Below are 57671 nucleotides of genomic sequence, written 5' to 3'. Positions count from 1 at the left end.
ACTGGCGCTGGGTGACCCGAGCGGTCTTGAGGTGGCCGACGGCCGCCTGGCCGAGAAGCCAGAACTGCTGGCCCTGGAGGAGCTTGCCGATCTGACCGCCACTGACCTCAATGGCAGTTCCCGTGAGGTCCGCGGTGTTGCGGTCAATGCCCAGTCTTTACAGAGCGTGTCTACGCTGGCGGTAACCGCTGGGTTCAGTTCCGGCACCGGTGCCGGCGCAGCCACGGGTACCACCAATATCGTCGGTGGCAGTACACGAGCCGGTGTCTCCAGTGCAGCAATCAATGCCGAAACCGGTGCCGATGCCGCCCAGGAACTGGATGTGCGCGCATCCAGCCATGCCTACACCAGCAACATGGGGCTGGGTATCGCCGGCAGTGGTGGTGGTGCCGGCACCGGCGTGCTGGTGGCGGATATTGTAAACCGCCAGACCGAAGCGTTCCTGAGTGATGTCGCGGCAAGCGCAGCCGGTGATGTCACCGTCGATGCCTATACGGGTATCGGTTCAACGGTGTTGTCTGCCGGCGCTGCTGGCGGTGCGGGCGGGGTTGCCGCCGGCAGTGGTACCTTCGCACTTCACGACGCCACCACGCTCGCTTACATGGATAGCGGTACCTCGGTGACCGCTGACGGCCTGAGCGTAAATGCAGAATCTGACAATCAGCTATTGCTGGCCGCCGGTGCTGTCAGCGGTGCCGGTACGGTTGCGGTCGCAGGGGCTATGAACCTGGCGATCAGTTCACTGACCACCGAAGCGACCATTGATGGCAGCGCACGGGACGGCGGCAGTGCCGGCGAGCGCAGCGCGATTGATGTTAGCGGTGAAACCCGGGTTGAGGCCCGAACCGGCAGCAAGATTGATACCCTGGCAGTGGGCGCCTCCGGCGCTGGCGCCGTGGGCGTGGCCGGCAGTGTGGCGGCCACCGTTGGAGAGAACAGAACCGTTGCCCGTGTCAGGGATGCCGATGTAGGCAATGCAGGCACCACCGGAGCAATCCGTGTCGCCGCCGAAGACAATATCGATGTGAATAGCCTGGCCGGCGCCCTGGGTATCGGCGCTTCTGCTGCCGGGGTTGGTGTCGGCGCCGGTGGTACGGTGTCTGTTGTGCATTCCACCGTTGCCGCTTCCGTCGAGAACAGCCGTCTTGAAACAACCGGCGATGTCGTAGTCGATGCGTTGAGCAACACCACCGTCGATTCCGTCAGTGTGGCTGCGGGGGCCGGCGGCACCGTCGGTATTTCCGGTGCGCTTTCGGTCACCTTTATTGGTAATGGCGACCGGGGTGACGCCAACGAGGAATTGGACAAAGACGACGCGGGTACCCTGAATGAGCTGAACAGTCTTGCCAATGCAGATCGCGATGGCGCGGCGTCAGAGCTCCTGGCGGATGGCGAGTCTGAGGCGATCTCGGCCAATGCAAGCTACGACGTTTACGCCGGCACCGATGCCGCACTGGCGGATACTACAACCGCAAGGGTTGACGATTCGGCGATTCGGGCTCGGGATGTTTCGGTAACCGCAACAGATAAAACCGGCATTCTGACGACCGCAGGAGCCGCCGGTGCCGGCGGGATTGGCGCTGGCGGTGCCGTTGTTATTGATCGGGCGTTCAACACGGTTATCGCCGAAGTAACGGGCGCTTCGACCCTTGATCTGCGGGGTAATCTTGCGGTCGAGGCTCATGCGCTGGCCAGTGACGGCTACGACCACGCACTGTGGTCCACGGCGTTCGCCGGTGGTGCGGGGCTGGTGGGCCTTGGGGCCTCGGTGGTTGACAGCCGTATCGACAACCTGGTGCACGCAGGGGTTTCCGGAACGGTTTCCCGCAGCGGGGGTGGCGCTACCAATACAACCGTGGCGGTCAAAGCCGAAGACGCCACATCCGTCGAGGTGGATGCCATTGGCGCGACAGCCGGAGCGGCGGCTGTTGGTGTGGTGGTGGCGACCGGCAGCAAGCAGAGTGATGTCGACGCCAGGATTGAAAACAGCACATACAATGACCGCTTTGGTACCCGGGTAGAGGCGCTGTCTTCCGGGGCCGTGGATGTCCATGCCATGGCAGCGGCCGGCGGCCTTGCAGCCGCTGGTTCAGGTGCGATTTCAACCGCTCTGGACAGCACCAGCGTTCACGCCGGCGTTTACAACAGCAACCTGCAGGTTCAGGGTGCCGGGCTGGATGTGATTGCCGGCGCCACCACCGATACCACTGCGTATTCACAAGGTGTCAACTTTGCTGGCGGCCTGGCTATCGGCGCGTCCATTGCCAACGCGCAGACCAGCGCCGATGTGGGTTCCACCGTGGACGGTGACAGCTTGGTTGGCGGCTTCGGCGGTGTGTCGGTCAACGCCGGTGTTGATAAAACCAGTAGCAGCGCCAATAGCGCGGAAGCTATTGCCGAGGGTTCCGCCGGTGGTATTGGTGTGGGCAACAGCGCCACTGAAGCCAATGCTGTCGGTTCTTCCGATGTGGCGGCGGTTCTGGATGCGACGGTGTCTGTGCTGGGCAACGTTGAAGTCAATGCAGAAAACACCAATGGGCAGTACGCCAAAGCCGACGGTTTCGCGGTGGGGCTTGCCGGGTCTATCGGTACCAACAAAGCCAGTGCGACGGCCGATGGAACCACCACAGCACGTTTTGGCGGTGCTCTTGATTTCCCCGTGCGCAATAATCTGACAATCCTGGCTGACAGTGAGACCCGTAACCGTATTGATGCCGAAGCCGGAAGCGGCGGCCTGATTGCGGGTGCGTCCACTACAGCGAACACCAGTGATACCAGTACAACCATCGCTGAATTGGCTAACCAGGGTCTTGCCACGCTGAACCGGCTGGCCATCAATGCCAGCCACACGTCTGATTTCAACGCCCAGGTGAGTACCGTTCAGGCATCGGCCCTGGGCGCCAGTGGCGGAACATCTTTCCACGATGTGGAAGCGACAGCGGAGGCAATTGTTGCCGATGGTGCGCGGGTAGACGCCCGCAACATCGATATCGACAGCCGGGCCGAGGCCAGGAAAACCGGTGATGGCTACAACCTCACCACCGGGGCTGGCGGTATTGCCAACGCAGCCGCGGCCACGGTCACCACCAACGTGACGCTGAACAGCCTGGTGAACATTGGCAGTAACGCTGCCCTGGAAGTCACCGGCGACTGGCGTGCGCCTGGTGAATTCCTGGTTGATGCTGAAACGGTCTTTGACATCGATGACCGCCTGCTGATTGATGCCGGCGGGGCGTTGCCCAATGGCCGTGGTGAGGCCTATGCCACGCTGATTTCTGTGGCCGATGTGTCAGTGGGGGAGGATGCCCGTTTAACCTCCGTAGGTGAGCTGGCCATGGGCGCGCGTACCGACGCGCGGGCCGACATTGGTGTGAGCGTCAAGACCTATGGCTTCTCGGGCGCTGCATCGGGCCTTACGAATCTTGAAATGACGGCAGATAACACGGTTACCATCGGTACGGGTGCGTTTCTGAAGGGATACGGCGACGTTACCCTGAACGCCGGTATGAGTTCCGGGGGCACAGACGGGCGTTTTGAGCTCACCGGGCGCACCGACCTGTGGAATAACACCGCCATTGCGATGAATAATCCCCCGGTCGCGATGACTGACCTGGAAAACCGTTCCCGGGTAACCGTTGAAAGTGGCAGTGTGGTCGAGGGTGTTCGCGACATCATCCTGAACGCGCGTCCCGGCCGCCAGGACCTGGTTGGCCGGGGCACCGGCACCGATCTGGCAACCCAGGCCGTCGAGGGTATCACCAATGGCATCAGTGATCTGGTGGGCGGTGAGGAGATTTCTCTCCAGACGGTGACCGGGGTGGCTGAATCAACCTCGGATGAAGTGGTGTCGGTCAACGGCACGCTCAGGGCGGGGGTGCACAACCGCGAGCGCCTTGATTTGGGCTACACCATCACAGACGACAAAATTGTCATCGTTGAAAACGAGCGTACCAATGGCATCAATTACCGCATCGTAGAGGGCTCTTACAACCAGACCATCCAGGACCGGATTGACGAACTCGCCGCCATGCAGGCGGAGTACGCAGCCTCACCCACCGAAAGGGCAGCCTTTCAGTCTGAGATCAATCTGCTAAGGGAAGCCCTGGCGGACTTCTATGTGGAAGAACTCGGGTACGACCGGGACACCATTTTCAACAATGGCCGGTTGATCGCACCGCAAGACCTGCCCATCCAGATTGTCGAGGTTGACCCTGTGATTGCCCGCGGCGGCAACATCAAGGTGACGGGTGACGCGCTGGTTGGTTCGGGCTCACTGAACGCCCCGGGCGATGCCACGATTGAGATCCAGAACAGCAGCCCGGCCTTCCTGCGCCTGAGTGGGCTGGAAATCCCGAACGACGCCACAGGCGGTATCACATTTAACGACTCACTGGTCGAAAATAATGCGGACCTTGCTTCGCTAAATACCGGCGACCATGGCAGCGCGGCGTTCGGCCAGTTCATCAGTGGCGCTAATTCAGATGCGCCGTCGATTACCGTGAATAACACGTTCAACCCTTCAGACGTGGATCTGCCAGACACCTCTGAAACAGGGGATGCCCTGTTCAGTGGCCTTCTGCCCACCGATATTTTTGTGGAAGGAGACATTCTGAACCTGGGCGGAAGTATCGAGTTGGAAAGCACCCAGGGCAGTCTGTATATCCAGGGTGATATCCGGGGTGATTCCCTCGACATCGGCGCGGGTGCCAACATCCTGCTGAGCTATGTGGACAGTTTCCGGCATGTGGGTAATGACCCTCGCGGTGCCGACTTTAATGAGCCCGGCTATGACCCGGGGACCTTTATTGCGGGGAACAATCTGGTCGCCAGCGCGCGTTACCTGAATATCAATGGCACCATTCAGTCGGGCATCGCGGACTGGTCGGTGGTGATTGATGAGGCTGCGATGGGCCTGATTGACAGTAATCGCCCGGCCAACCCCGTTGCGGGTGAATGGGTGCGCATTACCGATTCAGACCCGAGCGAAGGCATCATCGGCTTCCGCTATGACTACGCCAACGAGCGCATTGTACTGGACGAAGTGGATGTGGCTGGCGGTTACATGGAACTCACCGGTGAGATCATGAGTACCGGTGGTGGTGAAATCCGGGTGATGGATGGTTACGGCCGGGTGAATATCCGGAACACCACCGGTCGGGATCTACGCCTTGCCGACATCAGCCTGGGTAATGACATCGAGGGTGTGCTGCGGATCAATGACACCGATGTAGAAGGTGGTGAGACCGTCGTCAACAGCACCATCTACACCCGCCTGGGCGACGATGTGCAGATTTATAAAGGCAAGTATGACCAGATAGCCCGGACGGAGGCGTTCCTCAATGAGACCCTCGACAATACCCGGCAGGCAAGCTACTCGCCGTCGGAGGGCCTGGATTATGTCTGGCTTGAGGGTCAGAAGACCTCACAGAAGCGAGTTATAACCAGGTATTGGGACACCATCATTGGATTTATTGATGGCGGCGAGGCGACCAGCACCACCATCGGGGATTGGGTGGATCAGGGCAGCGCCACGCCGATGGATGGAGCTGAATACGTTGGTTTCAATGTGGCGGAACTTGACGGTGAACCGTTCGAAACTGGAGAAAATCCGATCACCGGGGACCGCAGCACCTGGACAGAATGTGTTACCCGGGTTCTGATTTGCCTCACGGAACGCTATTACGAGGAATACACGGAAACCAAGGGCGGGTTCAGTATTTCGAGGAACGTGATCGATGCAGACCATGACATTGCGATCACGTTCAGTGGTTACGATAGCGGCAGTCTTTCTGTCAGTACCAATTCGGATCTGACCCTGGCCGGTGAGCTCAACAACGCCGACGGCGTCACTCGCCTGGAAGCCAGCAATGGCAGCATCAACGCGGTCAGCTCGGACGTGGTGATCGATGCTGACCGTCTCGAGCTTGATGCGTTCTCCGGGATTGGAAACGAGGGCACGCTGGCGATTGATGTCGGGGCGGGCGGCCTGAACGCCATCACCGCCATCGGGGATGTCGACCTGGATGCCATTCGTGGTGATCTTTTGGTGGACAGGGTCGACACCAATAACGATGTGTTGCTCTCAGCTCAGGGCAACCTGGTCGGTCTTGGGCCTGACTCTCTGGTGCGGGGCAACAACCTGACGCTCACCGCACGGGCGGGTTCGATTGGCGCTGTCGGCAGTGCGTTTAACATTAACAGTAACCGGACGCGGTTCCGCGACGGCACGGTGACGGCTGCGGCACAGGGCGACATTACGCTGAACGAGACGATTGGCGACATCCGCGTGGTTGAGATTGCAGCGGGTGGAGATGTCAGCATCTCAGTTGCCGACGGTGACCTGGTTGATGCCAACACCAATGATGTACGCGACGAGCGCCGGGCCGATGAATTGCTGGATGTCTGGAACAACGCCAACCTTCTGGGTGCAGGCGCGGAGGCGTCGCTGGAGCAGCAAAAAGAAGCGCTGCAGAACGCCGGCCAGGCACGCTATGAGCGTTACTGGCAGTTGCGCCTGAGCCGGGATGAGGCGGGCAATCTGGTGGTCGCGGATTATGATCCGGACTATCGGTACACTCTGGACAGCTCTGAGCGTGACTTCCTGGTGAACGAAAGTGGCTGGACAGACACTCAGCTGGCCGATTACGAGGCGAGTCAGAGCCAGTCCTACCACGACCTTCACGAGGAGTTCGGCGGCGCGGCCTACGATGAGACCTTTGTTTACGAAGTCGACGCCGATGTGTTGACGGATATCGCCGATGGCGCCATCTGGACCGAAAGTCAGCTTCGCAACAGCGTGTCCCGGGCCCTCATCGAGAAAGATGCCGGAGGATCGGTGGTCAACGAGGACGCCAATATCATCGGCCAGAACGTGACCTTGAGTGCCGCTAACATCGGCCGCACCCTGGCGGATGATGTGGTCATTGATGTTACCGATGGCCTCGACGGTATTAGCGAAGACGATCTGCTGGCGCTGGCGTCGGCGGAGTTCGATGACGTCATCTTTGATGTGGACAACCCCAAGCTGATTCGCGTGATTCAGCGCGAAGACCTGGATATCCAGGCCAGCGGCACCATTACTGCCACGGCGGATGAGGATATCTTCCTGGGCGGCGAAACCGACTTTAACCTGTATAACGTTGATGGCGGCTCCGTCCGGATTGCCACCGGTGGCGCCATTACCACCGCTCGGCCGGGCGAGACCGTGGTCAGCGGCAGCGATGTCGTCCTGGAGTCCGCCACCGGTAATATTGGTTCGGCGGCCGCACCCATCCAGACCGCGATCACCGGTGACCTCAGTGCCCGGGCGGCGAATGCTCTGCACCTGGACCAACAGGGCAATCTGAGCCTGGGTCGGGCCTTTGCCGGAGACGGCATCTGGTTGTCCGTTGCTGACGGCAACCTGGTCGGTGCCTACGATGACACGGGTATCAATGTGATCCAGGGCGGGGCTGTCAACCTGAACGTGGATGGCAATATTGGTTCCGACACACGCAGCCTGAATGTTTTGACCGGCGCTGGTGAAACTCTGAACCTTCAGGCCAGTGGCGACGTTTGGCTGGGAGTCGAGGCCAACGACCTGTTGATTGGGCAGGCGGAATCGGCTGGGGCCATGACATTAACCGCCACCACCATACAGGGTGACGGACCTGACCATCGGTTCACCAGCGGTGGCCCGCTGAGTCTGACCGCTGTTGGTGATATCGGCAGTGTTGATGAGCGCCTGAATATTGCATCCGCTGAGCCGTCAGTGCTCAGCAAGACTGGCTCGCTGTATTTATCTTTCCTGAACACGGTGACCGGCGGTGGAATAGCCTCGCTGGAGGGCACAATCCGTTTCGACAGTCTGGCGGACGTAACGCTCGACAGTGTGCTGGCCACCGACGGTGATATTGCCGGCAACTTTGGCGGCAATGGGGCCCTCGGCACGGTCGCGACCCGGACTTTCCTGGATCTAGCAAGTGACGGCAACCTGGCCGTGAGCAATGCGAACGCCGGTTCTGTTATCAACTTGGTTGCAAATGGCAATGTCACGGTGGGGGAGGCTACCTCCGAAAACGATCTGGTGGTGAATGCCGGCCAGACCGCTGAATTGCAACGGGTTGAATCCGTCAGCGGTAACGTCATTGTTGATGCCGTTGATGCGGCGGTGGAATTTGCCAACGCAGATAGCGCCGACGCCGAGATTCGCATCCGCACCAGCGGTACCCAGACCCATGGCCAGAAGGATCCTGCGGCCGAGGGGTATCTGACCGCGGACGGCCGGGTGGAACTTGTTTCCGAGGGTGACATCAGTTTCCGGCAAGCCATAGCCGGAAAAGACAGCGATACCGTTGATCTGGGTGGCGATATATTCCTTGAATCCGCGAACGGTAATATCACCGGCAATCTGGTTCGGGCCAGCCGGGACGTGATTACCCGGGCCCTGCGTGGCGAACTGTTCCTGGATCGCATTGACGCCGGCCGAGGTTACACAATCAGCGCGGGGCGGGACATCAATGTGGCCCTTGGGGGAAGTTTTGATTCCCGCCAGGGCTCTATCGAGGCAGGGCGGAACATTTCCCTGGCGACGCTTGGGGCCGATGGTTCAGGCGGCGACATTCTGCTTGGTGGTCTGCTTGCGAGAGAGGGAACAGTAAACCTGGATGCCGCGGGCGATATCCGTGTTGAGGTATACGACGGCGGATCCGGAGCCACTTCAGGACGCATCGACGCAGGCCAGGACATCATTGCCAAAGCGGGTGGCAGTATCATGCTCGGCAATGGCCTGAATGCCGGTGCTGATATTGTTCTGGATGCTGCGGATGAACTGGACATCGGCGGCGCCATCCAGGCAGGGAATGACCTTGACGCTGCCGCCGGGAGAGGCCTTTCAATAGCCGACGGCATGGCTGTAGGCGGCTCCGCTACCCTGACGGCCGGCGAATCCCTGGAGGTGGCAGGCGGCGTAATCGTTGGTGGGCAGATGAACGCCACTGCGGGCGGGAACCTGTTGATGGCAGAGACGATTGATGTTGCTGGAGACCTGGTGGCTGAGGCGGGCGACAGCATCTCCATGCTGAATGTGGTCTCGTCAGGAGCTGACGTCAGCCTGCGGGCTGTCGACACAATCCTCGTCGACGTCATCGAGTCAGTCGGTAGCCAATCACTGTCAGCGGGTGAGGATGTCGCTTTCAGCCAGCTGCGTGCAAGTGGCCCGGTTTCGGTTGCGGCCGGCGATAGCATCACTGGTGGAACGATTTTCGTTCCTCAGGAGGTAAACCTGGCAGGAAGCGTGATTGATACCGTCATTGACCACACGGGCCAGAAACTCACCGGTGTGGTAACGGGCTACGATGGCAACCTGGCCGACCTGGTGGCTCTTACCATCAACAGTGAGGGACGTATTGAGCTGACACAGATGCATGCCGAACAGGCCTCCGTGACCACCAACACCAGCGAGTTTGCCATCGATTCCGGCTGGATCGGCACTGAGCTGTCGGTTCTGACCGGCACCAACACCCTGTACATGAACAACCGGGATGCCTCGGTACGGGATGTGGACGTTCAGCTGTTCGAGCCGGACACCCGCTTTAGCCTGCAAATGCGCGATGGCTGGACCTGGACCGATGCCTACGTTAGCCACTATCGGCCGGGGCATGATGTGCAGAGCCCAAACTACAACGCCGAGCGTGAATACACCGGTATCGAGTACAACGGCGCCAGCGTTGCCCGTGACAATGATCGTTTCATGAAGGGCGGTGTGGATGCGGTCACCCGGGGCCTGATGCAGGCGTTGGGTATGCCATTGCAGAGCGTGCCGGCAGTGATTTTTGAAACCGACAGTATCGGCGGCAGCGCGGTCAACCTGGATGACCTTCAGGCCGCCAACACAACGGAGAGCACGGATGACGAAAAAGATGTCTGATCACTTGCGGGTTGCCCGAAAGGGCTGGATGGTTGCCGCAGGTGTCGGGTTGGCAGTGGGCAGCAGCGTGGTGGCTGCCCAGCAGGCGCCGACCCCGGACCTCAGGACGCTGGACCCAAGCCTGCAACAGGAGCGTGCGTTTGAGAGCGAGGAATACTTTCGGGAACAGCCTCGGGAGCGGGAGCAGGACCCGCTGGAATTACCTTCGGACATTAACGGCCAGGGATTGCCAGAGTCCGATGTCACCTTCGAGCTTCAGGAAATCCGGATCAACGAATCTGAGCTTTTGCCTATGGATATCATCCGTGAGCAGATAGCACGCTACGAGGGCCGCGAGGTCAGTTTCGCTGACATCAATGCGTTGGTAGATGCCCTCAACGATCTGTACGCCGAGGAAGGCCTGGTCAATGCCCGGGTCATCGTGCCGCCCCAACAGATCCAGAACGGGGTTCTGACACTGCAGCTGGTGGAAGGGCGACTGGGCAAGGTGGTTGTCGCTAATGAGATCTACAACCGGGACAGTGTAGTACGTTGGGGGTTACCGGCCGAACCCGGAACGGTGGTGGATATCCGTGAGCTGCGCCCGGCGTTGACGCGGATTAACCGAACCTCGAACTTTCAGCTTCGGGCCGCACTGGCTGCGGGTGAAAAGCCCGGGGAAACCGACATCCGCCTGAGTGTCAATGAGCAGCCAAGACTGATCGGCCAGGCCTTTGTTGATAATGCCGGTTCAGAGACCACCGGCGAGGAGCGGCTGGGGGCATCTCTGGTGGTCAATGGGCCGCTGCGCATTGATGACCGCATGACACTTTTTGTGGTGGGCTCGGAAGGCTCCCTGAACGGCCTATTCAGCTACGACGCTCCGGTCAACCGCTGGGGCGGTCGTCTGGGCGCGCGCTTCAGCCAGGGCGACATCGAGATTGTAAAAGGCCCTTTTGAGGCCCTGAACGTCACCGGCGACTCGCAGGAGATTGCCCTGCGCTGGGACCAGCCGTGGTATTCCGGTGAAACGGTTTTGGTTCAATCCTATCTGGAAAACGCCGCGATCGAGTCCACCACGGAACTCGAGGGCCAGGCGATCAGTGAATTTGATGTCGACCGCTGGTCACTGGGCGCGCAGATCAACGGGTACCTGGCCAGCGCCAACTGGAGCTTCCGGCAGGGCGTGGTTCGGGCTGAGGTCGAAAATGTGTTCGGTGTCACCGATAACTACCTGCTTTACGAGGGCGATGCTTCCTGGGTACAGGCGTTTGGCGGCGGGTTTCTCGGGCTGTTTCGTGGCGGCTGGCAGTTCGCTGACGAAGACACCGTGCCGCCAACCCTGCTGTTCCAGTCCGGTGGTGCCGGCAGCGTTCGCGGCTATCCGTCCGGGGCAGTGGCTGGCGCTGACGGCCTGTTCGCCAGTGCGGAGTTGCGTTATCGCTGGCGGCCAGGCCTGGAGCCGTTTGCTTTCACCGATTACGGCCAGATCAAAGACGTCAGCCCCTCAAGCGAGGAGCTACAGAGCCTGGGCGCCGGTCTGCGCTGGCAATACGGTGATCACCTGAATGGAGAGCTGTACTGGGGCCAGACCCTGCGGGACGTGGTACCCGACCAGGATGGCGGAAAACTGCAGGCCCGCATCAGTTACCAGTTCTGAATTATAGCGACCAAAAAGAAGGACGTTTGCATGCTGCTTTACAACCACATCGTACCCCTGAACCGGGATAACCACCGCAATCTGAAGATACAGACCGGGCTGGGTACCGCGGCATTTGCCCGCGACACCCACTACGTGCCGCTGGCCGGCAGCGAGTTTTTCCAGGCCGCCCGTGACTACCCGATTGTGTTCGCTGGTGAGAAAGCCGATGAGCTGGGTGCCGTGGCACTGCTGGGTCTGCGTCAGAACGAGAACCTGTTTCTGGATGACAAGGATGCCTGGCGCGAGGGCTGTTATGTGCCCGCATTTGTTCGCCGTTACCCGTTTGTGCTCGCCCAGGGTGGCAAAGACGGCGATTACACCGTGTGCCTTGATGATAGCTTCCATGCCTTCTCAGAGGAGGAAGGTGAGTCACTTTTTGACGACGAGGGCAAGGATACTGAGTATCTTAAAGGCGTTATCAATTTCCTGAATGGCTATCTGGCGGAAAGCGACCGTACACAGCAATTTGCGCAGAAACTGAAGGAGCTGGATCTGCTGGTAACGCGCGAAATTCGCGTTTCAAACCGGGAGCAGAAGAATTTTCTGCTGCGGGATCTGAAGATTGTGGATGAAGCCAAATTACGTGAACTGGACGACAGCACGATCGGGCAGCTGAACCGGGATGGCTACCTGGGCTGGATCTACGCCCACCTGATGTCTATTGGTAACGCCAGCCGGTTTCCCCAGTATATGCCTCAAAGTGTGGGCGAAGCGGAGATTTCTTAATACTTGGGGGCTGCCCGGTTACCACAGCGGAGCCTGCAACTAAATATGTGTAACTGCCCATCCCATCATAGGTGGCCGTCCAGGCGGTCACCGAATTCGATAATAAAGCCCTTTAATGCTGGCTTCTAATCTCGAATCCGTGGGCGGCGGTTTCGGAACTTGATGGCTCAGTACCCTTCAAACTTTTGTGGAGGGTTTGCTCCTCTCCGTGCTTGCCTTGCACGGTGATTTTCCATGTTTTGGTGTCTTTCATCGTTTTACCTCCCTGAATAATAAAGTAAAAAGCTGCCAGGCCAACTGGCAGCGCTCTGCAGTGGTTCATTGATTCCAGCCATGCAAACGGTTTCCTATAATCGCGCCAACATGCATTCTTAGGTCACAATGACCTGGCGAGTGATTTAGTGATAGTTTCACTAGCTCGTGGCTTAACAGATTGTTTGCTTTTTAAACAAAAGCGAACATTCGCGACGATCAAAAATGATGGCTGTTTTCCCACCAAAACGATCGAAATGAAGCGCATTATGAACCTGGCAATCGATCAAAAGGACTCACGGTTCCCGCCCGTCGATCGCCCAATATATGCGTGTAGATTTCAGTTGTTCTGATATCGCTGTGCCCGAGTATTTCCTGCACCGTTCGAATATCACTTCCAGATCTTAATAACTCTGTCGCAAAGGCATGCCGAAAGGTATGTGCCGTGACTCGTTTATTAATGCCACTGGCTATAACTGCCTATCTTAATTGCCGCGAATAGGTTGAATGGTGAAGATGATGTCTGCACACATAACCGGCTATTGGATGAACGCATCGGGTTGATGAAGGAAACAAGTATTGCCATGCGAGGTCTTTCATTACGGGCCCCTACTTTTTGTGCAGAGAGGCAGGAACTGAAGTGAGCCCAAATCCATTGGCCAGATCAGATTCATGAACTGCCCTGACATAGGTTTGCAAGATAAAGACCTTTAGTCATTGCCGTCCCCATTCATTTCCTCCCATTTCAACCAACCGAGAAGCGGCTCGTCGAAAGGAAAAGGCGAGATCATTGGCAGACGATAATTGTGCCAGCGACACGCCAATTCGACCCGTCGCCGACCACTCATAATATTCTCCCTCTTTGGTGCGAATCATGGTGGTCGCAAAGGAACTTGAGTTTCCTCCCTTTTCATTGACAATCAATTCTTCATCTCCGTCGCTGCTTTCGGCTTGCGCTTCAAAATCAACAAACAACTCGTCGAGCGGGACTTGTGCCGCCAGCACCAAGCGGGTGCGAGATTCATAACACGCGTCAATGAGGGTCACGAATCGTCGTGCTTCGTTGAGGTGATTGGCGTCCAGTTGGGGGACGCGCTCCATGATGATGACCGGAAATCGGCGGCAGAGAGAAATATAATCGGCCGCCCCGAGCGGTTGGTAGCACAACTCGGAAAAGTCAAACCAGGCGCACCGGTCATTCAATCGGGTCACCTGGACGGTGCGACCAAAGAGGACGGGAATGATCTCGGCCTCAGTTCCGGATGCAGTGCTACCAAATATTTTTTCCAACTGCGCTTGCATGTTGTTTTTACTATTATTATCACTATGAACTTTCTTGTTTGACCAAAAATAGGATTGACCATCCGCTCGATTTTCAAGTCGATAATCCTTGCTGGAATCCTCCATGGAAATAATGTCGAATGTGTGTTTTAACATGCCTATGAAAGGCAAAAAGAGGGAGCGGTTAATGCCTCCCTCATACAAGGCAGCGGGAGAGCGATTCGAGGTAGCCACTACCACCACATTCAAATCCAATAATAATGAAAAAAGTCGCTTCAAAATCATGGCATCGGCAACGTCTGTCACTTGAAATTCATCGAAACAGAGGAGTTGGGCTTCTTGTGCCAATTGTTGCGCGATGATGGGAATCGCATCACCTCGTGGGTACTCCTGTTTGTAGGCAAAGATGCGATGATGGACGTCTAGCATGAATTCGTGAAAGTGGACGCGGCGTTTGGTTATGTTTATGTGTTTGTGGCTGTCATTAGTACAGCAAGAATTATCATCAGGAACAGAAACCGACGCGTAAAAGAGATCCATTAGAAAGCTCTTACCGACCCCGACCGGTCCATGAATGTACATGCCTCGCGGTGGTGGACCAAAAGACCACAAATGGAACTTCTTTCGAAGAAAAGACTGAGCGTGTGCCAAGGATCGCGCCAGTAACCGTAACAGTGGACTGCTGTTTTTAAAGCTGCCCTCTGTCGGTTCGTCGCTGCGTACTGGTACTGGTGGGAGCGAGGTAAGAGACTCGTGCAGGGCATCGAATTTTGCCGCCAGAGCGACCTGCGCGTCATCTCGTCGCACCTCCCCCGCATCCACCATGCGTTTATACGCTGCTGTCACGGGGCCTGTCGGGAAGGACCGCCAAGCGACGCGATGTTGTGCTGTCATATTCTTCATCACAGTCTTCATCATGGAACTGATGAGTTTATTAACATGGTGTGATGGTACGCTGGATTTCTGTATGGGGATCAAATTAACCCTGACAAACCCCCTCTATTTTTAACAAAAGATTTGCTCACAGGCGCCGATATTCAAGTCGACAATCTGTTTAGTGCAATGTGAAAACGCCTAGGCTTCAGAGTATAGGTAAAATAAAACGTCATTTTTCCTAAACTTTAAATACATGACGCCTCATGTTTAACATATTGACATCTATTAAATGTTCTTTAGAGAGTGAAAAGTCTTTTATTTTTCGTCTATTAATCAACGTTTCCCACGCAGGTAAGCATTCAAGGCAAGCGTCTCCTAAAGATTTGCAGATCTGTTTTTAATATAAGTTTTATTTAAACAGACTTATTTGAGGTCAAGTTTGATTAGTCGTATGATGATACTTCTCTCAATATAGTCTGATAGTTCGAATTTTCTATCGTCAGCTATAGTTCGATTATTCGCTTTTTAAAACTAGAGTCTAACGACCGCAATTGAACTCAAGGTCTAATTGAGCCAGTCAGTAAGCTTGTGGGGCGGCAATGTACGTAAAGCGGAATTTGACCAAAAACTCTGATTACCTTCGCTAATTGAAAACTTCAAACCTGAAGGCGAGCATTACCATAAAAAATTGGTAGCCAACTTTGTTGGGTGCATGGTTGCTTTCATCATGTGGTGCGTGGTCACTGGCTAGTCCAAGCAATTAAACAAGTGGCTGGGCTTGGTGCTTCGCCCGAATGTTCGCTTTGCGACCATTTGCAGCCATTTCATGGTGTATAGAGTTTTATTCAATCAAAGACATATCAGTACGTCCATGGCCCGATTTCATCGTACATTCCCTCATGCAAATTATCTGGTTTAAGCGCGACCTTCGGTTGCAAGATTCACGACCCCTCTTTGAATCGCTCAAACGCTCCAACATTGAGCGTTTCGGCTCAGTCTTGCCAATTTACATTCACGAGCCAAGCCAGATTGAGCACCCGGATGTGTCTCGGCAACATCAGATGTTTGTTCAGGAAACCTTGGGCGAACTGGCGGAGGATTTTGAAGCCATAGGGGGTAGACTCGTCGAACTGTGTGGAGAAGCTATCGAAGTCTTCAAGCGAATCCACGCCCAGCACACAATTGCAAAGGTTTGGTCTCACCGAGAAACGACAAACCAGGCCGGTTTTACCCGCGATGTCGCTGTGAGAGGCTTTCTTTCCGGGCAGGACATTCCTTTCGATGAGATGCCCCAAAACGGAATTGCTCGCGGAGCCGAAGTCCGGCAGTCCTTTCCAGACTACTTCGCCGAGTCCGTTCGCAATCACACTGTTCGTGATCCCAGGGGAGTCGATCTTACAGCAAGGTTTGCAACGCCCCCTTTCCACTCAGTCGATCCTGTTGAAATTCCCCTGGCAGGCGGAGCGGATAAAGCCTACCGGGCACGCGGAGGCAGGAAAGCGGCCGAGGCCATAATGCAGGTTTTTTTTCAGGCCAACACCATACTTGCATACCCAAAGCGCTTATCAAGCCCCAACTCTGCATTTGATGGATGTTCCCGCCTGAGTCCCTATTTGGCGTATGGCGTCATCAGCGACGTAGAGATTTTTCAGGCGGTCGACAGGGCAGTGACGGACGCCAACGGGTCGATGCCCAAAATAGCGTTCCATCGTTTCGAATCAGCCGCTCGGTTCTACCTAGATCGGTTGGCCTGGCGGAGGGACTACATGCAAACCTTCGAAGATCAGCCTGACCTTGAATACAAATGTATGCTGCCAGAGTTTAATGGTTTGAGGCCGCAGACATACGACCCAGAGCTGATGACGCGTTTTGAAGAGGGGAGGACCGGTTTTCCATTTGTTGATGCGTTGATGCGTTGTTTAAGAGCGACGGGCCATATCCACATGCGGGGCAGAGCGACACTGGCCAGCTTTGCTACGATGAATCTCTTTCTGCCGGTCTTTTCTGGTGATCAGGACGGCGTCGCGCGACTTTTGGCTCGCCAATTTATCGATTGGGAACCTGCCGTTCATTTCCCCATCTTGCAGTTGATAAGTGGGACAACGCCTTTCGAGCGCATGATGGTCTATAACCCGATAAAAGCTGGATTTGACCACGATCCGAAGGGTGACTTCGTACGCCAATGGTTACCGGAGTTGTCCGATCTGGAAGGCGGAGCTGCTTTACAGCCAGAGTTGACCAGTTCGCACCTTTCCCAGGAAGCCTTCTCTGGAGGCTACGAGCCCTATCCATCGCCCATCGTTGACGCCAAAGCGAGCGCCAAGTTTGCCAAAGATTGTATTAAGCGAATCCAGTCCGGGAAATCCGCAAAGGAGGCCGTTTCTAAAACTGGCTCTCTCGTCGATCAACCGTCTCTCTTTTGAGTCTCAGACGTGGGCTTTGGGGCACAAATATGAACGTTCGCTGTGCGCCCACAGCATCTGATTTTGCAACGAGCGCGGTAAGCCTTCACTGAGCCTAAGCAAACGCCTTCTCGGTTTGCCCAAAGAAGCCGCTCAGTCGTCATTTTCTGAGCCCGTCACCTGAACGTGCCACTTATCGCCTGGCTGTGCAGACAACAGTAGTTTGGCGGTTCCGCTCTTATCGAGCTTTGTATGGTCCGTGGTGATTCGGATGCGGGTAAAGGGATTCGAGGGGTCCGGGTTGATCTCGGCGACAAATGGCTCGAGGTTTGGATTTTTTCGTTTGGGCTTAAAGCGAAGAGCCGTCGCCTGTTCATGCTCCAGACACTGAATGTAAAAGATGAGGTCGAGCGCTGACTCGGTTCGCCCCTCCGTATCCATCACGGTTGCCACTTCCCAGTCGCTCATATCGGGTTCCAGCGCGATGCCAAAGGTTTCCGACAGCTTTTGCCACCAATGGCTGAACACGGCGGCGTCAGTACGATGCAATTCGGTGGTCGGAACTCGCGGGTCCGCGCCCTGACGAAGCAGTTGTTGGGTCAGATGTTTACCAAAACCGCAAAAGTCCGCGTACTGCCGGTTACCCAGAGCCAGCACCGCAAATTTTACCTGGTCCAGATTGATGCTCGACTGGTCGAACGCCTGTGTGAAGGGACGCGCCTCGGTGGGCGCCTCTCCCTCACCAAATGTCGAGACAATAAAAATGTGGCGCCCGTATTGCTCCAGCGTCTCGGGTTCAATCTCCGCCAGATTTACCAGATCGCACATGGATGAATTGTGTTCATAGATCCGTGTTGCAAGGGCTTTTGCGGTGTCAGTCTGGCTGGCAAAGGCGAGAAGAATGCGCTCGCCGTTGTGGAAGCAGCGTTTTTCTTTATCGAATGGGTCTGTCATTGCGCCTAATATAAGGTGGAATCTCGCACTCAGCAATATCCATTTGAACCCTTAAACCGGGGCCGCGTACTTAACAGAACATTGGCGATCAACAGGGGTTGAGCATGCGTATTCTCGAAGGCCGCATTTAGGCTTTGGCGACTACAGTCTTATATGTTTTTTCTGGAGTCGCGATTGGTGCCTCCAGCGCTGACGATGTCAGAGCCGCGCCTGTCGCATTGAACGGATAACGAGGTTTTAGTGCTCCTCGACCGTGCAGAATTTGAACGGGTCCCGAATCAGTTTACCCGTGATTGGATGATTGAACTCAAGATAAAAAAATCCGGATTACCCGATTACTACAGGCATGTTAAAAAAGAGGCTGAATTTCTCTAAGGTGCGTTTTGGTCTATTGACCTGAACGTCCGCTTCGCGACCTAGGTGAACACTATCCCTCGACTCTGTGTCCTAGACATTGTTTGACCTCATTCGGTGCAAAGGTCAGTTCGAAACTACTTCAATTCGTTTCCGGATTCGTTTGGACACACCATGGCCACAATTTGGACACAGCCATAAAAAAAGGACCTGCGCTCTCACGCAAGTCCTTCATATATATGGCGCGCCCGATAGGATTCGAACCTATGACCTTTGCCTCCGGAGGGCAACGCTCTATCCAGCTGAGCTACGGGCGCTTCGAGCTCGACGATGGCTCGCCGATTTCGAGTGCGCAATCTTACGTGCGTAGCGGGTGTCTGTCCAGCCCCCGAGGGCAAGTCCTGCCCTCAGTTCTGGGGTAGTCGCTGCTCGGGGGTAATCGATACCAGATTGTTATCATTGCTGAAGGTGACCTCGCCATCCTGGATGGTAACCTGGAAGCTCATGGACCGGTCCGCGAGCGCTGCCAGGGCCTCAGTGCTGTCGCCCGGCAGGTGGACAATGGTGAGGTTGTCGAAACGTTCCAGCTTGCCGTGGTGTTTGTCCCACCAGACTGGGAATGCGCGATCGCCATAGGTATAGAGGATCACTTTCCCGGCGCGGTTGCAGGCCTTCCTTATACGGTCTTCTTCGGGCAGGCCCAGCTCAATCCATAATTCAATTTCGCCGGTCAGGTCTTTCTGCCAAAGCTCTGGCTCATCATCGGTGCTCAGGCCTTTGGTAAATTCGAGGGCATCGCTGGCGTTCAGGGCAAAGGCGAGCAGCCGGATCATCACGCGGAGGTCCGTTTCCGACGGATGCTGGGCGATGGTCAATTGATGATCCGCGTAGTAGTGACGGTCCATGTCGGCGATGTTGAGCGTTGCCTTGAGAATGGTTGCTTTGAGCGCCATGGGCTTCCTGCATTGGTATCGGGATAGGGGTTTGGGCTAGTGTAATGCAATTCTTTCCCGGGTGAGTGTAAGCGCATGCCGATGTTGCGTGGTTTTCTGGTTCTGGTGCTGTTTTTTATTCTTGGCGAGTCTGTGCGCCTCCTGCTGGCGCTGCCGGTGAGTGGCGGGGTGCTGGGGATGGTGGTCATTACCTTCACCCTGATGCTTAAAGGCAGCGTGAGTGACGATCTTGCTCAGGCCAGCCAGGGGCTGATATCGGTGCTGGTGCTCTTGATCATGCCGGGGGTGGTGGGTGTGTTTTTCACGGCGAACCAGTTCTCCGGGCAGTGGCTGGCGGTTGCGGCGGCATTGCTGGTGGGCACCTTTCTCAGTGTGCTGACGACGTTGTTGTTGATGAAGGCGGTGACGAAAAGAGGCGTTAGCGATGGTGAGTGAGCTCCTTGTGCGCTTCCAGGCCCTGCCGGAGTCGCTTGCCGCCACCCCGATTCTTGCGATCGGTTTGACCCTCGGTGCCTTCTTTGCCGGCAACTGGCTGTTTTCCCGCATTGGCCGGCCTATCTGGCTGCCGCCGGTTGTTTTGTCTGCGTGTCTTTTATCTGGCTTCATCGCATTGGCGGTGGATTACCAGGATTACCAACAGGGCGCGCGTTGGCTGACGGTGTTGCTGGGGCCTGCCACCGTCGCCCTCGGCATTCCCTTGTACCAGCAGATGCACCATATCCGTGCCATGTGGCGCCCGATTGTGGTCACGCTGCCGATTGCCGCCACCATGGCGGCGGTTTACGCAGTGGTGATTGGCTGGGCGTTGGGCGCGACGCCGGAGGTCCTGGCCTCGCTGGCGCCCAAGTCGGTTACTGCGCCTATCGCCATCGGTATTACTGAGCAGTTGGGCGGTTCTGTGCCCCTAATGATGGGCGGGCTCCTGATCACGGGCGTGGTGGCAACCCTCTTCGTTGACCTGCTCGCGCGGCTTTTGCCTGTTGAAGACGAACGGATTCTGGGCTTTGCCCTGGGGCTGAATGGCCATGCCATCGGAACCGCCAGGGCGTTCGAGATCAGCCATACTGCGGGTGCATTTGCTTCCCTGGGTATGGGCCTGACGGGCGTCTTCACCGCTCTGATTCTGCCTTTGTTTTTTCGTTTGTAAGAGGTCTTGGATATGTCTGACCGGAACCTGCTTTCACTCCAGGTGGAACACCTCCAGATTCTTCTGAACCGTTATACAGAGGCGTTAGAGGAGCATGGCTACGGCAGCCTGCTTATTGCTTCCGGCGCCGCGCCTTACCGTTATGGAGATGACCAGGCCTGGCATTTCCAGGGTTATGGTCCGTTTCTGCACTGGACCGGGCTGGCCGGTCGCGAACACTGCTGGCTCTGGATCCGGGCCGGCCACAAGCCTGTGCTTTGGCTGTTCGAACCGGTCGACTTCTGGCACGCCAATTCGCCACTGGCGGAAGAGCCCTGGCAGCAATTTATCGAGGTTCGCAGCAGTGCCTCACCCGAGGCTCCGCTGCTAGATGATCCCGAAAGCCTGGCGGTGATCGGGGATCCTGCCCTGATATCGAATATTCCGGGTGAGAAAAACCCGGAGGCCCTGCTGAGGGAACTGGACGAGACCCGCGCGCGCAAAACGCCCTACGAAATCGAGTGTCTCGCGAAGGCCAACGGACTGGCTCTGGCAGGCCATGCGGCGGCCCGGGCGGCGTTCCTGGCCGGTGAGAGCGAGTTTGGCATCAATCTGGCCTACCAGCAGGCAACCGGCCAGCGGGAAACCGAAGCGCCTTATCACAGCATTATCGGGCTGAACGAGCACGCCGGGACGTTGCATTACCAGTATTACGATACGCAGCCGCCGGGGCAGACCCGCAGCCTGCTGATCGATGCCGGAGTCCGTTTTCGGGGCTACTGCTCCGATATCACCCGTACCACGGCAGGTCCGGAAGAGTCGCACTTCGCAGCGCTGATCCACGGTCTCGACCGGCTTCAGGTCAGGCTCTGCGACATGGTCGCGCCCGGGGTGGACTACATCGACATCCATCGCAAGGCCCATCAGGGGCTTGCCGCCCTGCTGTCGGCGACCGGCCTAGTTACCGGCCTGGATGATGAGGACATCGTCGAAAAGGGCATCACCCGTGTGTTCTTCCCCCATGGCATCGGTCACCTCCTGGGCGTCCAGGTTCACGACGTGGCTGGAAAGCCAACGCCGCCTCCGGAAGAGGCGCCGTTTTTTCGCCTCACCCGCCGGCTGGAGCCCGGTATGGTGGTAACCATTGAGCCGGGTCTCTATTTCATTCCGTCGCTGCTGGATCCTCTTCTGGAAGGCGAGCTGGGGCAATACGTGAACCGTGAGCTGATTGGCCGGCTGAGAGGCTGCGGGGGTATTCGTATCGAGGACAACGTGGTGGTCACCGACGCAGGTTCGAGGAATCTGACCCGGGGTTCGTGAGTCTCGCAACACAAAAGTTGCACAAATTTAAGCCAGAAGGCTTGCATTTCTAGATGCCAATGACAATAATTATCACTAACTTTTATTGTCATTGGTGAGTCACTGCTATGTACGTTTGCCTTTGCCACGGCGTAACCGATCGGGAAATTCGCGAAGCTGCCGATAACGGCGTGTCATCCATGCGCCAGCTTGGCAAAGAGCTGGGTGTGGGCACCCAATGTGGACGCTGCGCCTGCACTGCCCGCGAAATTTTGCGCGAGAGCCGCACGCCCGACTACCTGGCCATGGCCAATATGCTCGCCCAGCCTGCCTGACCGGCACGATTGTCCGGTTCTGTTTTTCTCCTGCGCCATAAGGGGCTATCCTAAGACATTGATTCATTCGGCCATCAGGGAGCCCGACCATGAAAGGCGATAAAAAGGTCATCCAGCACTTGAACAAGGTCCTCGGCAACGAGCTGACCGCCATCAACCAGTACTTTCTCCATTCCCGCATGTACAAGGATTGGGGCATTACCAAGCTGGCCGCCAAGGAATACGAAGAATCCATCGACGAGATGAAGCATGCAGACCAGCTTATCGAGCGGATCCTGTTCCTCGAAGGCCTGCCCAATCTCCAGGATCTGAACAAATTGCTGATCGGCGAGAACGTCGAGGAAATGATCTCCTGCGATCTCAAACTGGAAGAAATTGCCCACACCGACCTGAAAGAAGCGATCCTCTACTGCGAGGAAGTGCAGGATTTCACCAGCCGTGAACTGTTCCGCAGCATTCTCGATAGTGAAGAAGAGCACATCGACTGGCTGGAAACCCAGCTGGAAATGATTTCCCAGATGGGAATCCAGAACTACATCCAGCTTCAGTCATCCGCCGCGGAGTAATTTCAGACAATGGACTTGTCCTGTTTTAAAGCCTACGACCTGCGAGGCCGGGTGCCGGACCAACTGAATCCGGTCCTGGCTGAAAAAATCGGACGTGCCTACGTGGAAATCACTGGCGCGAAAAAAGTCATTGTGGGCTACGACATCCGGCTGTCCAGCCCTGACATTGCCGAGGCACTCAGCTCTGGCCTCATGGCAGCCGGTGCGGATGTGTTTGATATCGGTCTGTGCGGCACCGAGCAAGTGTATTTTGCCACCAGCCATTACAAGATGGACGGCGGCATTATGGTGACTGCCAGCCACAATCCCAAAGATCACAACGGCATGAAAATGGTCGGTCCTGAGTCCCGGCCGATCAGCTCCGACAATGGTCTGAACGAAATCCGCGACCGGGTGCTGGAGCCGTTCGGTGATGCGCCCGAGCAGGGCCGCTATGAACCGCTTGAGGTGATGAGCGCTTACGTGGACCATCTCCTGGGGTATATCGATGCCGGCTCTCTTAGCCCGCTGACCATTGTCTGCAACGCCGGTAATGGCGGCGCCGGCCTGGTGATCGATGAACTCGAACAGCATCTGCCCTTTGAATTCGTGAAAGTGCACCACCAGCCAGACGGCCATTTTCCCAACGGCGTACCAAACCCGATCCTCCCGGAAAACCGAGCGGCGACGGCCGACGCCGTTATCGCGGAAGGCGCCGCCATGGGCATTGCGTGGGACGGCGACTACGACCGCTGCTTCTTCTTCGACGAAAACGGCCGTTTCATCGAGGGGTACTACATTGTTGGTTTGCTTGCAGACCAGTTCCTGCGCAAAACCGGCGGCGGCAAAGTCATCCACGACCCCCGCCTGACCTGGAACACCCTTGATCTGGTGAAAGCCGCTGGCGGCGAAGCCATCGAAAGCAAGACCGGTCACGCGTTCATCAAACAGAGAATGCGCGACGAAGACGCCGTGTATGGTGGCGAAATGAGCGCCCACCACTACTTCCGCGACTTCGCATACTGCGACAGCGGCATGATCCCCTGGCTGCTGATCGCCGAGCGTCTTTGCCAGTCCGGTCAGACCCTGTCGTCCCTCATCGACGCCCGAATCGAAGCCTACCCGGCCAGCGGCGAAATCAACCGCACCATCGATGATCCCCCCAAGGTTATTGCCGCGATTGAAGCCAAATACAGCGTTGGCGCTAAAAGCGTCAGCCACGTGGACGGCGTAAGCATCGAATTCGACGACTGGCGCTTCAACCTGCGGATGTCCAACACCGAGCCGGTTGTGCGTCTGAACGTGGAATCGAGGGCGGATATTCCGTTGATGGAAGAGAAGACGGAAGAATTGCTGGCAGAAATGCAGAGGTTGAACGAGGAGAGGTAACTCCTTTTTTTGGGGCCGAGTGGGACGCTTGTCCTCATGGAACTGTGCGGAGCCAGGGATGGCGGAGCCCAAGCGTCACAGGGATGTGCCGTTAGGAGCGCGTTTCAGGAGGACAAGCGTCCCAGTCGGTCTTGCACCTGAAGTCAGAGCCAGTCGTTCAGCATAATCCCGATACCGAACCGTTGAATCCGGTGGTTATAGTCGATCAGACTCTCCCCATACCCGTTGTAGTACTGGAAAAACCCCTTAACCGTATCCCCCATTGGGAAACTGTACCCGAACTCCACCGACGTCTTGTTATCATCCGACCGCAGGTTATTCATCAGCCGTAACGAAAACGTCCGATCCTCGGTCAGCTTGTATACCGCATGGTAATTGGCATATCCCAGGTAGCGCTGGATGTCCGCGTTATCATCCTCACTGCTCTCCGGAATGCGATACCAGGGCTGAACCATAAAGAGCCAGCGATCATAACTGTACGCGGCTGAGCCCATGATGCGATTCCAGCTCCGGGACCTCGGTTCTGACTGCCCGTTGGACTGGTGATTGAATCCGAGGGTCACGCCATTGAGTCGGCCAGGTCCGATATCCCAGTCGGTCTGGTACCGGGCAAATATCTCCGGCTCGTAGTTGGTCTCCCGGAAAGGCGCGGAGTCGTCCTGGTTGTACACCTGCCAGAACGAGGTCTGGGTATAGCCAAACCAGAGTGTTGTGCGGTCATCCAGAATTCCCGTCAGCAGTGGTACCTTGAAGCTGATCTGGTACTTGGCTTCTTCCCGTTCCAAATCATAGTCATAACCGGTGGACCCAAGTCTGGGGCTAGACGGCGATTCGTTCGGGTCTTTCACCCAACTGACCGGCAGGATGTAGGTGGGCCGATGCCCCACGAAACTGCCAGAGAAGGAGAACACGGCTTTCTCGGCCGCCATATAGCGGTCTACCATGGCAGACATGACGCCTGCATCGGGATCACCTTCCAGGGCATTGCCGGCAACGGCATCGAGGTCTTCACCATTGGGCGCCAGTTGCTCCGCGCTCTTCTCGGCCTGTTCTTTGGCGCTTTCCGATGCCTGGGCCTGGCTCTCTGTGGGTTTGTAGAGGCTGTCAAAACAGGCCAGTCGCTTGATGCCATCGTCAATCAGGGCGCACTGTTCCGGCGAATCAATGGAGGGCGCTTCCTCAGTCTGTGCCGCCACGTTTACAGGCACCGACAGCATCAACGAGAGGGTAGTGATGGCCGTGGACGGCGCCAACAGGTGGGGGGATGTCATCAGGTGCTCTCCTAGCTGGCGGTCAGACTGAACCAGGTGTTGGCGATGCCATAGATCCAGACGCCGATCAGTGTGACGGCCAGAAGTGAGAAAATAACCTTATGCTTGAACCGGTTGCCACTTTCTGCCGAGGCTACCCAACGCAGGTACATGAGGCCAATGAAGCTGATGAAGACCCCGAGGCTGGCGAAGGCTGGAATCAGCAGCCAGCCGGCGCTGATGGTCTGACCGTCGCCGGTCTGGCTGGAAAACCACCCCATGGAAGCCAGTAAAACGGCAAGCGCCGTAAATTCAGCAATAAGCAGCGGTTTGCGCAACGGGTGGGGTGAAGTCGGTTCCGAATTGGTCATGGAAACAGGTCCTGAATGATGAAACGTCGGCGAACACCATGGTAACTGGATTGATTGCGAAACTCCCTCTGACTTACGAAATCGCAATTAAAATGGTTGAAATCAATTTATGATTTTGCTGTTTGGTTTTTTTGCCAGGTTTCAGTCGCTATAATGCGGCGACCGAAGATTATAACGCTCAAATGCGAGGTGCATTGTGAAGATGAAGAGAGTCCTGGCTGCTGTATTGGTCGTCGCAGGCCTGACAGCTGGCGCCGTAATGGCAAGCGTCGAAGATGAAATCCGTGCACGTATCAGCCCGGTCGGTGAAGTCTGCCTCCAGGGTGAACAATGTGGCGAGGCTGCGGCGGCCACCGAAACTGCCAGCTCCGGCCCGCGCTCCGGCAGCGAAGTATACGATGCTGTGTGCATGGCCTGTCACACTACCGGCGCTGCCGGTGCGCCTGTGATTGGCGATGCCGATGCCTGGGCTCCTCGCATCGATCAGGGTCTGGATACGCTGGTAAGTCACGCGATCAACGGCTTCAATGCCATGCCTGCCAAGGGCGGCTGTTCCAGCTGTCCGGATGAGGAAATTCAGGCGTCTGTTGAGTACATGGTCGAGCAGAGCCAGTGATCGGTCGACTCTGACCTTCGCAAAAAAGCCCCTTCCGGGGCTTTTTTGCGTTTTGCCGGTTGTCAAAGGCCCAGATCTCCAAGCAGGGCAGACAGCGTCGCCTTGCCTTTTTTCTGATTGGCTTCCACATCCAGGTCGCCAGTCCCTTCCCATTTCAGGTCTTCCTCGGGCAGCTCATCAAGGAAGCGGCTCGGGATGGTTTCGAGTTTCTCGCCATACTGCTTTCGGGTGGCCGCGTAAGTCAGCGTCAGCGTTTCCCGGGCGCGGGTAATGCCCACGTACATCAGCCGCCGTTCTTCCTCGATATTACCTTCTTCAATACTGCTGCGGTGGGGCAGGATTTCTTCCTCAAGCCCCATGATGAATACGTGGGGAAACTCCAGGCCCTTCGACGCGTGCAGGGTGAGCAGCTGAACCTTGTCGCTGTCGTCGTCCTCCTCCCGCTGTTCCATCATGTCCCGAAGGATCAGTTTGGTGATGGCATCCTCGATGCCGAGCTCATCGGCCGTGCCCTTGCCATCGTCGAGCATGCGCTGGATGGACTCCACCAGGTACCAGATGTTCTCCATCCGCCGCTCGGCCTGTTTGGGGGTGCCGGAGTGTTGGTGCAGCCACTCCTCGTACTCGATGTCCGTAAACAGCTGTTTGATGACCGGTATCGGGTTTTCGCTGTGTAGCCGCTCGCAGGTGGCGTCCACCCAGTGGGCAAAACGCCGGAGGCGATCCAGCCCCTTCTCGGTCACGTGGGTCTCTGCGCCCATGTCGCCCAGGGCCTTGAACAGGCTGACGTTGCGGGACCGGGCGTAGTGACTGAGCTGCTCCAGAGTGCGCGGACCGATCTCCCGGCGTGGCACATTGACCACCCGCAGAAACGCGGCGTCGTCGTCCGGATTGATCAGCAGCCGCAGGTAGGACATGGCGTCCTTGATCTCGTTCTTCGAGAAAAACGACTGGCCGCCGGAGATGCGGTAGGGGATCTGGTAGGCCTGCAGCTTCATTTCCAGCAGTCGTGCCTGGTGGTTACCCCGATACAGCACGGCAAAGTCCCGGAAATCGAGTCCTTTTTTTAGCTTCTGGTCGAGGATCTCGGTGGCAACGCGGTCGGTTTCCGCGTCTTCGTTGCGGCACCGGACAATCCGGATTTCCTCGCCGATGGTGTGATCACTCCACAGCGCCTTCTCGAACACGTGGGGATTATTGGCAATCACTGTGTTGGCACTGCGCAGGATCCGGGCAGTGGACCGGTAATTCTGCTCAAGCTTGACGATTTTCAGGCTCGGGAAGTCTTCCTTCAGCTGGGCCAGGTTTTCGGGCCGGGCACCGCGCCAGGCATAGATGGACTGGTCGTCGTCTCCAACCACGGTAAACGCGGCCCGTTCGGCCACCAGCTGCTTGACCAGTTCATACTGGCACACGTTGGTATCCTGGTATTCATCCACCAGCATGTAGCGAATCTTCCGCCGCCATTTCGCGAGTACGTCCGGATTCGAGCGGAAGAGCATCACGGGAAGCAGGATCAGATCGTCAAAATCGACTGCGTTGTAAGCCTTCAGGTACTCGTTGTATTTCTTGTAGATGATGGCAATTCGCTGTTCGCGCTCATCCGCCGCCTTGCTCAGGGCCTCGGCCGGCCCCCGCATGGCGTTTTTCCAGGAGGAGATGGTCATCTGGATATCGTTGAGTTCGTCCCCGGCCTCGGCGCTGGCTTCCCGGAGCATCAGATCCTGTAACAGGGCCTTGGCATCCTCGGCATCAAAGATCGAGAAGCCCGGGTGGTAGCCAAGATGCGTGTGCTCCTCCCGGATCATATTGAGGCCAAGATTGTGAAAAGTAGATACAATCAGGCCCCGGGTCAGCTTCCGGTCAACGATCCTGCCAACCCGCTCCTTCATTTCACGGGCAGCCTTGTTGGTGAAGGTGACCGCGGCAATGTGACGCCCCGGTATTCCGAGTTGCTCGATCAGGTAGGCAATCTTGCGGGTAATCACGCTGGTCTTGCCACTGCCTGCCCCGGCAAGCACCAGCATCGGGCCATCGGCATAGCGGACTGCTTCGCTTTGTCTCGGGTTGAGCTTGTTCACAAATAAATGGCCAGAATGGAACGAAATGGGGATAACAGACGTGGTCTTATTCTACACCAGACAGAGTTACTGTACCTTGGGGATCTATAGACTATGATTAACAGAACGGACTCGGTTGTTCACGCATAAATGGATCCTGCTTGATGACACTGCCACTGGAAACCATGAGGCCTGGACAATTGCGCCTTTTGGTTCTTACACCAGACTACGCTGATTTTCTCTGGCTGAATGCTCTTCTGGCGGGTGACGTCGACATCGGTGCGGACGCGACCTGGTGCCCGGATCTGGTGGATTGTGATGATCTGATCCGTAACGCCAGTTTTGATGTCATCGTCTGGGACTGCGTTTTTCATGGTGGCTCAGAGGCGTCTTTCCTGCAATATCTGGCGGTTGCCAGCAATGAAAAGCCCGTTCTGGCCCTCAGTGCCGAGCCCCCTACGGAGCGCGCGCCAGAGCTGCTGGCTGCCGGCGCCGCCGACTATCTCTCTCGTCAAACTCTGGACCACTGGAATTTCCGTCGGGCCGTCAAGTGCCTGTGGTACCGGGATCAGTTGTCCGAGTCTGCCCATGGCCAACTGGGCCGCGAAGTCGCCACCGGTTTTATCAACCGGGACCTTTTCTTCGATCGTCTCCAGCAGGCCTTGCTGCGGGCCGAGCGTGCTGGCCATCGGCTGGCCTTGTTGCACCTCAATATCGATGACTTCCGCAGCATTAACGAATCTTTCGGTTACCAGAAAAGCGACCAGTTGATGATGAAGCTGGCAGAGCGGCTTCGACATTCTCTCCGCCGCGTCGATTCGCTGATGCGTATCGGGGGTGACGAACTGGCCATTATTGTTGAAAAGGTCGAGGACTCCCTCGATATCACCCAGATTATCCGCAAGGTGGTCAACGCCCTTGATGAGCCGGTTACGATCGATGGCCAGACGGTCGTGGTCAGTGCCAGTCTCGGTGTCGCAACCTACCCGGAAGCCGGAGACAGCGCCGAGAATCTGTTGCGCCGGGCCAACCGTGCGATGTTCGAAGCAAAACGGGATCCGGGCACCAGCTACCGTTTCTACGACCGCCAGCTGCACATTTCCGCCGGTTACCAGCTTCGTCTGGAGGCGGACCTCCGCAACGCTCTTCGAGGCAAGGAACTGGAGCTTTACTATCAGCCCCGGATTGATCTGGCTACGGAAGAAGTACGGGGTGTCGAATGCCTGTTGCGCTGGAATCATCCGGAGCGCGGGCTGGTGGGGCCGGACGAATTTATTCCGGTGGCCGAACGCAGCGGGTTGATCGTGCCCATTGGTTACTGGGTCATCGAGCAGGCCTGCAAGCGCCTGCAGGAATCTGCCGAGCTCGGTTTCCCCGGGCTGGTGTTCGCGGTCAATCTGTCGTTCCGGCAGTTCCACGATCGCAAGATGACCGAAACCATTTTCCGCATCATCTTTAACGCCAACGTGGATACCAGTCTGCTCGAGCTGGAGCTGACCGAGAGCGCCATGATGCACGACCCGGAGTACGCCCAGCGCTGCCTGAGGGAATTGAATCAGTTGGGTATCAGTTTTGCTCTGGACGATTTCGGCACCGGCTTTTCATCGTTGAGCAATCTCCAGCATCTGCCCATCTCGCTGGTGAAGATCGACAAGTCGTTTGTGCAGGAGTTGGGTAATTCGGCAGACGCCGAACACATTATCCGGGCCATTATCAGTCTGGCCCACAGCCTGCAGATCAGCGTCGTCGCCGAAGGCGTGGAAACCGAAGGGCAACTGGAGTTTCTGCGCCAGCAGCATTGCGATGAAATTCAGGGCTATTACTATGCCCGGCCCATGCCCTGGGCGGATCTTGTGCAATTCCTGAACAAGCGGGGCCAGGCCGCTTGCCTGCAGCAGTAAGCCGCTGTACCTTTGCTGGTTTATTGGCAAAGCATCAGACAGAGGTTGCATGAACAGTATCTCCAGGCGTATCGCCGAGGAACTCGGTGTCCGCGAGCAACAGGTTAACGCCACCGTCGAACTGCTCGACGAGGGTGCGACCGTTCCGTTTATCGCCCGCTACCGGAAAGAGATCACAGGCTCACTGGATGACAGCCAGCTGAGGAACTTGGAAGAACGTCTGCGCTATCTGCGGGAACTGGAAGACCGTCGTGCCACTATCCTCAAGAGCATTGAGGAGCAGGGCAAGCTGACCGACGAGCTCAAGGCCACCATCCAGGACGCCGACACCAAGAACCGTCTGGAAGATCTTTACCTGCCTTACAAGCCCAAGCGCCGGACCAAGGCCCAGATTGCCCGTGAGGCGGGCCTGGAACCGCTGGCTGACGCCCTCTATGATGATCCGACTCTCGATCCTGAAACCACTGCCCAGGGCTACCTGAACAAAGAAGCCGGCGTGGAAGATACCAAGGCTGCCCTGGATGGCGCCCGCTATATTCTGATGGAGCGTTTTGCCGAGGATGCCGAGCTGCTGGGCAGCCTGCGTGACTTCATCTGGCAGGAAGGCCAGCTGAAAGTCACCGTGGTGGAAGGCAAGGAGAACGAGGGGGCCAAGTTCCGGGATTATTTCGACCACGTCGAGCCCCTGAAGAAAGTTCCGTCCCACCGTGCCCTGGCCATCCTGCGGGGCAGGAACGAGGGCGTTCTTGGCTACACGATAGTTGTTGGTGATGCCGAGGATGACCGCCGTGCGCCCCACCCGGCCGAGCAGCGCATCGCCGCTCGCTGGAATATCCGGGACAATGGTCGTGCTGCCGACAAATGGCTCTCGGAGGTGGTTCGCTGGACCTGGCGGGTGAAACTCTCCACCCAGATTGAAACCGATCTCATGGCACAGGTCCGCGAAGCGGCGGAAACCGAAGCCATCAACGTGTTCGCCGCCAACCTCAAGGATCTTCTGCTGCTTGCGCCGGCCGGTCCACGTCCGACCCTGGGCCTGGATCCAGGTCTACGCACCGGGGTGAAAGTTGCTGTAATCGATGGCACTGGCCAGGTGGCCGGCCACGGTGCCATCTTCCCCCATGCGCCCCAGAACCAATGGGACCGTTCCATCGAGCAGCTGGCGGCCTGGTGTCGGGAATACAGGATCGAACTGGTGGCCATTGGCAATGGCACCGCTTCCCGGGAGACGGAGAAGCTGGTCGGCGACCTCAGCAAGCGTTACCCCGAACTGAAGCTGGCCCGGATTGTGGTCAGTGAGTCCGGCGCCTCGATCTATTCAGCCTCCGAGTTTGCCTCCAAAGAACTGCCCGATCTGGATGTCACCATTCGTGGCGCGGTATCCATCGCCCGCCGGCTGCAGGATCCGCTGGCGGAGCTGGTAAAAATCGAGCCGAAATCCATCGGGGTAGGGCAGTACCAGCACGATGTGTCGCAGGTGCAGCTGTCCCGAAGCCTGGATGCCGTGGTAGAAGACTGTGTGAATGGCGTGGGCGTGGATCTGAACACGGCCTCAGCGCCATTGCTGGCCAGGGTTTCCGGCCTTAACCACACCATAGCCCAGAACATCATTGAGTTCCGCAACCAGAACGGCATGTTCCGCAACCGGAAACAGCTGCTCAAGGTCACCCGGCTCGGTGACCGCACGTTCGAGCAGGCGGCGGGTTTTCTGCGTATTGCCGGCGGTGAGAACCCCCTGGACCGGTCCTCAGTGCACCCGGAAGCCTATGGCGTGGTCGAGGCCATCGCCCGGAAAAATAATCGCGAAGTGGGCGATATCATCGGCGATTCCTCGTTCCTGCGTGGTCTGAATCCCCAGGATTACGTAACAGAACAGTTCGGTTTGCCGACTATCAAGGACATCATCTCGGAACTGGAGAAACCGGGGCGGGATCCGCGACCGGAATTCAGGTTCGCAAGTTTTGAGGAAGGGGTTGAAACCCTGAGCGATCTCAAGCCCGGCATGGTGCTGGAAGGCTCGGTGACCAACGTGACCAACTTTGGCGCGTTTGTGGATATTGGTGTGCATCAGGATGGCCTGGTGCACATTTCCGCGCTGTCCCACACCTTCGTCAAGGATCCCCGGGAAGTGGTCAAGGCCGGGGATATCGTCAAGGTCAAGGTGATGGACGTGGATATCCCGCGCAAGCGAATTGCCCTGACCATGCGTATGGATGATCAGCCTGGCGAGAAAAACGAAGGCAAGCCCATGGCTGCCAACCGCTCCGGAGCCAGCCGCAAGGGCGGAAACCGGAACGCCGGTAATGGCGGTTCCGGTCAGAAACCCCCACAGGGCGCCATGGCTGGTGCGCTGGCCCAGGCACTTGCCTCGGCGCGCAAGGACAGCTGACGGGTTTACAATCTTTTCACCGGCCGGTTGTGCAAAAGAGCAAGCCGGCCGCAGCAGGAGTCGACCATGGCTGAATCCCGCCATTCCGTATTTCGTCAGTTCGCTGCCAGCGACTGGGATGGTTTTCTCAAGGGTGTCGAAAAAGAAGGGCTGCGGGTGGATCGCAACGGCTTCATCGCCCAGACCCCGCACCCCGAAGCCCTTGGGTCGGCGCTGACCCATCCGAGGATTACCACCGACTACTCAGAGGCCTTGCTGGAGCTGATCACGCCGGTGTTCGACAGCACGGCAGGCATGCTGAAATCGCTGCGGGATATCCACACCTTTGTGCAGCAGAACCTGGGTGACGAAGTGTTCTGGGCGACAAGCATGCCCTGTGAGCTGGATGGTGACCCGAGTATCCCCATCGCCGAGTATGGCAGCTCCAATATTGGCCAACTCAAGCATGTTTACCGGCAGGGACTGGCCGTGCGCTACGGCCGCATGATGCAGAGCATCGCGGGCGCCCACTACAATCTGTCCCTGCCCGACAGTTTCTGGCACAAGTGGCAGGAATTGCTGGGCAACGAGCAAAGCCTGAAAGACTTCAAGTCGGACCAGTATTTCTGGCTGATTCGCAATTTCCGCCGCCGCAGCTGGCTGCTGATGTTGTTGTTCGGAGCTTCGCCCGCCCTGGATGCCAGCTTTGTAGCCGGCGTGAACCATGATCTCTCGCGATTTGATGAACGCACCTGTTTCGGTGAGTACGCAACCTCGTTACGGATGGGCGATCTTGGGTACCACAACAACGCACAGGCATCCCTGAATATCTGTTTCAACGAGCTGAGCACCTACACCCAGACTCTGGATCGAGCCATTCACACCACCTGGCCGGCGTATGAGTCGATCGGCACCCGCCGGGGCGACAAGTTCGTCCAGATCAACACCAGCGTACTGCAGATCGAGAACGAGTATTACAGCGCGGTGCGCCCCAAACGCACGACGCAGCGTGAGGAAAAGCCCATCCAGGCCCTCGAAGCCCGGGGTGTGGAGTACATTGAGGTGCGATGTCTGGACCTTGATCCCTTCTCGCCGGTTGGCGTGAACGAGGCCCAGATCGATTTTCTGGATCTGTTCCTGCTGGACTGCCTGTTAGCAGACTCTCCCCGAATTGGCGATGCCGAGTGTGAGCGCCTGGATGACAACTACAAGGATGTGGTCGCCAATGGGCGTTATCGAGAGTTGGCGCTTTGCCGTGGTGGGCATCGTACCCCGGTATCCGACGCTGCGAACGACATTCTGTCGCAGCTGGAGCCCCTGGCGGAACTGCTCGATAGCTGGCGGGGTGATGACACCTACCGCAACGCCCTTGCCGCCCAGCGCGACGTGTTGACCGGTGAATGGACCGTGCCGTCTGCCCGGGTTCTCGATGCCATGCGCTCCTCCGGCCTGGGTCACCGGGAGTGGGGCATGGAAATGGCGCGGCAGCATCAGCAGAGCCTGAGGCAGGAGGGTCTTGGTGATGATGTGCGCCGCGCGTTTGAGGCCATGACGTCAGAATCCCTGACCGAGCAGGCCGACATGGAAAGCGCCGATACCCTGTCGTTCAGCGAGTTTCTGGAACAGTACCTGCGCTCTTGAGCGTTGGGTTCGGGAGGCGTCGCAGGAGTCTGCGGACCTGACGCACAGAAACTGAACAAAGATTTGTCTCCCTCCGGTCCGACTGTTAATTTTTGTAACATCTGGATCGGGAGGGGATTGCGATGGCAAGGGATATCAAACTCGGCTGGGACGTGGAAGCCCTGAACAAGGCTTACCGTCAGGGCTATATGGCGGCCAACATGGGCATGGACAAATCCCGCTGCCCCTATCGTGGTGACGTCGTTATTGCGGCCTGGGAAGCTGGTTGGGATGATGCCGATCAGGTGGCCCGTGATGACCGCGACCAGTCAGATGATCTGTTCTCGCGGATCGCCTGAACCACTGGCCGGTTCCAGCTTCACTTCTGCACGACAAACTCCGTAAACAGTACGCCGGCTATGCTTTCGCCGGTCTGCTGCTCTTCCAGTACCGCATTGATTCGCTGTTTGGCTTCTTCGCGCAGCGCCTCCTGGCCTTCCATCGAGGTGAGGCGATCGGTATCCGTTTGCTCACCAAACAGCATGACCAGTTCGTGTCGCAATCGGGGCATGTGAGCATCCACGGCGGGCCGTGCGCTCGCGCTGTTTGCCCGCAGACTGACCGCGGCTTTCAGATAGGTTGGCTTGTTGCCGGGCGTGCCCACGTGGGTCACGAACGGTGGATCCATGCTGATGTAGTCGGTAAAGCTGTTTTTTTCTTCAGCCACGTCCTCTTCGGCATTTTCCTCTTCCTGGGAAACGGCCGGCAAAGAGATCGTTGCAAACAATAGAAAAAGCAGCGTCAAAACAGATTTTGGCTGGCGTGTCATAGGCTTGAAGTTGATCGTGGTTTAGGGTTAAGTGACGAGAATAGCAGGCCCTGTGGCCGCTTGCAGTTTCAATTCACGATTCGAGGTGTTCTTTTGACCAGCAGATGGGTTTTCGGGCTTATTTTCCTTGTATGTGCCGCACTCCTTGGTGTGGCTTTTTATATGGAGCATGTGATGGGGCTCGAGCCCTGCCCGCTTTGCTGGTTACAGCGCTTCGGCTTCATGGGTGCCGGTCTGGTCAGTTTCCTGGCCTTTCTCCATGGCCCCACCGGATTCGGCGTTCGGATCTATGGGTTCCTGCTGGTGCTGACCGCCGGAGCAGGGCTGGGTGTTGCCGGGCGGCAGTTGTGGCTGCAGAGCCTGCCGGCGGACCAGGTGCCGGCATGCGGGCCTTCGGTGGACTACATGCTGGACGTTCTGCCGTGGTTCGAGGTTCTGTCTACGGCGCTCCAGGGCACCGGGGACTGCGCTGAAGTGGTCTGGCGGTTCCTGGGTTTGAGCATTCCCGGCTGGACTGCTGTCTTTTTCTCGCTGCTTGTCATCACCGGTCTGGTTTTGATGTTTCGCCGGCAAAAACCTCGGGAATGGATTGGAGGCTGAAACGGTTGCGGGGAACCTCAGCCATGGGGTAACTTGATCCAAACCTAATAAAAATCAAAACCGAAACAAAAGTTGTCAAGACAAGCGGAGAACAGGCGTCATGTTGGAAAATTGCCGAAATGCCAGGGAGCGCTGGGGCGGCGTCAGCGAGCTGATTGATCGCTGGCTCAAGGAGCGTCAGGAGCTTCTGGTGCATTACTGCGACCTGTCCGGAGAAAGCGACTTCTCGCAGACCGAAGCATTGAGAGAAAAATTCGTACGCCTGTGTGAAGTTCTGGTGGACTACGTGTCTACCGGTCATTTCGAGATCTACGAGCAGTTGGTGCGAGAGGCTCGGGAATTTAACGATGGCGGGCTGGAGCTGGCTGCCCAGGTTTATCCCCGTATTGAGCAAACCACCGAGGTTGCCCTTAACTTCAATGACCGGCTGGATGGCCGGGATTTGTCCGAAGAGGATGTCAAAGAACTGTTCGGTGAATTGTCGAAGTTGGGTGAAACTCTGGAGACCCGGTTCGAGATGGAGGATTTCCTGATCGAGCATCTGCACAATGCCCATGCTGGCAAAGTAGCCTCTGCCTGAGAAATCCCGGAATCAAAAAAAGCCCCAGTCCGGCATCGCCGGCTGGGGCTTTTTCGTGTGGCAGCCTCAGAACTGACAGCTGCCTGTTCTGGCGCTTAGTCTCCGGAGCCAGGGTTGATCTCGAGTAGCTCGACATCAAACACGAGGGTCTCGTTGGGGCCGATCGCCCTGTTGCCGCCGGGGCCGTAGGCCAGATCGGACGGAATGTAGAGCTTGTAACGGGCACCCTCGCTCATCAGCTGCAGGCCCTCGGTCCAGCCGGGAATCACCTGGTTCAGGGCGAAGGTTACCGGCTCGCCGCGCTCGCGGGAGCTGTCAAATACTTCACCGGACAGCAGTTCACCGGTGTAATGCACCTGAACGGTGTCTGTTGCTGCCGGCTTTTCGCCGTCACCCTGCTCAAGCACTTCGTACTGCAGGCCGGATTCAGTGGTTTCCACACCTTCACGCTCTGCGTTCTCGGCAAGGAAGGTTTCGCCGGCATCCAGGTTCTTCTGGGCCAGTTCTTCCATCTGTTTGCCCTGTTCTTCCTGCAGCTGCTGCTGGTAGGTCATCAGGGCCTGCTGGATTTCCTCGCGGCTCATGCGCTTGGCTTCTTCATCGCCGGCGTGGCCGTGCTGGATGCCCTGGAGGAACTGGTCCATCTGCAGATTCGGCAGGTCGTTACCCATGCGCTCGCCGAGAACCAGGCCCATGCCATAGCTCACCTTCTGATCGGTGGAATCCAGTTCCGGTTGTGCCGGGGCTTCGGGTGGTGTGGAACAGCCGGCCACAAGGCCGGTCACTGCCAGTGCAAGGAGCGTTTTCTTCATTGCATTATCCTTTAACGTCGGTGCTTGGGGCAGGGCCCCGCGTTGTGTTTGTCAGAACGCAGAAGGTAACGGGTTCCGGCATCAGATGCCACTGAACATGTGTTAAGAAACCGGACGTGTCAGCTCAGCTGCCGTTGGTGCCGGCAGCGGAAGGGCCCATGGAGAAAGGTGCGCTGTAGGGCGATTGCCAGTCTGTTTCCGGCTCTTGCGGCTGAATCCGGGGGAAGGCCTTGTCACGTCGCTCGATAGCGAGGGTATTCCAGCGCCCCTGTTCGGGCGGCTGGTCAGCATAGTGCCAGTTGCCGTCGGTATCCTGCCATTTGAACACGATCTCGGGGCCCTCGGTGGGAATCGGGGACGGAACCAGCCCTTCAAACGCGGGAATCTCGGGCTGCTCGTGCTCTGCCACAGGTTCGGAGACCTGCTCCGGGTCATTCAGACCAAAGAAAATCAGCAACAGCAACAACCCGAGAGCCGGGAACGAGAGCCGTATGAGCCATTTCATCATCATGGCTGATGGTCTCCCTTGGGAAAGTGGGCCAGAGTATCGGCCAGTGTATTCAGCAAGGGCCTTGCATCGTCCTTAACCGCTAAGGTCGGTGCTGCCGCAACCAGATTGTTGATGATCAGTGCGTCGCGTCCCTGCATGTCTGCGTGTTCCGGGTTAATGGTCATTAGCGTTCGCCAGCTCAGGGCCAGTTCAATCTGTTCGGCTTCAAGCTCCAGGCCGGCGATGCCGGTGCGAAGCTTCTGACAGTTGTCGGCACTGCCAGGCAGCGATTTCCGAGCGCTCCGGAGGGCAACGGTTACACGGTCGCGCCACTCTGTTACCGTAGCGTCCTCGACCCCGGCGAAGACTCTGCCAGAGAGTGCAAGCCAGGCCGCACTGAGAATCCGCGTTACGCTCCAGCCCTGATTCTGAAGCGCCAGGCAGCTGTTCTGGACATCCGGACGTTTCCAGAACGCCAGGGCAAAACGCCAGAGCGGGTTGTCCGGTTCCAGATCTGCCGGAAGTTCCAGCGGCGGTGTCGAAAAATCCGGGGTGGTCGCCGAGCGGACCGACATAGGCGCTGTGCCTTCCCTGAACACTTTACGTTGATAAAATGAAAGCATGTTAACGATAACCGATCTCAGTTTACAACGGGGCGGCGTCTGGTTGCTAGAATCCGTCAGCCTGACGGTGCAACCCGGCCAGCGTGTCGCGATCGTCGGTGCCAATGGTGCCGGCAAGTCCAGTCTTTTCCAGCTCTTGCTCGGCCAGTTGGCGCCGGAGCAGGGCGCGGTCTCTCTGCCGGGTGGTTGCCGAATTGCCCACATGGCGCAGGAGGTCGAGGCTACCGAGCGCAGCGCCAGGGATTTTGTTCTAGATGGCGACCTGGATTTGCGCCGCCTGGAAGGTGAACTTGCCAGGGCCGAGGCCGCAGGTGACGATCATGCCATTGCCCGCATACACGGCGAGCTGGATGTGCACGAGGCGTGGTCCGCCGGCCGCCGGGCCGAGGCCTTGCTGCGCGGGCTGGGATTCTCGGACGAGGACGCGAACCGTCCGGTATCGGCGTTTTCCGGTGGTTGGCGAATCCGCCTGAACCTGGCCCAGGCCCTGATGCGACCGTCCGATCTGCTGCTTCTGGACGAGCCCACCAACCACCTGGATCTGGATGCCTGTCTGTGGCTTGAGAATTGGCTGCGGCGCTATCCCGGTACCCTGCTGTTTATCTCCCACGACCGCGATTTCATGGATCGGGTCGCTACCCATGTCGTGCATTTCGATCGCCGTAACCTGGAACTGTATACGGGTAATTACTCAGCCTTTGAGGGCCAGCGCAGTGAGCGTCTGGCCCAGCAGCAGGCCGGTTTTGAACGCCAGCAGGCCAGGATCGCCGAAATCCAGCGGTTCATCGACCGGTTCAAGGCCAAGGCCACGAAGGCCCGCCAGGCCCAGAGCCGCGTCAAGGCCCTGGAACGGATGGAGCGCATTGCCCCGGCCCATATCGATTCGCCGTTCAGCTTCGAGTTTCCGGTGGCCGAGAAGGTTTCCAATCCGCTGTTGTCGATACGCAATGGCAAGGCGGGGCACGGCAGTACGGCAATCCTGAACGGCATTAACCTGACCCTGTTGCCGGGTAGCAGGGTCGGGCTGCTGGGTCCCAATGGTGCGGGCAAGTCCACCCTGATGGATGCACTCCGGGGTGAGGACACGTTGATGTCTGGTGATCGTACCTGTGGCGAGCATCTGGCCATCGGCTATTTTGCCCAGCATCAGTTGGAATCTCTGGATCTGGATGCCAGCCCGTTCCTGCATCTTCAGCGGCTTTCCCCGAAGGCGTCAGAACAGAGTATACGGAACTTCCTGGGTGGCTTTGATTTCCATGGCGATGAAGCCCTGAGTGCCATCCGGTCGTTTTCCGGTGGCGAAAAGGCCCGCGTGGCGATGGCCGTGATCGCATGGCAGAGGCCCAACCTGCTCCTGCTGGACGAGCCCACGAACCACCTGGATCTGGAAATGCGCCAGGCTCTGACCATGGCGCTGCAGAACTTTGACGGCGCTATTGTGGTGGTTTCTCACGACCGGCACTTGCTCAGGAACACCGTGGACGAGTTCTGGCTGGTCAATGATGGTCGGGTAACGGAGTACCAGGGCGATCTGGAAGACTATGAGCGTTGGCTGGCGGACCGCCGGAAAGACGAAACCGAGGCGCCGAGGCGAATGCCGGTCGCCCAGCCCGGGGCGTCCGAGGCCGCTGAGGCGGTGGGCGAGAGTGCCGAGGATCGGAAAGCGCGCAAGCGGGCAGAGGCGGCTCTTCGCCAGAAACTCAGCCCCTACCGTAAAAAACAGAGTGCTCTGGAAAAGGAAATGGATCAGCTTCAGCAGAAGCTGTCTGCTCTGGAAGAGCAGCTGTCCGACCCTGACCTATACGACGACAGCGGCAAGACCCGTCTGAAAGAGTTGTTGGGGGAGCAGGCCACAGCTACCGCCCGCCTGGAAGAGGTGGAGGCGCAGTGGCTTGAAGTTAGCGAAGAGGTGGAGTCCCTGGAGGCCGAGTTGGCTGGCTGAGCGCACTCAGCCGCCGTTCAGTTCCAGAACAAAGTCCTGTTTGGCGAGATAGTCCCTTTCGTTTTCCAGGTCGGCCAGGGTCAGTGGCCTGTCATCCAGCCAACCGGGCGGGAACTCCAGCACCAACTTGTCCTTGTGTGCCGTCAGGGTGAAGGCCGGAGGCGGTTCAATGTTGCGTGGGTGTTGAATCAGAACCGCCAGGCGCACCAGTACGCAGAGGTAACGCAGCCTGGCAATGTCTTCCGGGTCCAGGCCTTCGAAGATTGCCGAAGCAAATTTTCGCCGGTGGCCGCGCACCAGGGTGGCCAGGTCGCGCTGGAACTGCTGGGTGAAGCCGGGCAGATCCGAGTAGCGCAACAGGTAGGCGCCGTGTTTATGGTACTGGCTATGGGAAATGGTCAGGCCGATCTCATGCAGTCGGCAGGCCCAGCGCAGCACTTCTTCATCGGTCGGGGTGTTCAGGGCCCAGGCGTCGGCAACCTGCTGCCAGGCGGCCACGGCAGTTTCCTCTACGGCGGCGCCATGTGCCTGGTCAACGTGGTAACGCTCCTGGAGCGCGGAAATGGTTCGCTCCCGGACATCCTCGTGCTGGATTCGCCCTACAATGTCGTAAAGCAAACCTTCCCGCAGAGCACCATCGGCGAACGCCATGTCCTTGATGCCAAGGGACTGGAATGCCCCCATCAGGATGGCAAATCCGGCCGGGAAGATGCTCTGGCGGTCCGAGCGTACGCCCAGATCTCCCAGTTTTTCTGTTTTACCCATGTCCACCAGCCGCTTGCGAAGCTCCTGCATGGCGGCGAGCGTAATGGTGCCGTCGGTGATCTTCAGGGTCGCCAATACGCTGGCAATGGCTTTGATCGAGCCGGATGAGCCCACCGCACTTTGCCACCCCACGGAGCGGTAATGCTGGCGGATGTTGAGCAGTTCCTGTTCGGCGTGGGTCACTGCCTTGTCCATTTGCCGCCTGGTTATCTTGCCGTCCGGGAAATACCGGTTCCGGAACGACACGCAGCCCATGTGCAGGCTTTCTAGCTCCTGGGGTTCAAACCGCTGGCCGATGATGAATTCGGTGCTGCCACCGCCAATATCAATAACCAGTCGACGCCCGATATCGTCGGAGAGTGTATGAGAAACCCCCAGATAGATCAGGCGTGCTTCCTCGCGGCCGGCAATAATCTCTACCGGATAGCCCAGCGCCTCTTCGGCCCGGGCCATGAACTGATGGGCATTGCGCGCCACGCGAAGCGCGTTGGTGCCGACAATCTGCACCGCCTCTGGCGGCATCCCCTTGAGCCGTTGAGCGAAGCGTCCCAGGCAGGCCAGGGCCCGCTCCTGGGCTTCTTCAGTGAGCCGGTTGTATTGGTCCAGACCGGCTCCGAGCTGAACCTTTTCTCCCATCTTCTCGAGGGTCCGGATTTCCCCATGAACTAGTCGGGCAACCACCATGTGGAAGCTGTTCGAGCCCATGTCGATGGCTGCGAGTACCTCGGATGAGGCGGCAGCGTTTTCGGCGGTGGATGCGGCCGTCACGTGGTCGGAATCCTTTTGAGATGAACGTGCGGGGTACTATAAGCGAAATCCCTCAGGCCTGTCAGTAACCGGAAAACCGCGCGTTTGACGGGGGGCAGGCATGGATCGGTTCTTACCGCTTCACATCCGGCTGATCAATCGCGTAAAGTATGTCGTACCGTGATTTGGGTGAAAGGTTGTCTGTGTAACCCGGACGGCCTTCAGCGACAGTCAACAGCACCTGTGCCCCGGAAGGATAATCCCTCAGGGAAATGCCAATGTGCAGCAGTAGTGCATGAATCAGGAAAAGGTAATGAGCGGAAATATCGTAAATGTAACCGACGCTTCTTTTGAGCAGGATGTACTGCAGTCCGACGTCCCCGTTCTGGTGGACTACTGGGCAGAGTGGTGCGGCCCCTGCAAGATGATTGCCCCGGTGCTTGAAGAGATTGCCGACGAATACGACGGCAAACTGAAAGTCTGCAAGCTCAACATTGACGAGAACGAGCAGACCCCGCCGAAGTTCAACATCCGCGGTATCCCCACCCTGATGCTGTTCAAGAACGGCAACGTGGACGCCACGAAAGTCGGCGCACTCTCCAAATCCCAACTGGCGGCTTTCCTGGACAGCAATCTCTGATTGCAGGCAGGTCACCAGAAACCGCCCCTGAGCACAGGCTCACGGGCGGTTTTTTTATGGTGAGTTACTTCCAGTCCTCGGAGCGCGCCCGATCGGATTCTTTCTGTTCCACCCAGTGCTCCCCGTCTGAGGTGATTTCCTTTTTCCAGAACGGAGCGGATGTCTTCAGGGCGTCCATGATGAACTCGCAGGCCGCGAACGCGTCCCCACGGTGGGCGCTGCACACCCCGACGAAGACAATCTGGTCGCACAGCGCCAGCCTGCCCACCCGGTGAATCACCCGGGCCTTGCGCACATCCCAGCGCTTCGACGCTTCATCAATGAGCCCCTGAATCACCTGTTCGGTCATTCCGGGGTAGTGTTCCAGGTAAAGCCCGGTAACGCCCTGCAAGTCACCGCTGTCCCGCACCAGGCCGGTAAACGTTGCAATGGCGCCGGTGCCGGCGCCACTGTCACGCAGCGCCGCGTATTCAGCGGCCACATCAAAATCGTCAGACTGGACCGAAATCATCTCAACCTCCGGTGACCGGCGGGAAAAAGGCGAGCTCGTCGCCGGCTTTCACCTCAGAGCCCGGTTTTGCCATGGCCTGATTGATCGCAATCATAACCGGCTGGTCGCCCTGCAACTGATCCCAGGAGCCGCCCTGGCTGGCCAGCTCTGCAAGCACATCGCCCGCTGTCAGGCCAGGCCTGGCGTCGATAGCCAACTGGTCGGTTTTCAGGTCTTCGCGCAGACGGGCGAAGAAGCGCACTGTAATCGTGTTATCACTCATGGTCAGCTCAACAGTTCCGCAAACGAGTAGTAGGTTAGCAGGTCGCCGGGCTTTACCGTGCTGTTTTCGGGTACCACGGCGAGACCGTCGGCCCAGCAGGCAGAGCTCAGAAGACCGGAATTCTGATTGGGGTGGGCTGCGAGCACCATGTCACTGCCTCTGATTTGTTTCTTGGCCCGCACGAATTCCCGGCGCACCGAGGTTGAGGAGACAGAAAAATCTGCCGGTATTCTCTCTCCAAGCAGTGGATGAGGGGTTCGCCCCTGACGTTTTCGAATATAGGGTAAGCCAACCATCAGAAAAGTGACCAATACAGAGCCTGGGTTGCCAGGCAGTCCCAGTATAGGGGTGCCACCAATCGCACCAAACGCCAACGGTTTTCCGGGCTTGATGGCAAGGCGCCAGAGTGACAGGCTGCCGTCTTCCTCAAGCACGGCGCGAACGTGGTCCTCTTCACCGACCGACACCCCGCCGCTGGTAATGATCAGATCCGAGGATGCTGCTGCGCGCAGCAGAGTTTCCCGAGTGGCTTCCCTTTCGTCTCTCAGGCTCTCGCACAGGACAACCTCGCAGCCAGACTCTGCCATCAGTCCGATCAGAGTGAAGCGATTGCTGTTGTAGATCTGTCCCGGCCCGAGGGGTTTTCCGGGATCAACCAGTTCGTCACCCGTCGTAAGTATAGCGATCCTCAGTTTTTCCAGGACATCAACGTGAGCAACGCCCAGTGAAGCCAGGAGTCCCATTTCATGGGGACGAATCAGCGTGCCTTTGGCCAGAGCCAGATCGCCCGTTTTCAGATCCTGGCCCCGTCGACGGATGTTCTGTCCGGCGGTCACATCGGTTTGTACTGCAATGCCGGAGTCAGTGACCGTCACGTCTTCCTGCATCACAACTGAATCTGCGCCTTCGGGGATTTCAGAACCGGTGAATATGCGCGCCGCGGTCCCCTCCACCAGTTGAGAGGGTGCTGCGCCAGCCGGAATTCTCGACGATACCGGTATCGGCTGTCCTTTATTCAGGTCCCCGGATCGCAGAGCGTAACCGTCGACGGAGCTGTTATCCGCAGGTGGAACGTCCGCCGAAACGTAATAATTCTTGGCGAGCATTCTGCCCAGTGAGTCAGCCAGGGCCACAGTTTCCATGCCGGATACCGGCCGCGCCTCAGACAATAGGTGGTCCAGGGCGCCTTCCAAAGGTAGTAGTTCAGGTTTGGGCATCAGTTCAGGGCTCCGATCCAGTTTATTGTTGTTTCTAGCGCTTGGAGCGCTGCCCGATCACTTCGTCGAGTCGGTTCATCGGCTTTTCTGGTTTGCGCAGAACGAGGCCTGAAAAGTTGCACGGTGTATGTCGGCTATCGAGTTGACTCAGGAGGATACCGTTCCACCCGGTGCGGCAGGCGCCCGTTGAGCCCGGAAGGCAGAAGACCACTGTGTTGTTGGCCATTCCCCCGAATGCCCTTGACTGTATGGTCGATGAGCCAATTTCTGCCGCTGACAGGCGGCGAAATTCCTCGCCAAAGCCATCAATGGCTTTATCCATGAGAGGCATCACCGCTTCAGGTGTACTGTCCCTCTCCAGAAAGCCTGTGCCACCGGTAATGATCACGACATGGATTTCACCGTCGGCAATCCAGTTGGCCATGAGCGCCCGGATCAGATAAACATCGTCTGGCAGGATTCGGCGTGCAACGAGCAAGTGTCCGGCGTCAACGATGCTGTCTTCGAGAAACTGTCCGGATGTATCTTCCTCGGGGCCTCTCGTATCGGAAACGGTCAGCAGGGCAACGTTCAGGGGTTTCATTTCGGTGCTGGGTACACTGCTCATGGATGGGCTCCAGAATCGTTGAAAAGTTGTTATACGCCAGTATCGCCATCACGGGCTTCCAATGGAAGGGAGTAACCAATCAGGGGGAGGCGCCAGCGGCCGGTTGTGGCCGGTTTGGCGTGAAATTGCTGTTAATTTGTGCAGTGCACTTGACATTCGCCAGTCAGGTGGCCGATGATCGCTGTTGCCCGGCGAACGGTTGTTCCCACTCTCTGGCTTCAGTACCTTAATTCCGGACTCCATCTACACCGGTTGCTCCAACTGGCCAGCACCAAGTTCAGCGTTTTTTACGATCAATACGTTCAGGGGCACCCCTGTCATTCCAATACTCGTTTACTTCCATTCCTGAAAATCCAACAAACTATGAATCTTACTGAACTCAAGCAGAAATCCGTGCCCGAATTGCTCGATATTGCGCAAGAGATGGGCCTCGATAACCTGGCTCGTTCGCGCAAACAGGATGTGATCTTCACAATCCTGAAGAAGCACGCAAAAAGCGGCGAAGACATCTACGGCGACGGCGTACTGGAAATTCTGCAGGACGGCTTCGGCTTCCTCCGTTCCGCTGACGCCTCCTACCTGGCAGGGCCTGACGACATCTATGTCTCTCCGAGTCAGATCCGCCGGTTTAACCTGCGCACGGGCGACACGGTCGCAGGCAAGATTCGCCCGCCCAAAGACGGTGAGCGCTACTTTGCCTTGTTGAAGGTCAGCGAGATCAATTTCGACAAGCCGGATAACGCCCGAAACAAGATTCTCTTCGAGAACCTCACGCCGCTGTTCCCGGACGAGCGCCTGATGCTCGAGGCCGGTAACGGCAGCACCGAGGATCTCTCCTCCCGGGTCCTGGACCTGGTGGCGCCCATCGGTAAAGGCCAGCGCGGGCTTATCGTTTCTCCGCCCAAGGCCGGTAAGACACTGCTGATGCAGAGCATCGCCCAGTCCATCACCCGCAACAATCCAGAGTGCCATGTCATGGTACTGCTGATTGACGAGCGGCCAGAGGAAGTGACCGAGATGCAGCGCACCGTGCGCGGCGAGGTCATCGCCTCCACGTTTGACGAGCCGCCGGCCCGTCACGTGCAGGTTGCTGAAATGGTGATTGAAAAGGCCAAGCGTCTGGTCGAGCACAAGAAGGACGTGGTTATCCTGCTGGATTCCATTACACGTCTGGCTCGTGCCTACAACACGGTGATTCCGTCCTCCGGCAAGGTCCTGACCGGTGGTGTTGACGCCCATGCCCTGGAAAAACCCAAGCGCTTCTTCGGTGCCGCCCGTAACGTGGAAGAAGGCGGAAGCCTGACCATCCTTGCCACGGCGCTGGTCAACACCGGTTCCAAGATGGACGAGGTTATCTACGAGGAGTTCAAGGGCACCGGCAACATGGAGATCCATCTGGATCGCAAGATTGCCGAGAAGCGGACCTATCCGGCGATCAACATCCGCAGCTCCGGCACGCGTCGTGAAGATCTGCTGATGAGTGAAGCCGACATCCAGCGGGTCTGGATCCTGCGCAAGCTCCTGCACTCCATGGACGATGACACCGCCGCCATCGAGTTCCTGCTGGACAAGCTCAAGGACACCAAGACCAACGACGAGTTCTTCCAGTCCATGAAGCGTCGTTGATCTCTTCCCGGGTAGAGCGCCTCGCGAATAACTGGTGATCTGAAGAACGAGGTGGGGACCTGCTTTCACAGACAGTGTCTTGCCATGGATGGCAAGACCAAGCCCCCAGGGATGGGTTCACGGCGTGTCTGGGAAAGCAGGTCCTCACCTTGTTCTAACTCCGAAAAAAGCAGTCCAGCGACCACCGATCTCCGTAGTACTGGCATATCTGAACGGAGTAACCGATGAAATACAACGACCTGCGAGACTTCATTGACCAGCTGGAGAAGCTGGGGGAACTGAAACGGATCAGCGTTGAAGTCGACCCTCATCTGGAAATGACCGAAATCTGCGACCGTACATTGCGGGCAGGTGGTCCTGCGTTGTTGTTTGAAAACCCCAAGGGCTATGACATGCCGGTACTGGCCAATCTGTTCGGGACACCGAAGCGGGTGGCGTTGGGCATGGGGCAGGATAACGTCACGGCGCTTCGGGACATCGGTAAGCTCCTCGCGTTTCTCAAGGAACCGGATCCCCCCAAGGGCTTCCGCGATGCCATCGAGAAACTGCCGCTGTTCCGGCAGGTGATGCGCATGAGCCCCAAGGTACTGCGTTCCGCGCCCTGCCAGGATGTCGTGATCGAAAAGGATCAGGTGGATCTGTATCAGATTCCAGTGCAGCATTGCTGGCCTGGCGATGCCGGGCCGCTGGTCACCTGGCCACTGGTGATTACCCGTGGGCCCCATAAAGAACGCCAGAACCTGGGCATCTACCGGCAGCAGGTCATCGGCCGCAACCGTCTGATCATGCGCTGGCTGAGTCATCGCGGTGGTGCCCTGGATTTCCAGGAGTTTCAGAAGAGCAATCCCGGCCAACCCTATCCGGTCGCTGTGGCCCTCGGCGCCGATCCTGCGACCATTCTGGGGGCGGTGACGCCGGTGCCGGATACGCTGTCGGAATACGCCTTTGCCGGGCTGCTTCGCGGCAGCCGGACCGAGCTGGTCAAGGCGGGGTTGAGCGATCTGCAGGTGCCGGCGAGCGCCGAGATCGTGCTGGAAGGCTTCATCTACCCGGATGACATGGCGCCGGAAGGGCCGTTCGGTGATCACACTGGCTATTACAACGAAGTGGACCACTTCCCGGTATTCACCGTAGAACGGGTCACTCACCGCCGGGATCCGATCTATCACAGCACCTATACCGGTCGCCCGCCTGATGAGCCGGCGATTCTCGGGGTGGCCCTGAACGAGGTCTTTATTCCGATTCTGCAGAAGCAGTTCCCGGAGATCGTTGATTTTTACCTGCCACCGGAAGGCTGTTCCTATCGCCTTGCAGTGGTGACCATGAAGAAACAGTACCCCGGCCATGCCAAACGGGTGATGATGGGGGTATGGTCGTTTCTTCGGCAGTTCATGTACACCAAGTTTGTGATTGTCACGGATGACGACGTGAATGCCCGTAACTGGGAAGACGTGATCTGGGCGATCACTACCCGGATGGATCCAACCCGGGATACCACGCTGGTGGAGAATACGCCCATCGATTACCTGGACTTCGCCTCGCCGGTATCCGGCCTGGGTTCCAAAATGGGGATGGATGCCACCAACAAGTGGCCAGGTGAGACCGCCCGGGAGTGGGGTGAGCCGATCGCCATGACCGAAGACGTTAAAAAACGCGTCGACGAGCTGTGGGATACCCTGGGTATTGAAAGTCCGGCATCCCGCCCCGACTGATATGGGCAGTGAACATCGGGCGGTCCGGCTTTGGCCCTCTGGTATCGCCTTCAATGCGGCGTCGCAGGCAGACTTGCTCGGCGCTGCCGCGCGGGCTGGCATAGCTGTGCCGGCAGCCTGCCGCAACGGGGTATGTGAAATCTGCGAGGCCCGGTTACTGAAGGGCGCCGCGCTTAATACCCGAAACCAACAGACTATAAAGATCGGCGAGCGCTTGATGATGTGCCGAAGCATCGCGCTCACGGATCTGGAACTGGAGATATCCGCCGTTATGGCAGCTGGAAACAATCAGCCTGGCAAGTTTCAGGCAAAGGTCGTGGACGTAAGGTCGATCAGTCACGATGTCTATCGCGTTGAGCTGCAGCTTCCGCGGCGTCGGGAGCTGTCGTTTCATGCCGGGCAGTATCTGTCGGTCAATCTGCCTGACACTGACCCCTGTTATTTTTCCATTGCCAGCAGCCCATCGGCTCAGAACATCGAGCTGCATATCCAGGCGACCCCCGAGTGGGTGTCAGCGCAAAAGGTGATTGATGCTCTGACGTCCGGTGGCGAGGTGACCGTGGAGCTGCCCCACGGCAAGGCCTGCCTGGCGTCAGTGCCGACCAGGCCGCTGTTGCTGGTGGCTGCCGGCACCGGCTTTGCCCAGATGAAGAGCCTGGTGGATTACCTCCGGGAAACGTCCTATGACCAACCGGTCAAGCTGTACTGGGGAGTTCGTCGGCACGAGGATATGTATCTTCGCGCCCTGGCACAGCAGTGGCAGGACGAGTGGCCCCGCTTCACGTTCCTGCCGGTGGTGGGAGATGACGAGGATAATGACTGGGCTGGCCATCACGACCAGCTGGTTCGCGCGGTTCTGGCATCCGGTATGGACTGGAAGAATGTGGAAGTTCATGCCAGCGGTTCGCCCACCATGGTGTACACACTGATGGATGCTCTGGTGGATGCGGGCCTGCCCGAAGAGGCGTTCTTTTCTGACGTGCTGGAGTACGCCCCAAGGTCGTGAATATGGGGTCAGATGAACATGGGGTCAGATGAAATTCTCATCTGACCCCATGTTCATCTGACCCCGATTTCAGGCCCTGGGCATTGGCAGTTCCGGCAGCCCGTTATCCTTGGCCAGCCCCTGCATCAACAGTTTGACGCTGGCTTCCTCCTCGCCCATGTGGGCATTCAGGCGGCTCAGCTCTGCCAGTGCCTCCCGGCTGCGCTTCAGCCGCAGGCTGGTCTCGAAATATTCACGGGCCTTGCCCCAGAGTTCGTTGCGAAGGCTCAGCCGGCCCAGGGCCAGCAGAAGCTCCGGATTGTTGGGCCGATCTTTCAGCCATTGTTCGGCCAGTAACAACTGTTCATCCGGTTTCTGGCCCTTCACCCGCCCGTACAGATTGATCAGCTCATCACTCCAGTGGTTGCGCAGCACCTTGCGCAACAGGGTTTCGGTCTGTACCTCGTCGCCAAGGCTGGCAAGCAGGCGGGCGTAATCCCTTATGGTGTATTCGTCGCGACGCAGGAAGCCCGGCAGTTCGTCCCAGAGCCTGGTCAGTGGTTCCAGGGATGCCTCGGGGTCCTGTTTCTGCTGGCGCCGGCAATCCTCAGCGGCACGCTCCAGCAGGTTGTGCCACACCTGGCGTTCCAGATCATTGAGTTCCGCTTCCGAGAGCACGCTGCGTTTGCGAAGTTCAGGCAATAACCTGGACAGCTCCCGCCAGTCTTCCAGGCGCAGATAGGTGTTTTTGAGCAGTTTCAGCACAAAGGGGTGATGGGGCGACTGTTTGCGAAGGCGAACCAGCGTGGCCAGGGCCTGTTCAAGTCGGTTGCCTGCCAGTTGCAGCTGGGCCTGGGTAATACCGACGGCCATGTCAGAACCGGGGGTGCTGTCGAAGGCCTTGCGCAACAGGTCATCCACGGCCTCGTGATCACCGGTCTCGAACGATGCCTGGGCGGCGGCAAGATAATTGATCAGGGGCGTGTCGGCATGGCTGGCGGAGGATGTCAGCAGTTTGCGGGCCCTGGGCCAGTTGCCCTCGGCCAGCGCCAGCAAACCCTGCGTGGTCCGGCGCCGGGCCCGGCGTTCATTGCCCCGGGCAATCCAGCCCGCCACCAGGCCGGTGCTGGTTCTGAGTCGGCGGATAAGGTTGATGGTCAGGACAGTCAGCACGATCAGGGCCACGATCAGGCCCAGCCCCACCCAGAAGTTGGTTTCGATCAGGTAATGGCCAAGGCTGATCCGGATGTAGCCCAGATCATATTGCAATCCGAGGGACAGGCCGGTGCCAATCAGCAGCGCCAGCAGAACGATCAGTAACAGGCGAATCATGAATCACCGCCTTCATTACCGCCGTCGTCGTTATCCTCGCCATTACCGTTGTTGGCATTGAGGCGTCCGGCCAGCCGCTCCTTGAGCAGGTCCAGGGACTGACTGATATCTGGCAGCTCCGGGTCCACGTTTTTGCCGGCCAGCTCAGCCAGGGTTTCACTCAGGGCGGTGACCCGGGTATTGCTTGCGTTGTACCAGTCGTCAATGGTGGTTCGGGCCTTGGTAAGGGCGCGCTCATACAGCGGCTGGTTGCCCCGCAACACCGCCATCTCGGCTTCTTCCAGCATCAGCTGTAGGTTCAGTCGGGCATAGGCGCTCTGGTCGGGAGAGAGCAGGGGCTTGACCGGCTCGTCCATGCGGCGCACAACCACCACCTGCATCAGTGTTGCTTTCACTTTGTTCCAGGCCTGTACCACGGCGCCGGGTTCTTCGCCGGTTCCAGCGCTTTCTCCTTCTGCAGCGCTGACGACAAAGCCGGGCGCGTTCTCACTGATCAGGGCCTGGTCGGTAAGCTGGTGAATGCTGTCGATGGCCGCTTCCAATGTCAGGTAGAGTCCGGTGCGGTCAACGCCGGTCAGGCCCTTGAGTGCGAGGATTTCGCGAGCCAGTTGCTGGCGAACCGGGTAGACACCGATGTCGTCGGATTCAGTCAGCACTTCGTCTGCCGCTTCCAGGGCCGACATGGCTCCGCGGATGTCTTTTTCGATCATCAACCGCTGATTGGCAATGCGCAGAAGGTATTCCGCCTCGGCCAGCAGCCAGTCCGTGCGTGTGCGGTTTCCGGCTTCCAGCAGTTCACGGGCATTGTGGTCGATCTGTCGCTGCTGGGTGGCAATCAGTTCCCGCTGGCTCGCCAGTTTCTCTTCGAGGGACTGCAGGCGCTGGCTTTGCTGGCTGCCGCGGTCGCCATAGAGATCTTCAAGCTGGGCGGTGTCCTGCTTCAGGCTCTGGAGTGTCTGCATGACAGCCTGGTGGTTGTTCCACTGTTGCCAGCTCCAGAGCGCCAGGGCGATTGCGATGATCAGGGCGAGAATGGCAACCAGCCATACCGGCCAGAGTTTCTGGCGAGCAGGCGGTTCCTTGGAAACGGTTGCGGGCAGTTGATTCGTTGTCTCTGTCACGGGCGTCCTTACTTGGCTTTTCCGGAGCCACCGTCCCGGCCGGCAAGTTGCGCTGCAACCGTGGCCACGATGTCGTTATCGGCAAGGCTTCCTGGTATACACGGATTTCGGAATCCCGCTGCCCGGGCCTGTTCGGCAACCCGATCTGCGGGAACAATCAATAACCTATCGTATAGATTATGGCCGCTATTCGCACATAGTGCGATGAGATTGTTCAAGGTTTCGCCCGACAGGGCCACGATGGCCTCCGGAGCAAAGGTATCGAGGGTGGCCCGGATCCTCTCCGGTGCGTGGTCAGGGCGAAAACGACGGTACAGCGGCAGCAGGGTCACGCGGGCGCCCCTGGCTTCAAGGGTTTCTCGGATCAGTTCGCGTCCGGTTTCCCCGCGAGCGAGCAGAACCCGTTCATGCTGGAGGTTTTGCAGTGACGGCAGTGCCAGCAGAGCCTCGCTGGTCCAGCCCTCGGGCGGCCGCCGCGGGCTGAGACCGTGTTCCGCAAGCACGGCTGCGGTGCCGGCACCAACGCCATACCAGCGGATGCCCATGGGCACCTGGGGCCACCAGGTGTCCACCTCTTCCAGCAGCAGCCGGGCGGCAAACGGGCTGACCGCGATCACATGGGAAAATTCATCCAGGCTCAGAATGAGTGTGCGGCGCTCGGGCGTTTCCGGCAGAGGTTCCCGGTCAATCAGTGGCAGGATATCTACATCGGCACCGGCTGCAAGAAACCGGCTGGCCAGGCGCGAAGCCTCGGGTTCGGGCCGGCAGATCAGAATCCGCCGGCCGTTCAGGTCGGGCTCAGGTTGGTGTGTGGCCATAGATTTCAGCCAGCACCTTGTCGGCTCCGAGAGCCAGCAGATCCTCGGCCAGTTCCCGGCCCAGACGTTCGCCTTCGGCCCGCGGCGCGCGGCCTTCAACCCGGAAAATCTGGGTGCCATCAACAGCGCCCACCAGGCCCCGCAGCCAGATTGTGTCGTTGTCCTCAAGAAGCGCGTACGCCGCGATTGGCACCTGACAACCACCTTCCAGCCGACGGTTCAGAGCTCTTTCGGCGGTGACGCGATCCCAGGTGTCTTTGTGCTTCAGGGGTTCAAGCATGGCTAGCAGATCCTGGTCATCGACCCGGCATTCAATGCCCAGGGCGCCCTGGCCGACCGCCGGCAGTGACACCGTGTCGGGCAGGCAGTAGCGGATGCGCTCGTGAAAGCCCAGGCGCTTAAGCCCGGAGCTGGCCAGTACAATGGCTTCGTATTCGCCGGCATCAAGCTTGGCCAGCCGGGTGTTGACGTTGCCGCGCAGTACGCGAATCTGCAGGTCCGGGCGGTAGGCCCGCAGCTGGGCCTCCCGGCGCAGGCTCGCGGTTCCAACCACGGCGCCGTGGGGCAGGGCGTCAACGTTGTCATAGTGGTTGCTGACGAAGGCATCGGTCGGGTCTTCCCGCTCGCAGATGGCCACCAGCCCCAGTCCTTCCGGGAATTCCATGGGCACGTCTTTCATGGAGTGGACGGCCAGGTCTGCGCGGCCGTCCAGCATGGCTTCTTCCAGTTCCTTGACGAACAGGCCCTTGCCGCCGATTTTGGCCAGAGGCACGTCCAGGATCTTGTCACCCTGGGTCTTTATCTTGATTAGTTCCACGGTGATGTTGTCGTGCAGCCTTTCCAGCTCGGCCTTGATGAATTCCGCCTGCCACAGCGCAAGGGCGCTGCTGCGGGTTGCAATGCGAAGGGTACGTTTGGACATGACACTCACTGTCGGTTCGGAAAAATGTCCGCCAAGGTTACCTTGTGGCGGCAGAAAAGTCCCGCAGCTCCCGCCTCAGGCGCGCTGCTGATTCAGCCCGGCTGATGTTCCTGAAGCCACTGACGGACATTGCTGGCGTGGCGGCGACTGACCGGCAGCTCGCCCCGTCCTTCCCTCAGGGCGACCAGATTGTGGCCATCCGGCGTCCGTCTCAGTGCCTGGATAAAGCGCACCCCCACCAGGGTATTCCGGTGGATCCTGAGCAGGGTGCTCGGGTAGCTGTTTTCCAGTTCCTTCAGCGTGTAATCACACACGGTTTCGCCCCGGGTGTGATGGATGGTGACGTATTTTTGATCTGCCTCGCAGTAGAGGATTTCCGACAGATCGATCAGCTCGGTGCCGCGGTGGGTGCGCACCGCCAGCTGTTCCTGGCTCTGGCCGGTCTGGCCGTTAAGTGTCTGCAGTTGCACCCGGTTGACCCTGCCGGCCCGGGCCAGGGCCTCCGCCAAGGCCTCTTTGCGAACCGGTTTGAGCAGGTAGGCGATGGCCTGCACGTCGAATGCCTGGATAGCGTAGTGGTCGTAGGCCGTGCAGAAGATCAGGGCAGGTGGGTTGGCCAGCTGGCTCAGTCTGCTGGCGGCCTCCATGCCGTCCATGCCCGGCATCCGGATATCCAGCAACAGTATGTCGGGCTCCAGCTCCGCCACCTGTTTCAAGCAACTGTCGCCGTCTGCAGCCTCGCCACAGACCCGATACCCCGGAACCGCCTCCACCAACCGGCGGATGCGTTCCCGGGCCAGGGGTTCGTCATCGGCGATCAGGACGCTGCGGGTATCAGTCATGTCTTGTCTCGGTTCCGTTGGTCAGGGGTTTATTGTTTCCGGGCGCTCTGCTCGCCGGCCTTCCGTCGCGGCAGTCGCAGGGTGACCGTGTACACATCGTGCTGGTGGCTGTGTTTGAGCACCGCCGGCTCACCGAAAAGCGCCCGTAGCCGTGACTGAATGTTGGCCAGCGCCATTCGGTTGCCGTCGTGTTGCTGGTTATTCTGGTCCGGCTTTGGATTCTGTACCAGCAGGTAGACAAACTCACCTTTGGCCTGGGCTTCAATCCTGACGGTGCCACCGTCCGGGCGCGGCTGGATGCCATGGTAGATGGCGTTTTCCACCAAGGGCTGCAGCGTGAGCGGGGGAATGGCCTGGTGCTCCAGGCCCTCTTCAATCTGCCATTCCAGTTTCAGGCGGTCGCCGAGGCGCAGTGCCTCGATGGCCAGGTAACGCTGGCACAACGCCAGTTCCCTCGATAGCGGGATCAGTTGGTCGCCGGTGCGAAGGCTGGCGCGAAACAGTTCCGAAAGATCCAGAACGGCTTCTTCGGCCCGTTCCGGATTGATGGCAATCAGGCTGGCAATGGTGTTCATGCTGTTGAACAGGAAGTGCGGCTGAATGCGGGCCTGCAGTGATGCCAGATGCGCCTGCATTTCCGCTTCACGCTGCTGTTGCCACTGGTGCTGCAGGTAAAAATAGCGCAGCACCATGAGCACGATCAGCAACGCCAGCAACATTTTCTTGGCCACGCCCTGCCAGACAGCCACGCCGTCCTGGGGGTGCAGGACGCTGTCTGCAAACAGGCTGAAGGCGAGCACATCCAGCAGCACAATGGCGACGATGGTGGTTGTCGCACCGGAGACGGACATCCGTGCAAGCCGGGTGCGCAAAAGGCAGATCAGGGCGGCACTGGTGAGGGTGGTCCACTGCACGAACAGCGACAACAGCCCGAAGTAATTCCAGTCGATCCAGCCCCGCTCCGCCTGCACGATGGCGAGCACCAGAACCAGCAGTTCACTGGTGACCAGCAACAGGAATACGGCCCGTACCCGGCACAGGTCCGGAACGAAGAACTCGCTCTCTGTCACACCTTTGTCCCCGTTACGGGGTGTCTCCTTTACCCGGGTCAGAATGGTATACTCCCGCCACGTTCAATGTATCCAGTTCCCGCCAGATGATGCCGGGCTGTCAGCAGGAAAGATAGACCATGACGGATCAGAAAAAGTCTGACCAGACCACAAGCTCTGAAAAACCCTGGGGCGGGCGCTTCAGTGAACCCACCGATGCCTTTGTTGAAAAATTCACCGCATCCGTGGGATTTGACCAGCGCCTGTACCACCATGACATCACCGGTTCCATCGCCCATGCAACCATGCTGGCCGAGGTCGGCGTGCTTACCACCGACGAGCGGGACCAGATCATTGAGGGCCTGAAAGGGGTCAAGGCAGACATCGAGGCCGGCAACTTCCAGTGGTCGGTCAGCCTTGAAGACGTGCACATGAACATTGAAGCACGCCTCACGGACCGTATCGGTATCACGGGCAAGAAGCTGCACACCGGCCGAAGCCGCAACGATCAGGTGGCAACGGATATCCGTCTGTACCTGCGGGACGAAATCGACGTGATTGCCGAAGAACTGAAACGCCTGCAAACGGGTCTGCTGGATCTGGCCGAGCGTGAGGCGGATACCATCATGCCCGGTTTCACCCATCTGCAGACTGCCCAGCCGGTCACCTTCGGGCACCACTTGCTGGCCTGGTACGAAATGCTGGTCCGCGATGCCGAACGTCTGCAGGATTGCCGCAAGCGGGTGAACGTGATGCCCCTGGGCGCGGCTGCGCTGGCCGGCACTACCTATCCCATTGATCGGGCAATGACCGCCCGACTGCTGGGTTTTGACCGGCCCACCGAGAACAGCCTGGACTCTGTCAGCGACCGGGACTTTGCCATCGAGTTCTGCAGCTTCGGGGCGCTGCTGATGACGCATCTTTCCCGGTTCAGCGAGGAGCTTGTGCTCTGGACCTCTGCCCAGTTCGACTTCATTGATCTGCCGGACCGGTTCTGCACCGGCTCGTCCATCATGCCACAGAAAAAGAATCCGGATGTGCCGGAACTGGTCCGAGGCAAGACCGGTCGTGTCAATGGCCACCTGATCAGCCTGCTGACCCTGATGAAAAGCCAGCCGCTGGCCTACAACAAGGACAACCAGGAAGACAAGGAACCACTGTTCGACACGGTCGATACCATCAAGGGCTGTCTGAAGGCCTATGCCGATATGATTCCGGCCATTCGCTCCAAGGCCGATAACATGAGAGTGGCAGCCAAGCGCGGTTTCTCGACCGCTACCGATCTGGCGGATTACCTGGTCAAGAAAGGCGTGCCTTTCCGGGACGCCCACGAGATCGTGGGCAAGTCCGTGGCGTTCGGTGTGGCTGAAGGTCGTGACCTGTCTGATATGACCCTCGAAGAGCTGCAGAAGTTCTCCGATCATATCGGCCCCGATGTTTTCGATGTGCTGACCCTGGAAGGTTCGGTCCAGGCCCGTGATCATCTCGGTGGCACAGCGCCGGAGCAGGTGCGTGAGGCGGTCGGTCGGGCCCGCGACCAGCTGGGTTGAGCCGGCGCACTCAGCGGGGCGAAACGGTTAACCGCCAATTCGCCCCGTGGCGAGGTCCACCGCCGCCGGCGTGAGTTCGTCCAGTGGCTCAGGTCGGCATAGCCGGTAGCCCTGTCCGTAGTGAATGCCCAGAGTCCGGACCTTGCGAAGGGCGTCATCGCTTTCGATAAACGTGGCCACCGTCACTTTGCCGGCGGCCTCGGCAATCCGGTGCAGTGCTTCCAGCATCACCTGCTGCACCGGGTCCTCCTCCAGCTGCTGAACCATTCTCCGGTCCAGTTTGATGATATCCACGGGTAATCTCGCCGCCAGGCTGTAGCTTTCCACCGATGCGCCAGCACCGTCCAGGGCGACGCGGAAGCCTGCCCGATGCAGGGCATCGCACAGCACGGCCACGTCGTCGGGATACTGGGTGGCGTGGCCCTCTCGGATTTCCAGGCAGAAACAGTCCGGGGCAAACGGGGATTGGTTCAGGGCATCGGCCATGAAGTCGGCGAAGGTGTCATCCAGCACAGTTGCCAGTGACAGGTTAAATCCACAGTACTTCAATCGGGGTTCCAGCAAGGGCTGGTTACCGAGCCATTCCAGGGTTTGCCGGATCACCTGGCGATCCAGGCGCTTTGCCAGGTCAAACCGTTCCGCAATGGGGAGGAAATCGTCGGGCAGGAGTGTCGCCTCGTCATCCGACGTTGTTGGAATCCGGCAGAGGATTTCGATGTGATCGCCCCAGGTGGGGCTGGCCACCGGCCTCATGGCCTGGTATTCGAGAATCAGCGACTGTTTGTCCAGCGCTTCGCTGATCTGCTCGACCCGTTGACTGGCG

The 57671-nt window shown here is 58.2% G+C and carries 46 protein-coding genes and 1 tRNA gene (2 of these 47 cut by a window edge); 23 read left to right on the top strand and 24 right to left on the bottom strand.

The window, feature by feature from the left end:
- The 3 genes in view from CFB02_RS12885 to CFB02_RS12875 are tightly spaced (at most 30 nt apart) and all read left to right on the top strand, a layout consistent with a single transcriptional unit that may run on beyond the window.
- Nucleotides 1-9907: the 3' portion of a leukotoxin LktA family filamentous adhesin gene (locus CFB02_RS12885; protein WP_088558292.1), read on the top strand. 6902 nt of this gene lie to the left of the window's left edge; only the last 9907 of its 16809 coding nucleotides appear in the window; the start codon falls outside the window, past its left edge; the stop codon is at nt 9905-9907.
- Nucleotides 9888-11546, top strand: coding sequence for a ShlB/FhaC/HecB family hemolysin secretion/activation protein (locus CFB02_RS12880; RefSeq protein WP_172835825.1), 1659 nt, complete (start codon nt 9888-9890; stop codon nt 11544-11546). The genes CFB02_RS12885 and CFB02_RS12880 overlap by 20 nt, the downstream gene beginning before the upstream one ends.
- A 30-nt stretch (nt 11547-11576) precedes the next feature.
- The gene (locus CFB02_RS12875) at nt 11577-12314 is read left to right on the top strand and encodes a SapC family protein (RefSeq protein WP_088558290.1); all 738 of its coding nucleotides are present in this window, start codon (nt 11577-11579) and stop codon (nt 12312-12314) included.
- 519 nt (nt 12315-12833) lie between these two features.
- On the opposite strand, the gene CFB02_RS18505 is transcribed toward CFB02_RS12875, so the two are convergent.
- Together CFB02_RS18505 and zapE are read right to left on the bottom strand one after the other, a co-directional pair.
- Complete coding sequence (locus CFB02_RS18505; protein WP_088558288.1) at nt 12834-13040, bottom strand: tyrosine-type recombinase/integrase; 207 nt, start codon at nt 13038-13040, stop codon at nt 12834-12836.
- Nucleotides 13041-13280: 240 nt separating this feature from the next.
- Nucleotides 13281-14750 (bottom strand): cell division protein ZapE, encoded by a 1470-nt coding sequence (gene zapE / locus CFB02_RS12860; RefSeq protein WP_227519210.1) that lies wholly within the window; start codon nt 14748-14750, stop codon nt 13281-13283.
- A 767-nt stretch (nt 14751-15517) separates the two neighbouring features.
- On the opposite strand from zapE, the gene CFB02_RS12855 reads away from it, so the two are divergent.
- The gene (locus tag CFB02_RS12855; protein ID WP_227519209.1) at nt 15518-17146 is read left to right on the top strand and encodes an FAD-binding domain-containing protein; all 1629 of its coding nucleotides are present in this window, start codon (nt 15518-15520) and stop codon (nt 17144-17146) included.
- Between the two features lie 132 nt (nt 17147-17278).
- Here CFB02_RS12855 and CFB02_RS12850 read toward each other — a convergent pair whose 3' ends face one another.
- From CFB02_RS12850 to CFB02_RS12840, 3 genes are all read right to left on the bottom strand, one after another.
- A complete protein-coding gene (locus tag CFB02_RS12850) occupies nt 17279-18079 on the bottom strand; it encodes a flavodoxin domain-containing protein (RefSeq protein ID WP_088558286.1) in 801 nt (266 codons plus the stop codon).
- Between the two features lie 594 nt (nt 18080-18673).
- Nucleotides 18674-18750 (bottom strand) — tRNA-Arg (locus CFB02_RS12845).
- Nucleotides 18751-18840: 90 nt separating this feature from the next.
- Nucleotides 18841-19386, bottom strand: a complete 546-nt coding sequence (locus tag CFB02_RS12840) for a YaeQ family protein (protein ID WP_088558285.1) — start codon at nt 19384-19386, stop codon at nt 18841-18843.
- Nucleotides 19387-19461: 75 nt separating this feature from the next.
- Here CFB02_RS12840 and CFB02_RS12835 point away from each other — a divergent pair, with 75 nt between their 5' ends.
- From CFB02_RS12835 to CFB02_RS12810, 6 genes are all read left to right on the top strand, one after another.
- On the top strand, nt 19462-19821 hold the full coding sequence (locus CFB02_RS12835; RefSeq protein ID WP_088558284.1) for a CidA/LrgA family protein: 360 nt from the start codon (nt 19462-19464) through the stop codon (nt 19819-19821).
- Nucleotides 19811-20533, top strand: coding sequence for an LrgB family protein (locus tag CFB02_RS12830; RefSeq protein WP_088558283.1), 723 nt, complete (start codon nt 19811-19813; stop codon nt 20531-20533). Before CFB02_RS12835 ends, CFB02_RS12830 begins: the two co-directional genes overlap by 11 nt.
- A 12-nt stretch (nt 20534-20545) precedes the next feature.
- Nucleotides 20546-21832: a Xaa-Pro dipeptidase gene (gene pepQ / locus CFB02_RS12825; RefSeq protein ID WP_088558282.1), complete on the top strand. Its 1287-nt coding sequence runs from the start codon at nt 20546-20548 to the stop codon at nt 21830-21832.
- A gap of 107 nt (nt 21833-21939) precedes the next feature.
- The gene (locus tag CFB02_RS12820) at nt 21940-22146 is read left to right on the top strand and encodes a bacterioferritin-associated ferredoxin (RefSeq protein ID WP_012139146.1); all 207 of its coding nucleotides are present in this window, start codon (nt 21940-21942) and stop codon (nt 22144-22146) included.
- 89 nt (nt 22147-22235) lie between these two features.
- Nucleotides 22236-22712 carry a bacterioferritin gene (gene bfr / locus CFB02_RS12815; protein WP_014575823.1) on the top strand — a complete coding sequence of 159 codons (477 nt, stop codon included), beginning with the start codon at nt 22236-22238 and terminating at the stop codon, nt 22710-22712.
- A 9-nt stretch (nt 22713-22721) separates the two neighbouring features.
- Nucleotides 22722-24080 carry a phosphomannomutase gene (locus tag CFB02_RS12810; RefSeq protein WP_088558281.1) on the top strand — a complete coding sequence of 453 codons (1359 nt, stop codon included), beginning with the start codon at nt 22722-22724 and terminating at the stop codon, nt 24078-24080.
- Nucleotides 24081-24223: 143 nt separating this feature from the next.
- On the opposite strand, the gene CFB02_RS12805 is transcribed toward CFB02_RS12810, so the two are convergent.
- Together CFB02_RS12805 and CFB02_RS12800 are read right to left on the bottom strand one after the other, a co-directional pair.
- The gene (locus tag CFB02_RS12805) at nt 24224-25351 is read right to left on the bottom strand and encodes a phospholipase A (protein ID WP_088558280.1); all 1128 of its coding nucleotides are present in this window, start codon (nt 25349-25351) and stop codon (nt 24224-24226) included.
- Nucleotides 25352-25362: 11 nt separating this feature from the next.
- The gene (locus CFB02_RS12800; protein ID WP_088558279.1) at nt 25363-25701 is read right to left on the bottom strand and encodes a hypothetical protein; all 339 of its coding nucleotides are present in this window, start codon (nt 25699-25701) and stop codon (nt 25363-25365) included.
- A 202-nt stretch (nt 25702-25903) separates the two neighbouring features.
- Here CFB02_RS12800 and CFB02_RS12795 point away from each other — a divergent pair, with 202 nt between their 5' ends.
- Nucleotides 25904-26317 carry a c-type cytochrome gene (locus CFB02_RS12795; protein ID WP_088558278.1) on the top strand — a complete coding sequence of 138 codons (414 nt, stop codon included), beginning with the start codon at nt 25904-25906 and terminating at the stop codon, nt 26315-26317.
- 62 nt (nt 26318-26379) lie between these two features.
- On the opposite strand, the gene rep is transcribed toward CFB02_RS12795, so the two are convergent.
- Nucleotides 26380-28398: a DNA helicase Rep gene (gene rep, locus CFB02_RS12790; protein WP_014575829.1), complete on the bottom strand. Its 2019-nt coding sequence runs from the start codon at nt 28396-28398 to the stop codon at nt 26380-26382.
- A gap of 143 nt (nt 28399-28541) precedes the next feature.
- Here rep and CFB02_RS12785 point away from each other — a divergent pair, with 143 nt between their 5' ends.
- The 4 genes from CFB02_RS12785 (at nt 28542) to rmf (ending at nt 34625) form a co-directional block, all read left to right on the top strand.
- Nucleotides 28542-30278, top strand: coding sequence for a putative bifunctional diguanylate cyclase/phosphodiesterase (locus CFB02_RS12785; RefSeq protein WP_088558277.1), 1737 nt, complete (start codon nt 28542-28544; stop codon nt 30276-30278).
- A gap of 49 nt (nt 30279-30327) precedes the next feature.
- On the top strand, nt 30328-32667 hold the full coding sequence (locus CFB02_RS12780) for a Tex family protein (protein ID WP_088558276.1): 2340 nt from the start codon (nt 30328-30330) through the stop codon (nt 32665-32667).
- Between the two features lie 66 nt (nt 32668-32733).
- Nucleotides 32734-34287, top strand: a complete 1554-nt coding sequence (gshA, locus tag CFB02_RS12775; protein WP_088558275.1) for a glutamate--cysteine ligase — start codon at nt 32734-32736, stop codon at nt 34285-34287.
- Between the two features lie 122 nt (nt 34288-34409).
- A complete protein-coding gene (gene rmf, locus CFB02_RS12770; RefSeq protein WP_008169923.1) occupies nt 34410-34625 on the top strand; it encodes a ribosome modulation factor in 216 nt (71 codons plus the stop codon).
- Between the two features lie 20 nt (nt 34626-34645).
- Here the strand turns inward: rmf and CFB02_RS12765 are convergent, their stop codons facing one another.
- Nucleotides 34646-34993: a flagellar basal body-associated FliL family protein gene (locus tag CFB02_RS12765; RefSeq protein WP_227519208.1), complete on the bottom strand. Its 348-nt coding sequence runs from the start codon at nt 34991-34993 to the stop codon at nt 34646-34648.
- 195 nt (nt 34994-35188) lie between these two features.
- Here CFB02_RS12765 and CFB02_RS12760 point away from each other — a divergent pair, with 195 nt between their 5' ends.
- Nucleotides 35189-35695, top strand: a complete 507-nt coding sequence (locus CFB02_RS12760; RefSeq protein WP_172835824.1) for a disulfide bond formation protein B — start codon at nt 35189-35191, stop codon at nt 35693-35695.
- A gap of 100 nt (nt 35696-35795) precedes the next feature.
- Entirely contained in the window at nt 35796-36275 is a 480-nt protein-coding gene (rsd, locus tag CFB02_RS12755) for a sigma D regulator (protein WP_088558272.1), read from the top strand.
- Nucleotides 36276-36370: 95 nt separating this feature from the next.
- Here the strand turns inward: rsd and CFB02_RS12750 are convergent, their stop codons facing one another.
- The 3 genes from CFB02_RS12750 to CFB02_RS12740 form a co-directional block, all read right to left on the bottom strand.
- Complete coding sequence (locus CFB02_RS12750) at nt 36371-37087, bottom strand: FKBP-type peptidyl-prolyl cis-trans isomerase (RefSeq protein WP_088558271.1); 717 nt, start codon at nt 37085-37087, stop codon at nt 36371-36373.
- A 124-nt stretch (nt 37088-37211) separates the two neighbouring features.
- Nucleotides 37212-37598, bottom strand: a complete 387-nt coding sequence (locus CFB02_RS12745) for a DUF4124 domain-containing protein (RefSeq protein WP_088558270.1) — start codon at nt 37596-37598, stop codon at nt 37212-37214.
- A complete protein-coding gene (locus CFB02_RS12740; protein WP_088558269.1) occupies nt 37595-38152 on the bottom strand; it encodes a TIGR02444 family protein in 558 nt (185 codons plus the stop codon). The genes CFB02_RS12745 and CFB02_RS12740 overlap by 4 nt, the downstream gene beginning before the upstream one ends.
- A 46-nt stretch (nt 38153-38198) precedes the next feature.
- On the opposite strand from CFB02_RS12740, the gene CFB02_RS12735 reads away from it, so the two are divergent.
- The gene (locus CFB02_RS12735) at nt 38199-40142 is read left to right on the top strand and encodes an ATP-binding cassette domain-containing protein (protein ID WP_088558268.1); all 1944 of its coding nucleotides are present in this window, start codon (nt 38199-38201) and stop codon (nt 40140-40142) included.
- A 6-nt stretch (nt 40143-40148) separates the two neighbouring features.
- Here CFB02_RS12735 and ppx read toward each other — a convergent pair whose 3' ends face one another.
- Nucleotides 40149-41675: an exopolyphosphatase gene (gene ppx, locus CFB02_RS12730; protein WP_088558267.1), complete on the bottom strand. Its 1527-nt coding sequence runs from the start codon at nt 41673-41675 to the stop codon at nt 40149-40151.
- 292 nt (nt 41676-41967) lie between these two features.
- On the opposite strand from ppx, the gene trxA reads away from it, so the two are divergent.
- Nucleotides 41968-42294: a thioredoxin TrxA gene (gene trxA, locus CFB02_RS12725; RefSeq protein ID WP_008169901.1), complete on the top strand. Its 327-nt coding sequence runs from the start codon at nt 41968-41970 to the stop codon at nt 42292-42294.
- Nucleotides 42295-42358: 64 nt separating this feature from the next.
- Here the strand turns inward: trxA and CFB02_RS12720 are convergent, their stop codons facing one another.
- From CFB02_RS12720 to moaB, 4 genes are read right to left on the bottom strand one after another with little or no spacing between them, the layout of a single operon-like run.
- A complete protein-coding gene (locus CFB02_RS12720) occupies nt 42359-42805 on the bottom strand; it encodes a molybdenum cofactor biosynthesis protein MoaE (RefSeq protein WP_088558266.1) in 447 nt (148 codons plus the stop codon).
- A gap of 1 nt (nt 42806) precedes the next feature.
- A complete protein-coding gene (locus tag CFB02_RS12715) occupies nt 42807-43067 on the bottom strand; it encodes a MoaD/ThiS family protein (protein WP_088558265.1) in 261 nt (86 codons plus the stop codon).
- Between the two features lie 2 nt (nt 43068-43069).
- Nucleotides 43070-44284 carry a gephyrin-like molybdotransferase Glp gene (glp, locus tag CFB02_RS12710; RefSeq protein ID WP_088558264.1) on the bottom strand — a complete coding sequence of 405 codons (1215 nt, stop codon included), beginning with the start codon at nt 44282-44284 and terminating at the stop codon, nt 43070-43072.
- Nucleotides 44285-44318: 34 nt separating this feature from the next.
- Entirely contained in the window at nt 44319-44891 is a 573-nt protein-coding gene (gene moaB, locus CFB02_RS12705) for a molybdenum cofactor biosynthesis protein B (protein ID WP_088558263.1), read from the bottom strand.
- A 363-nt stretch (nt 44892-45254) separates the two neighbouring features.
- Between moaB and rho the strand changes: the two genes are divergently transcribed.
- The 3 genes from rho (at nt 45255) to CFB02_RS12690 (ending at nt 49235) form a co-directional block, all read left to right on the top strand.
- Complete coding sequence (gene rho / locus CFB02_RS12700) at nt 45255-46517, top strand: transcription termination factor Rho (protein ID WP_008169890.1); 1263 nt, start codon at nt 45255-45257, stop codon at nt 46515-46517.
- A gap of 224 nt (nt 46518-46741) precedes the next feature.
- Complete coding sequence (gene ubiD, locus CFB02_RS12695) at nt 46742-48229, top strand: 4-hydroxy-3-polyprenylbenzoate decarboxylase (protein WP_088558262.1); 1488 nt, start codon at nt 46742-46744, stop codon at nt 48227-48229.
- Between the two features lies 1 nt (nt 48230).
- Nucleotides 48231-49235, top strand: coding sequence for a 2Fe-2S iron-sulfur cluster-binding protein (locus CFB02_RS12690; RefSeq protein ID WP_088558261.1), 1005 nt, complete (start codon nt 48231-48233; stop codon nt 49233-49235).
- Nucleotides 49236-49304: 69 nt separating this feature from the next.
- Here the strand turns inward: CFB02_RS12690 and CFB02_RS12685 are convergent, their stop codons facing one another.
- The 6 genes from CFB02_RS12685 to CFB02_RS12660 form a co-directional block, all read right to left on the bottom strand.
- On the bottom strand, nt 49305-50546 hold the full coding sequence (locus tag CFB02_RS12685) for a heme biosynthesis HemY N-terminal domain-containing protein (protein ID WP_014575848.1): 1242 nt from the start codon (nt 50544-50546) through the stop codon (nt 49305-49307).
- Nucleotides 50543-51667, bottom strand: a complete 1125-nt coding sequence (locus tag CFB02_RS12680) for a uroporphyrinogen-III C-methyltransferase (RefSeq protein ID WP_088558260.1) — start codon at nt 51665-51667, stop codon at nt 50543-50545. The genes CFB02_RS12685 and CFB02_RS12680 overlap by 4 nt, the downstream gene beginning before the upstream one ends.
- 8 nt (nt 51668-51675) lie before the next feature.
- Entirely contained in the window at nt 51676-52485 is an 810-nt protein-coding gene (locus tag CFB02_RS12675) for a uroporphyrinogen-III synthase (protein WP_088558259.1), read from the bottom strand.
- Nucleotides 52466-53407, bottom strand: a complete 942-nt coding sequence (gene hemC / locus CFB02_RS12670) for a hydroxymethylbilane synthase (protein ID WP_088558258.1) — start codon at nt 53405-53407, stop codon at nt 52466-52468. The genes CFB02_RS12675 and hemC overlap by 20 nt, the downstream gene beginning before the upstream one ends.
- A gap of 92 nt (nt 53408-53499) precedes the next feature.
- Nucleotides 53500-54249, bottom strand: coding sequence for a LytR/AlgR family response regulator transcription factor (locus CFB02_RS12665; RefSeq protein WP_088558257.1), 750 nt, complete (start codon nt 54247-54249; stop codon nt 53500-53502).
- A 29-nt stretch (nt 54250-54278) separates the two neighbouring features.
- Nucleotides 54279-55319: a sensor histidine kinase gene (locus CFB02_RS12660; protein WP_088558256.1), complete on the bottom strand. Its 1041-nt coding sequence runs from the start codon at nt 55317-55319 to the stop codon at nt 54279-54281.
- Between the two features lie 119 nt (nt 55320-55438).
- On the opposite strand from CFB02_RS12660, the gene argH reads away from it, so the two are divergent.
- Nucleotides 55439-56848: an argininosuccinate lyase gene (gene argH, locus CFB02_RS12655; protein ID WP_088558255.1), complete on the top strand. Its 1410-nt coding sequence runs from the start codon at nt 55439-55441 to the stop codon at nt 56846-56848.
- A gap of 27 nt (nt 56849-56875) precedes the next feature.
- Here the strand turns inward: argH and CFB02_RS12650 are convergent, their stop codons facing one another.
- A protein-coding gene (locus CFB02_RS12650; RefSeq protein WP_088558254.1) for an EAL domain-containing protein crosses the window boundary here: on the bottom strand, nt 56876-57671 show its final stretch. 1649 nt of this gene lie beyond the right edge of the window; only the last 796 of its 2445 coding nucleotides appear in the window; its start codon lies off the right edge, out of view — the gene reads right to left on this strand; it ends in the stop codon at nt 56876-56878.

The organism is Marinobacter sp. es.042 (assembly GCF_900188315.1).
In the GTDB taxonomy this organism is placed as follows: Bacteria; Pseudomonadota; Gammaproteobacteria; order Pseudomonadales; family Oleiphilaceae; genus Marinobacter.
Note: the sequence above shows the minus strand (reverse complement) of the source record. Positions and strands in the feature narration are given on the sequence as shown.

Coding starts and splice junctions, on each gene's coding strand:
- CFB02_RS12880 (WP_172835825.1), top strand. CDS start 9,888: ATGACGAAAAAGATGTCTGATCACTTGCGGGTTGCCCGAAAGGGCTGG.
- CFB02_RS12875 (WP_088558290.1), top strand. CDS start 11,577: ATGCTGCTTTACAACCACATCGTACCCCTGAACCGGGATAACCACCGC.
- zapE (WP_227519210.1), bottom strand. CDS start 14,750: ATGAAGAATATGACAGCACAACATCGCGTCGCTTGGCGGTCCTTCCCG.
- CFB02_RS12855 (WP_227519209.1), top strand. CDS start 15,518: ATGTTCGCTTTGCGACCATTTGCAGCCATTTCATGGTGTATAGAGTTT.
- CFB02_RS12850 (WP_088558286.1), bottom strand. CDS start 18,079: ATGACAGACCCATTCGATAAAGAAAAACGCTGCTTCCACAACGGCGAG.
- CFB02_RS12840 (WP_088558285.1), bottom strand. CDS start 19,386: ATGGCGCTCAAAGCAACCATTCTCAAGGCAACGCTCAACATCGCCGAC.
- CFB02_RS12835 (WP_088558284.1), top strand. CDS start 19,462: ATGCCGATGTTGCGTGGTTTTCTGGTTCTGGTGCTGTTTTTTATTCTT.
- CFB02_RS12830 (WP_088558283.1), top strand. CDS start 19,811: ATGGTGAGTGAGCTCCTTGTGCGCTTCCAGGCCCTGCCGGAGTCGCTT.
- pepQ (WP_088558282.1), top strand. CDS start 20,546: ATGTCTGACCGGAACCTGCTTTCACTCCAGGTGGAACACCTCCAGATT.
- CFB02_RS12820 (WP_012139146.1), top strand. CDS start 21,940: ATGTACGTTTGCCTTTGCCACGGCGTAACCGATCGGGAAATTCGCGAA.
- bfr (WP_014575823.1), top strand. CDS start 22,236: ATGAAAGGCGATAAAAAGGTCATCCAGCACTTGAACAAGGTCCTCGGC.
- CFB02_RS12810 (WP_088558281.1), top strand. CDS start 22,722: ATGGACTTGTCCTGTTTTAAAGCCTACGACCTGCGAGGCCGGGTGCCG.
- CFB02_RS12805 (WP_088558280.1), bottom strand. CDS start 25,351: ATGACATCCCCCCACCTGTTGGCGCCGTCCACGGCCATCACTACCCTC.
- CFB02_RS12800 (WP_088558279.1), bottom strand. CDS start 25,701: ATGACCAATTCGGAACCGACTTCACCCCACCCGTTGCGCAAACCGCTG.
- CFB02_RS12795 (WP_088558278.1), top strand. CDS start 25,904: ATGAAGAGAGTCCTGGCTGCTGTATTGGTCGTCGCAGGCCTGACAGCT.
- CFB02_RS12785 (WP_088558277.1), top strand. CDS start 28,542: ATGACACTGCCACTGGAAACCATGAGGCCTGGACAATTGCGCCTTTTG.
- CFB02_RS12780 (WP_088558276.1), top strand. CDS start 30,328: ATGAACAGTATCTCCAGGCGTATCGCCGAGGAACTCGGTGTCCGCGAG.
- gshA (WP_088558275.1), top strand. CDS start 32,734: ATGGCTGAATCCCGCCATTCCGTATTTCGTCAGTTCGCTGCCAGCGAC.
- rmf (WP_008169923.1), top strand. CDS start 34,410: ATGGCAAGGGATATCAAACTCGGCTGGGACGTGGAAGCCCTGAACAAG.
- rsd (WP_088558272.1), top strand. CDS start 35,796: ATGTTGGAAAATTGCCGAAATGCCAGGGAGCGCTGGGGCGGCGTCAGC.
- CFB02_RS12750 (WP_088558271.1), bottom strand. CDS start 37,087: ATGAAGAAAACGCTCCTTGCACTGGCAGTGACCGGCCTTGTGGCCGGC.
- CFB02_RS12745 (WP_088558270.1), bottom strand. CDS start 37,598: ATGATGATGAAATGGCTCATACGGCTCTCGTTCCCGGCTCTCGGGTTG.
- CFB02_RS12740 (WP_088558269.1), bottom strand. CDS start 38,152: ATGTCGGTCCGCTCGGCGACCACCCCGGATTTTTCGACACCGCCGCTG.
- CFB02_RS12735 (WP_088558268.1), top strand. CDS start 38,199: ATGTTAACGATAACCGATCTCAGTTTACAACGGGGCGGCGTCTGGTTG.
- trxA (WP_008169901.1), top strand. CDS start 41,968: ATGAGCGGAAATATCGTAAATGTAACCGACGCTTCTTTTGAGCAGGAT.
- CFB02_RS12720 (WP_088558266.1), bottom strand. CDS start 42,805: ATGATTTCGGTCCAGTCTGACGATTTTGATGTGGCCGCTGAATACGCG.
- CFB02_RS12715 (WP_088558265.1), bottom strand. CDS start 43,067: ATGAGTGATAACACGATTACAGTGCGCTTCTTCGCCCGTCTGCGCGAA.
- glp (WP_088558264.1), bottom strand. CDS start 44,284: ATGCCCAAACCTGAACTACTACCTTTGGAAGGCGCCCTGGACCACCTA.
- moaB (WP_088558263.1), bottom strand. CDS start 44,891: ATGAGCAGTGTACCCAGCACCGAAATGAAACCCCTGAACGTTGCCCTG.
- rho (WP_008169890.1), top strand. CDS start 45,255: ATGAATCTTACTGAACTCAAGCAGAAATCCGTGCCCGAATTGCTCGAT.
- ubiD (WP_088558262.1), top strand. CDS start 46,742: ATGAAATACAACGACCTGCGAGACTTCATTGACCAGCTGGAGAAGCTG.
- CFB02_RS12690 (WP_088558261.1), top strand. CDS start 48,231: ATGGGCAGTGAACATCGGGCGGTCCGGCTTTGGCCCTCTGGTATCGCC.
- CFB02_RS12685 (WP_014575848.1), bottom strand. CDS start 50,546: ATGATTCGCCTGTTACTGATCGTTCTGCTGGCGCTGCTGATTGGCACC.
- CFB02_RS12675 (WP_088558259.1), bottom strand. CDS start 52,485: ATGGCCACACACCAACCTGAGCCCGACCTGAACGGCCGGCGGATTCTG.
- hemC (WP_088558258.1), bottom strand. CDS start 53,407: ATGTCCAAACGTACCCTTCGCATTGCAACCCGCAGCAGCGCCCTTGCG.
- CFB02_RS12665 (WP_088558257.1), bottom strand. CDS start 54,249: ATGACTGATACCCGCAGCGTCCTGATCGCCGATGACGAACCCCTGGCC.
- argH (WP_088558255.1), top strand. CDS start 55,439: ATGACGGATCAGAAAAAGTCTGACCAGACCACAAGCTCTGAAAAACCC.